This window comes from Butyrivibrio sp. INlla18, from assembly GCF_900103635.1.
In the GTDB taxonomy this organism is placed as follows: Bacteria; Bacillota; Clostridia; order Lachnospirales; family Lachnospiraceae; genus Butyrivibrio.
Genome location: NZ_FMXK01000014.1, coordinates 1 through 57,671, shown reverse-complemented (window position 1 = coordinate 57,671; position 57,671 = coordinate 1). Strand labels below are relative to the sequence as shown.

Genomic DNA, 57,671 nt, shown 5'->3' with positions numbered 1-57,671 from the left:
ATAGGTTTGGTAAGAAGCTTTACTCTATGTTCTTTGAGTATTATACAGAGAACCTCTGGGGTAGACACCCATCTGAGATCGATCCTTCATGGGGGGCTCAGAGAGTTAAGGGTGTATCTATCATGGCAGTTCTCAAGAATGCTCTTAACAAGAAGCATGGCAACAAGGACGGCAAGGTAGAGACTTCGCTTATCGAGGAGTTCCACTATCCAAAGCTTGGACCTGGTCAGCTCTGGGAAGTAACAGCTCAGCAGATCAAGGAACTTGGCGGAACTATCGTTATGAACGCTAAGGTTACCAAGATCCGCAAAAAAGGTGAGCACATCGTTGGTATCACATATCTCATGGATGGCAGCGAGATGGAAATAGAGGGCGATATCTTCATCAGCTCAATGCCTGTTAAGGACCTTGTAGAGGGCATGAATGATGTTCCTGCAGATCCACTTAGGATTGCTAAGGGCCTTCCTTACAGAGATTACATGACACTTGGTGTTCTGGTTCCTAAGCTTAACCTTGAGAATAAGACTGGGCTCAAGACTATGGGCGGCATCGTACCTGATAACTGGGTATACGTTCAGGATAGAACTGTCAAGATGGGTAGATTCCAGATCTACAACAACTGGTCTCCATATTTGGTAAAAGACCTTGAGAACACAGTATGGGTTGGACTTGAGTACTTCTGCTTTGAAGGTGATTCAATGTGGAATATGACTGAGGATGAGTTTGCTAAGATGGCTATCGATGAGATGGTTACACTTAAGCTCATTAATAGTCCTGATGAAGTTCTTGATTATCACATGGAAAAAGTTAAGAAGGCATATCCTGCTTACTTTGATACATATGATGAAATGGACAAGCTTGTTGATTACCTCAACACAATTGATAACCTATATTGTGTAGGACGTAATGGACAGCACCGTTACAATAATATCGACCACTCAATGTGCACATCTTTTGAGACTGTTAAGAACATCTTAAGTGGCGAGACAGACCGCAGCAACATCTGGAATGTCAACACAGAAAAAGAATACCATGAGTCAACTGAAGAAGTTTCAGATGAGGTTCAGGTAGATTAAGTTTTTGAATTTAGTAAGTTTATGCGGTGCGTGTTATCGCACCGCATTAGTTATGTTTTAGAGGATTATTATGAAAAAGATCAGTATTTTGATTCCCTGCTTTAATGAAAGCGAAAATGTAGAGGGAATATCTGCAGCAGCAGAAAATGTATTAAAGACAGAGCTTCCACAGTATGATTACGAGATCGTATTTATCGACAACGCATCAACTGATGGAACAAGAGCCAAGATTGAGAAGATCTGCGAAGGAAATAAGAAGATCAAGGCAATCTTTAACGTTACTAACTTTGGACAGTTTAACTCTCCATTCCACGGCATGTGCTCTCTTGACGGAGACTGCGTTATCCCTATCTGTGCAGACTTTCAGGATCCAGTTGAGCTTATTCCTGTTTTTGTAAAAAAGTGGGAGGAAGGCCACAAGATTGTTAGTGGTGTTAAGTCTTCTAGTAAGGAAAACGGATTTATCTATTTCCTTAGAACAATTTATTACAAGACTATCAAGAACATGTCCAGCGTTCGCATGATCGAGCACTTTACTGGCTTTGGTCTTTATGACAAGACCTTCATCCAGCTTCTTAGACAGCTTGATGATCCTATTCCATTTATCAGAGGAATCGTTGCTGAGTATGGTGAAGGCTTCAACATGACAACAGTTGAGTATGAGCAGCCACAGCGAAGAGCAGGCAAGACTCACAACAACTTCTATACCCTTTATGATGCAGCAATGCTCAGCATTACATCATACACTAAGGTTGGACTTCGTCTTTGTACCTTTGCAGGCTTTATCTGCGCACTTATAGATATCATCGTGGCTTTTGTATACCTTATACTCAAGCTCACGCACTGGTATAGCTTCCACGCAGGTTACGCACCAATGATCATTGGTATGTTCCTTATCGGCGCTATACAGCTGTTTTTCATCGGACTTATGGGTGAATACATCCTTAATATCAATACACGAGTAATCGGCAGACCAATAGTTGTAGAAGAAAAGAGAATAAATTTCGATGAGTAGTTTTATTTCCCTGTACTTTTTCATATTCTTACCGGTTGTAGTATTATTTAACTTCGTCATTCCAAGGAAGTTCAGGTATATCTGGCTCTTTGTGACCAGTATCTGCTTCTATGGAAGTATAGACCTGGGTAGTACCATAGTCCTTGCGCTAGTTATATTGCTGACTTATGGTGCAGCTCTTTTGATGGAAAAAAGTGATGAAGGTAGGAAAAAGCTGGTGCTGATAGGTTCACTAATTGTGACTATTGGAACTCTGGTAGTCTTTAAGTACCTCGGCTTTATCGTAGGTACCTTTAAGGAACTTACAGGTGGCGATGCGTCAGACTCAGCTATTAAGCTTCTTGCGGTAACCGGTATCTCCTTTTATATGTTAAAAGCAATTGGGTATCTGATCGACGTTTACAGGGAAGATATCCAGGCTGAGAGGAATGTGGTCAAGTACGCGCTCTTCGTTTCTTTCTTCCCTCAGATCTTGTCAGGACCTATAGAAAGAGCTGGGAAGATGCTTCCACAGTTTACTTATCCCCTTACTGTTGACTACGACAGACTTCGCGATGGGCTTTTTCAGATGCTTTGGGGATATTTCCTTAAGATGGTGATTGCAGACAGACTCTCCATCTACGTTGCGAACGTTTATAGTAACCCTGCTGGTGCTGTAGGATTTGCAGCATTTATGGCTACTATATTTTATACTTTTGAGATCTACTGTGACTTTGCGGGCTATTCCCACATTGCTATCGGTATAGCAAGGATTCTGGGAATTGACGTTATGAAGAACTTTGAAAGCCCATATCTATCTGGAACTATAGCTGAGTTCTGGAGGAGGTGGCACATATCTCTTAGCACTTGGTTTAGAGATTATCTCTATATTCCACTTGGGGGCAACAGAAAGGGCACTGTCCGTAAGTATTTGAACATCCTTATTGTATTTGCTGTTTCTGGACTTTGGCATGGTGCAGCCTGGACCTTTGTATTCTGGGGGTTCCTCCACGGAGTATATCAGGTTATTGGATATCTTTTAAGACCGGTGAGGGACTTTATTGTAGATACCTTCAAGGTTGAGAGGAGAGCTTTTTCACACAGGCTCATTAAGATTGCAGTTACATTCCTTCTTGTAAACTATGCTTGGGTATTTTTTAGAGCATCCAGCATGGGCGACGCATTTGCGATCATAAAGAACAGTTTGGTATTTACTCCATGGCAGATCATGGATCAGAGCCTTTATTCCTACGGCCTTACAAGGCTTGATTTCCTGGTAGCGATCCTTGGAATCTTGTTGGTAGTTCTGGTTGACATTGCTAACTACTACGGAATCATTGTAAGGGAAAAGATAATGAGCCAGGGAATCTGGGTTCGTTATCTGGTTGGACTTGTTGGAGTACTTATTATCCTGATCCTTGGAATCTGGGGACCTGGATACGACGCAGGAAGCTTTATTTATCAGCAGTTTTGATGATGGGAATATTAAATGAAAAAGACATTTTTTAACACTATTAAAATTGTAATATTTCTTTTGATACTTGGCGGATGCATTCTGGCGTCAACAGTAGTACTTAGGCGCAAGGATTCTGATTATAAGTATGCAGATTTTTTGAGTGAATCTAAGAAAGGACATATTGATGTTCTTTTTATTGGTTCATCTCATGTAATAAATGCTATTAATCCGGTAGTTCTTTTTGATGATTATGGATACACCTCCTACAACATGGGCGGACATGGATCTCTTTTGCAGGCTACTTACTGGGAACTTCAAGAGAGCCTTGAGTACATGACTCCAGAGTGGGTTGTAATTGATACCTACATGATCGAAAAGAATGTTAAGTATCTTGATGACAGAGAAGAGTATGAGGCTGATGACATCAACACTTCTGTTGAGCAGCTTCATTTAAATATGGACGTTTGGCCATACAATGACCTTAAGGTTAAGGCTATTGATGATCTTATTTCTGATGAAAAGATTAAAAATGAGTTCCTCTACGACTTTATCATCTATCACAATAGATGGCAGAATCTGACAGCCAATGATTTCAAGGCTCTTACAGGAACTGCTGACAGAAATCAGCTCTTTGGTGCTGAGATGAGATATAAAGTGGAGATTGATCCTCCTATGCATCCTGAGGCTACTGAGGGAGATCTTTTAACAGAAGATACAGTTGGATGTGAGTATCTTAGGAAGATCATTGAGCTGTGTCAGGATAAGGGAATCGGCGTTGTTGTGACCTATTATCCATTTGCAGCTGAGACTGGCGACAAGGCAGCTGCCATAAAGGCTGGCGAGATCGCAGCTGAGTATGACGTTCCATTTTTGAATATGCTGGAACTTGATGTGGTAGATCTTTATTCTGATCTAAATGACCACGGACACCTTAATGTGACTGGTGCTACAAAGGTTACAGATTATATGGGAGAGTGGCTCTCACAGACTGGCGATCTTGTGGACCATAGAGGTAATCCTGAGTACTCACATTGGGAAGAAAATGCTGAGAAATTCAAGGCTGAGCTTGATGACATGGTTCTTGATGAGGACAATCTCTATGTTAAGCTCAATCTTTTAAAGCTTGATGGATATAGCTTTGTCCTCTATGTAAACGAGGATTCTGGTGTGTATCACGATACTGCTATGATGCACATTATTGATAACCTGTCAGGAAGTGGCAAGGTGATGGCTGATAACAGTGCTTATGTTGTTATCAAGGATGGCGCTACTAATAAGGTTTATGACGCCAAAGGCGGAGAGATATTGGAGAGTGTTCCAACATCTATGGGTAATCTCTACTATAGATTCGTAGAGAAGTACTATAGGATCTTGAGTCCTGTTGGCGATGAAGATACAAACTACTTGTACGACGACGGACATGCTGCTGAAGATATTCAGCTTATAATATTTGACAGTGAGTCAGGGGAAATCCTTTCTCACGATTATTACAGATCATATGGAGGTAATTATGAACGATAAGGTAACAATAGTAGGAATTGCGGGAGGAACAGCATCTGGTAAGACTACGATCGTTCGCATGATAAAAGAAAAATTTGGTGATGATATTGTTGTCATCAGCCATGATTCATATTACAAGGCACACAACGATCTTTCTTATGAAGACAGATCAAGACTTAACTACGACCATCCTGAGGCATTTGACACGGCGCTGATGATCGAGGATATCAAGAAGCTCAAGAACAACGAAGCAATTGATATGCCTGTTTATGACTATACTATTCACAACAGATCTGATGCTACAGTTCACATTGTTCCAAAGAAACTTATCATCATTGAAGGATTCATGATCCTTGAAAACAAGGAACTTAGGGACTTAATGGATATCAAGGTATTCGTAGAGACTGATGCTGACGAGAGATTACTTCGTCGTATCAGACGTGACATGGTGGAGCGTGCAAGAAGCATTGATTCAATTCTTACACAGTACATCGAGACTGTTAAGCCAATGCACGAGCAGTTCGTAGAGCCAAGCAAGAAGTATGCGGACATCATCATCCCTCGTGGTGGCGAAAACATCACGGGTATCACAATCCTCGAGGAACACTTGAAGCACATGATGGATTGAGACTTTGAAAGCGTGGTTGGTGGTTTACAAACCCTTCCACGGACGCTTCCGCTTCGTTAAATTCGTAGCGGTACTAAGGTGATAAAAAACATCACCTAAGTACCGACGAATTTAAAGACCGTGAATTGATTTATAAACTCGCAAATCCCCACTCACCAACTAGCCGAGGCTTACAAAACAAAAAAATGAGCCCTAGGGACGGAGGTTAGAGCTCATTTTTGCAAAGAGTGGACCTAGGGGACGGGGTTAGTGGACCATTTTACCTGCATTTGAGGGAAAATAAGATTTGCAGGTAAGGATTTTGAGCAAATTTAGGCTAAGGGTAGAGGAAGGTTACCTGCATCCGGGAAAAAATAAAACTTGCAGGTAAAGATTTTCTAGCAAGTTAGGGTATAGAGTTGCGGAGAGTTACCTGCAACCGGGGAGAAAATAAATTTGCAGGTAAAGATTTCAAGCAAATTTATGTTAAGGCATGCGGGGAGTTACCTGCATCCGGGGAAAAATAAGACTTGCAGGTAAAGATTTTCTAGCAAATTAAAGCTAAGATAATCGAGAGACGGAGGAACTACACTTGTCACAGAGCATATTTGGAGTGGTGAGCTTGATATTTTGGTTACTGATTGCACCACTTATGATAGGAATTACGTTCAACTTCATATTGCCAAAGGAAAAGAAGAGACTGGGCATAACGTTCCTTCTGGGCTTCCTGATCTACGTTGCAGGCTTCGAAATTATTGCGATACCTTGCATGACCAAGATCATGTACAATGCGTTCAGTTACTGCGTGAAGTATTATGTGATCTTGGCGTGGGTACTGATGATTCCGGGAATAATAAAGACGGCGTTGGCGGTATTCAAGGACAAGGATTTGAGCAAGCTTTTTTACTTAAAGAAAGCAGATGCAAAGAACAACAGAACTAGTACAGCTTCTAGCATCACAGGCAGTGATGAACTTGAAATTGCAGATCCAGACGTTGCCAAGAAGCACAAGATAGAGACCTACATTTACTGGGGAATTTTCTTTGCTCTCCTTGCGTTCCAGATGGTGATGGCGATTCTAATGGCAAGCTTTGACGGGGATGACGCGTACTATGTTGTTGAGTCACTTCTTGCGCAGCAGGCGGATGTTATGAACACTATCTTGCCATACACAGGAATTTCTACATCCCTTGATATCAGGCATGCGTTGGCAGTGATCACTATGTGGATCGCATTTATTGCTAAGGTTTCAGGCATACATGCCACGATTATGTCACACACGGTTATTCCGCTGATCGTGATACCACTCGTTTATCTTGTTTACGTGGAAATCGGCAAGAGCTTATTTAGAAAGAAGCAGGAGTTTGTGCCTGTATTCATGATAATCGTGAGTTTCCTAATGATGTTCGGAAACGTGTCGATCCACACACCTGCAACATTCTTTCTTATGAGAACATGGCAGGGCAAGGCTATAGTATGCAACCTGGTATTTCCTCTTATTTTCTGGATTTTCCTGGAAATGATGGAAAAGAAAGAAGAAAAGGCTGAAAGTACTGGTGTAGAACAGACTACAGAGAAAGTGGCAGCAAAAGCGGGAATCAGGCAGAAAATATCTACAGCTTCCTACGGCTGGATCATGCTGATATTTGTAAACATGCTATCTGGTATGTGCACAGCCATGGGCGTGATATTTGCAACTGGACTTATTGGGCTCTTGACACTGATACTTCTTTTTATCAAAAAAGACTGGAAAGTCCTGATAGGAGCATTTATCTGCGTGATACCAAATTTTGTTTATCTGGCGCTGTACCTGTCAATCTGGAGCAGTTGACCAAATGAAGAAAACAACAGTTTAAAAATTAGAAACATGACATAGATTACGGAGCATTCGTATGTACGGAATATTTATGGAATGCTGGGTCGATCTTAAGCTATATGGCGGGAATGGAGTGCTGCTGGCACTTCTGATCATCTCTTCCATATATCTCATCACCTCAGAAAAAGACCTAAAAAAGAAAATATTGTTTGGAATCTTGCCGCTGGTGATCCTAGTAGGATTCCTGGTTCCATTTACCAAGATTGCCTATGTGGCGGCTTTTGACGATGGTAAGGATACTTACTACCGCATTATGTGGCTGATCCCAACCTATGTGACTATTGGTTATGCCGCAACTAGAGCACTTTCTCGTGTGAAAAGAGATACTGTAAGGAGATGCCTTCTTCCGGTGATGCTGGTCATTATCGCAGTCACAGGCTCTTTTGTCTACACAAATCAGTATATGCAAAGAGCTGAGAACGCCTACCATATTCCACAGAACGTCATCGATATTGTGGACGAGATCGCACCAGCAGAGGGGGAACCTAGGGTACGCGCTGCATTCCCATCAGAGCTTGTGCACTTTGTAAGGCAGTACAACACTAATATCCTGATGCCATTTGGCCGCGAGATGGTGGTAACTCAGTGGGATTACTACAACGCAGTTTATGAGGTTATGGAAAAGCCTGAAGTTATCGACGCTAAGGCATTGGTGGAAGCCACAAGGCAGACCAAGTGCACATACATCGTGATGCCAGACAATAGGACAATCAAGGGAAGTCTTACAGATGAAGGACTCGTGATCAGAGCCAACATCGAGGGCTACACAATCTACGAAGACCCACAGGTTGAGGCTTTTAACGGATAAAAAGTTTTACGAAAGAAGTAGTTTTTATGGAAAAAGAAGTACAAGATTATTTAGACAGAGTGCATGAATCTGATTTTGCTATGCTTTGCGAAGTAGATAGGATCTGCAAGAAGCACGGCATTCAGTATTTTTTACATGGAGGCACATTCCTTGGGGCTGTAAGGCACCAGGACTTTATTCCATGGGATGATGACGTTGACATCCTGTTTTTGAGAAAAGACTATGAGAGGTTCCTTGAGGTCTTTGAATCAGAGGCAGATAAGAGATTTAAGCTCCTTAGATTTGAGAAGTACCCACAGTTCTTTGATTTTATCACTAAGATTGCGGATCAGAACCTTACATACGAGGGCACAAGCTTTGGTGCAGAGGACTTTTACGAGAACAGATACTCTCACCCAACGCTGGACCTCTTTGTATTTGATATCGAGGCTGGGCACCACAAGTGGCAGCTTACAAGGATGAAATTCCTCTATGCCCTTGCCATGGGTCACAGACCATACATTGATTACAGCAAGTTTGACGGCGCTATGAAGACTGTAGCCAAGGTTCTTGCTGGAATCGGACGCGTGATTCCATTTAAGGTAATCGCAAGACAGTACATTAAACTTCAGACTCTTGGCGGACTTGCGGAAGTTCACGGGGAAAAGAAGACTCTTTTCATATCAAATGAGCAGCCAGATCCAAGGTATTGGGGCCTTGATTTTGGACCAGAGCATTTGATCGATGGACCAGACACAGGAATTATCAGGGGAAAAGAGTTCCCTATTCCGAAGCTCCACGACAAGTGGCTTACAAAGACTTACGGCAACTTCATGGCACTTCCTCCAGAGGACAAGAGAGTGCCAATGCACGTAAATATAATCAAGTAAAAAGCATGTATCAGTAATTTACATGTAGAAGTAATAGTAGTTTAGAGGTTTAGAAGGAGTTAAGTTATGAAAACAATCGCACTTATTATCGCAGGTGGAACTGGTGCCAGAATGCATCAGGATATCCCAAAGCAGTTTTTAACAGTAAATGAAAAGCCAGTAATCGTCTATACTCTTGAGGCGTTCCAGAATCATCCAGAGATAGACTCTATCGCTGTTGTTTGCGTTGAGGGCTGGGAGCAGATGCTCTCTGCTTACGCAAGACAGTTCAATATTACAAAGCTGAAACACATCGTACCTGGCGGAGAGAACGGCCAGGGCTCTATCAGAAATGGTGTATACGAGCTTGAGAAGTCTTTTGACAAGGACGATATCGTGCTGATCCACGACGCCATCAGACCTATGGTGTCAGCCGAGATCATCTCTGATTGCATCATGAAGACCAAGCAGTACGGCAATGCCATCACAGCAATCCCTTGCGCTGAGGCTATGCTCACGACTGAGGATGGTGCAAGCTCGGAGGAGACCTACTCAAGAGACAAACTCAAGAGAACTCAGACTCCACAGGGCTTTAAGCTCGGCGAGATCTGCGAACTCCACAGAGAGGCCCTCAAGAAGGGCATTACAGGATCAGTTGCTTCCTGCACACTGATGATCGAAATGGGTAAAAAAGTCTTCTTTTCCGAAGGCTCTGAAAAGAACATAAAGCTTACAACTGTTGATGATATCGATATTTTTAAGGCACTTCTGATCAGCAAGAGAAGTGAGTGGCTCAAATAACAATGCTTTTTAATTCTTACAGTTTTATGCTGGCGTTTTTGCCAGTGTTCATAACTATATACTACCTCATTAAGAGGTTTTTTAGAGATGATGAGAAACTAATGAAACTGCTGCAGGGCTGGACCGTGGCAGGTTCGTTAGTTTTTTATGCATTTTTCGGCTACCAGAATGCGGTAGTCTTTGCAATCAGCATCCTGTGGAACATCAATGTGATCAATGTCATGAGGATAAACAAGGTAAAGGCTGCCAAAAATGTGGATAAAGACGCCGAGAAAAGGCCAGGCAGTGGAAAAGTCTGGCTCTTTGCAGGTATTCTTGTGAATGTTGCTCTGCTCCTGTTCTTTAAGTTCAGCGGCACATTTTTCCCTGTGGCTATCAGTTTCTACACCTTCAACCAGATCTCATACCTTGTGGATTACTACCGCGGGGATATTGATGAATTTAGGCCCCTTGAGTATCTGACCTACATCATGTTTTTCCCTAAGCTTTTACAGGGTCCACTCATGGGTTATGGTGATTTCGTAAAAGAGCTGAAAAACTCCGCAAAGGCTAAATTTGATTACGAAACTATTCTTAGAGCCCTTCTTCTCATATCTCTTGGTATGTTCAAGAAGGTGGTCCTTGCAGATACGATTGGAACTGCAGTTAATTACGGTTATGAGAACCTTGCTTTACTTGGAAGCTTGGAGGCAATCCTTACAGCGGTATTTTACTCATTCCAGCTGTACTTTGACTTTAGTGGATATTGCGACGTGGCAGCAGGAATCTGTATGATGATGGGATTTGACCTGTGCCTTAACTTTGATTCACCTTACAAGGCTGTGAACATCATAGATTTCTGGAAGAGATGGCATATCACCCTTACAAAGTTCTTTACCAAGTATGTGTACATTCCACTTGGAGGTAACAGAAAGGGAGAAGTTAGGACCTATGTGAACTTCATGATCATCTTCCTTCTGAGCGGTCTATGGCATGGAAGCGGATGGACATTTATCGTTTGGGGAGCTATGCATGGGATTCTGTATGTGATCACAAGACTGGTGCAGAAGAAAATCCCACCAAAGGATGAAAATATCTTTATCAGAGGTATCAAGGTGATTCTTACTTTCGCCTACGTCACTGCAGCTTGGGTATTCTTTAGGGCAGAGACCCTCTCGGATGCGATACTTCTTTTTACAAGAATGTTCACAGGCGGCAAGAAGCCTATAGCTATAAGCATGGCAGCAAGCTTCCAGCTGGACGAACTGTGGTACATCATAAAGGTCACACCTATCATGAAGCTTAGCTTTGCATGGGATATCTGTCTGTGGATGTTCCTGATTGGCAGCGCAGTAGTGATCTTTTTTGGCAAGAACGCCATAACTTATGCAAAAGAGTGCAAGATAAGCCTTAAGACAACTCTTTTAACAATACTGCTACTTGCGTGGACAATCGTGAGCTTTGCGGGAGTTAGCACCTTCCTGTATATGAACTTCTGATGGGGAAATTGTGGACAAGCATCTGAGATTCAAAGAGATTTGTGGATAGAGATATGAAAGAAAACAAAATGGAAAAGAAAAATAGCAGGTTTAGGAATCTGTTCATACTGATAATTGCTGCTATGCTGGCGATCTTTGTGATGTTTGCAGGCATCATTATATATGTGGATCCATTTTTCCACTACCATGCGCCAATTGCAGGTTTTCCCTATGTGGTGGACAATCAGCTGAGCCAGAATCCAGGCATGGCCAAGAATATGTGCTACGAAGGCTGCATCATCGGATCTTCTATGACAGTAAACTTTGATACTGATGATTTCATGGAGATCCTGGAGACCCCAACTGTTAAGCTTAGCTACAGCGGTGCTTATCCAAAGGATGACTACAATATCCTTTCTATCGTTTTTGATGACAGCACCTACGCTAGGCAGAATAGCCAGATAAAAAAAGTCTTTTTTGCCATGGATATCCCAACCATGACGGCAGACATAGAGACCACCAAGTATCCGCTTCCTGAGTACCTCTACGACAGGAGTTATATAAATGATGTACAGTATGTTCTCAATAAAGACGTGCTCTTTCAGTACATTATGCGTCCTGTGGTTCAGGGAAAAGGCTCGGACCTTTCAGAGATCTACTTTAGCTGGTGGACACCTGATTACTACAACATTCAGTGGGTTATGCACACCTACGAAGAGCCTGGGAAGGTAGAAAAAGAGGCGGCGGCAGATGAGCTGATTCCTCAAACTGAGGAAAATCTCAAGGTGAACATCCTTCCTTTCGTGGAGGAGCATCCTGACACGGAGTTTTATTTCTTTTTCCCACCATATAGCATTCTCTACTGGCACAACGTAATGCAGGAGAATACTTTTGAGGCGACCTTCAAGCAGTATCAGTACGTAGCAGACAGACTCTTGTCTTACGACAACGTACATCTTTTCTATTTCCAGAATATGGAAGAGACCCTGGACCTCAACAACTATGCGGACTATTCACATTATAAGCCCGAAATTAATAGATTTATGGTAGAATGCTTTAAGGATGGAAGTTACGAAATTCATTCATCCGAAGAGATGGCAAAAGAGCTACAGAAAATGCGCCAGATGATTGGTGACTTCGACTATAACGAGCTCTTTTCCAAAGAATGGTAAAGGCGGTAATTAACTATGGATAACGAAGAAAAGTTTACTATACCAAAATGGGTTCATATTACAGCACTTTCAGTGATAGGATTGGTTCTTATCTTTTCAATCTACAAGCTTGTCAGATGGAACATGGGAACAGCCAAGACTGAGGGCGTTACAGGAGAGAGCTACGAGGTTGAAGTTCTTGACCAGATCTTCCTTCTTCCAGATGAAAAGAAGGCTGGACATGAGGATGACGGCGTTGAGACAATTCTTTTCCTTGGTAATGACGCTATTACTTACGACGTTGGAGATACAGGTGTTGTTAAGCAGATTGGCTCAAAGCTTGAAGGCTCAAATGTAATAAATGCTGGCTTCCCTGGTTCAACAGTTGCTCTTAAGAACACAGATTACAGCGATGACTACGTTCTTGATGCATATAGCTTCTACAATGTTGCTAAGTGCATCGTAAATGAGGACTTCACACCACTTAAGGATAAGACTGGAAATTTTGAAGATAGTCAGTATATTTTGAGCTCAGAAGCCCTTGAAGAGACTGATTTTAGCAAGGTTGATACTCTTGTTATCTACTACAATGCGCAGGATTACTTGAACCTCAGAGTAGGTATGAATCCTGATAACGATGTAGACCCTATGACCTTTAGCGGAGCGCTCAAGGCTGGAATTCAAATGATCCAGGAGAAATACCCATACATCAGGATCGTATGCATGTCTTTCCCTATGTGCTATGCCTATGACAGCTCAGGAAGCCTTGTAAGCGGCGACAGATACGACTTTGGAAACGGCAAGCTCACAACATACCTTCAGTTCATGATCGATGTGTCTGGAGCAACCGGTGTTTCTTTTGTTGATAACTACTACGGAACAATCCATGAGGACAATAGCTCCACATGGCTTCTTGATAACATTCACGTGAACGCTGAATGTAACGCTCACATTGCAGAGCACTTCGTGAGCGCGATCTATCCTTCATACGGAAGCGAGGAGAAGTGATTTTAATGAAAAAGAAGATACGAGTTGTAGATCTTTTGCTCCTTCAGAGCGCGGTTGTGATCTACTCACTTTCAACAGTTGCGGCAAACCTTGCCTCCAAGCATGAGTTTTTGTCCTTCGAATATATTGCCTTTTTTGGCCTTGAGTTCGTAATTCTTGGAATTTACGCCATCGTTTGGCAGCAGATGATCAAGAAATTCCAGCTTTCAGTGGCTTATGCCAACAAGGCTCTGACCCTCATGTGGTCTATGCTCTGGAACTTCCTTATTTTCAGCCAGGGTATCACTCCATTTAAGGTTGTGGGCGTACTCCTGGTAGTGGCCGGAGTTATCGTTATGAATTCTGGCGCTATTTCAGAAAAAGAGCCTGAGAAGGAGGAAGAGAAATGATCAATATTTACTTCCTTCTGATGATCCTTGCTGAGATCATCGCATCTTCATCACAGATGCTCCTTAAGCTCAGCGCAACCAAGAAGTACCCTAACTTTATCAGAGAGTACTTAAACGCACTTGTTATCGGTGGTTACTGCCTCCTTGTGGTTTCAATGGCTATCTCGATTTTTTGCTATGACGGCCTTGGATACATGGGCGTAGTAGTAATGGAGCCTATTGGATACATTATCGTAATGTTCATGTCCAGAGTTTTCTTCAAAGAGAAGTTTACTCTTCGCAAATTTATAGGAATGGTGCTGATTCTTTCAGGTATAGTTGTATTCTACGCATTGGGATAAATTATGAAAAAAGATAAGTTAACCGAATATATAGCGGCGATACTACTTGCTGCTTCAATAGTGTCGCTGGTGTTTGTCTTTGCAAATGCCAATATAAGCCACTACACAGCCAGGATGGAGTCTGATATCGCATCAGAAACATTGCTGGCTACAGTGCTTTATGAGAATAATTTCATTCAGCCAGATTCTTGGTACGCTTCCACAGCCATCAGACTTATATCAACGCCTAACCTTGCAGCCTTTATCTATCCTCTTGTGGGGATGGACGCAAACCTTGCTATGGGTATTTCCTGTACGGTCATGATGGTAATCATGCTGGTTGTTATGGGGCTTTACTGCAAGCAGGCTAAGTTTTCTGTTCTGGCAGCTCTTTCATCTATCGCATTAGTCCTTGCATTTACCAAGCCTTCTGATGAGTGGCAGAGGATGATCTTTGTGTACGCATCCTACTACGTAAGCCATATCATCACGCTGTTTATAATCCTTATGCTCTACAACAGAGTAGTACGCAAGCAGAAGGTTGAGATATGGGTATTTGTAGTATCCATCTTGGTTGCTGCGGTGAACGGTCTTCAGGGTATGCACGGGTGCCTCTTTACCTACCTTCCACTACTTGGCCTTGAACTTGTCAAAAGAGCTATCTTAAGAATTCAAAATAAGAAGCTTGATAGAGGTATTATCTTTACCTGGACTATGCTCATGACTGCGGCTTCTGTTATAGCTTCCAAGCTCACAGCATCTAATAACATAGGTGCCAGCAGGAACATCAGAAACGCCTTCCCAAAATTCAGGGATGAGGTGTGGCCTAGCGTTATGGAGATGTTTGGACTTGATAATTACGGCCCACTTAGAATCGTGATCCTATTTGCGGCTGTTGTTGGATATATTTTGGCACTCAAAAAACTCTTTGGTAGAGATAAGGAAGAGCCAGAAAGCTATTCAGTGCTTCTTTTCCCTGCTGGATTTGTGGTATGCCTCATGCTCACTACATTTACAACAGTTGAAGTTGCAGGCAGATATTTCCTGATGCTGTTATTTACCGTAGCTGTTGGAGATGCCCTCTTTATCATGAATGTTAAAAGTGACAGCGTTAAGGCCTTTACTTTCTTTATTGCTATATTTGGACTACTTCAGGCGGCAATGTTTAATGATGCCCTGGTGATCCATGACGATGCTGCAAATGTTGACAACTACAAGGTTGCAGCCTGGATGAATGAAAAGAACTATGAATATGGCTATAGCTCTTTTGACCACGCAAACTACATAACCGTTATGGGCAACAATACGGCGAAGGTCAGAGCGGTCAACAACATGAAGGACATGAAGGGCTGCAAGTGGCTTACAGACACAAACTGGTATCCACCAGTTAAGTCATCTGATGGTCCTACCTGCTATATTGTGACAGACTATCTAAGCGGCGAGTTCTCTGAGTTTATGGAAAGAGAAAAGCCTACCGTCATAGAAACAGCTGAAATAGGCAAGTTTACGATCTACGTATTAGACCATGACTACACTATGTGGGAATGAGAGGAATATTAAATGAATAAAACAGTAACTAAAGTTTTGAATATTGTGCTGATCCTTGTGATGATCGCTGCTTTGGCGTCTTCACTTATCGGAACAGCCTTTACATATCCAAGTGAGGATGACTTTTCCTATGAGTCTGGCGGATCTGCTGGTGCTGCGGAGTTTGGGTCATCCTTAAAGGGTTCACTATACAAAACTTCAGTGATCTATCAAACAGAACAGGGCTGCTACACAGCTATGTTCCTGGATCATTTCATAAGACCATACTCAAGATTTGGACTTCCTGGTTTCCATGTAGCAATAATAGCTTATATGCTTCTTTTTATATTTGCTACCTGGGGAGTGTTCTCAGCACTTAGCAAGGGCAAAAAGACAGTTGCCTACGCAGCAATGGCGGCAGCGATGCTAAGTACCTTTACTATGACGGGTTCTGCTCAGGATACTAAGCTCTTTTACTGGTATACAGCAGTTGTTGGCTATACACTCATGTTCACTTTTTCTATGCTGGCTCTAAATTTCAGTATTCGTTCATTTCAGGAGACTGATAACAAGAAGGTGAATCTTTATCTAGCCCTTGGTGCTATCTTTGCATTCCTTGGTAGCGGCGGATCACTGGTCATCACATCTCCAACATGCTCATTTTTGTTGGCTGTTTTGATAGTTTGTTTTGATAAGGTAAAAGAAAAGGTGAAGCTCGTTATTCCTTTTGCTTTTGCGATGATCGGTGCATTAGTGAATGTTGCAGCTCCTGGTAACTATCAAAGAGGAGATGCCTACATAAATGATGGACATGTTACAGTGTTTGACGGACTTAGAGATGCGTTTTCATTTTGGATAAGCGAGATGAAGCATATCTTTGATCCATTGTTTATAGTGGTGATTCTTGCAGTTATCCTTATTGGATTCATCTATAAAGTTAAGATCCGTGAAAACGGTATCAGCAACGGGCTTATGGGAATCATATTTGCTGGAGTTCTCCTTGTTCAGTATTTTACAGTATTCCCTGCAGCTTACGGATACCACAGCAATATGCTAAGTTCTCACGTAACTTGCATGTATTACATCATCGCAAGATTCACATTTATCTTCCTTGGCTTGTGCATAAGTCAGTGGCTTAATGAGACAGTTGTGGATAAGCTTACTGGAAAAGTGAGTCTTGGTGGAAAAGTAGATGCTGAGCATGCTGTAAAATACGCTCTTGGGGCTTTGACTGCTTTGGCACTTTTGCTTGTTCTTGTTTTACCTTCTGCTCACGCAATTGCGAAGGATAGTTTTACAGCTAGAACTTTTAGGGATTTTAAGAACGGAAGATTTGCTGATGTATACCGCATCAGAGAGTATGAGCTTACAACCTTTGAGCTTGCAGAGGAGGGTACAGACTGCATCATCTATATTCCTTGGGATGTGGAGTGCGAGTCTCTTCCAGGACTAGGCATTGGCTCAGATTCAGAGTGGTTCACCAATGTGAGCGCCGCTCACCTGTTCAATCTTCATACCACAACGGTATTGATGCCTTGATTTTTGCCCATTGTTGACAATGATGGTAAAATGTACCTCAGATGTAGTGTGACATGTTTGGGGCATGACTACATTTGGATATGATAAATTAGAGAGTTTTTTAAGTTTTTTGATTTTTGGGAGATAAGTATGAAAAGAAGTACAAAGAAGGGCTTGGGGCTCTTTGGAAAGAAATCACGCACCAAGAGACATGACGAGAGAATTGATTTCGACGAGCAGTACGATCAGTACGAGGACGATTACGAAGATTACGATCCTGAGTACGATGATGATTACGACCGCCAGTACGATGATGACGATTACGACAGAGATGATGATCGTGAGTATGAGGATGACTACGACGATTATGATCGCAGGGATGATCGCGATTATGAAGATGAAGACTACGATAGAGACGACCGCGACTATGAAGATGATCGTTATGACGAGGATGATTACGCTCGCGATGATGATCGTGACTACGAAGACGATTATGACAGAGATGAAGATCGTTACGAAGACGAAGAGGACGATGATCGCTACGAAGATGATGTAGACGACCGCGAGTACAACGGAATTCCTGACGACGAGTATGACCGTGAGTACGAAGACGAGTACTACGAGGATGAGGAAGACTACGATCGCGAAGATGATCGTTATGAAGATGATGACTACGATAGAGATGACCGCGGCTATGACGATGATGATCGTTATGATGATGAGTATGACCGTGACTACGATGATCGCTACGAAGACGACTATGACCGTTATGACGATGACGAAGATGATTACGCTCCAGATAGAGGCCGCAGAGATAGAGGCGGCAGAAGAAATCGCTCTAGAGACCGCAGAGAGTCTGGCGCAGCAATCTTCTTTGCAGCTGCTTTTGAAAAGATAAAGAATACATCTGCAGTTGAAAGAATTGCGGCAGCAGTATTTCTTTTCCTCATTGCTGGTGCAGTAGCTACTGGCATATTCTACAAGACAGCCAGCACCAAAAATGAGCAGATCAGCTCTTTTGCTGATGTAGGAACAACTCTTAGCGAAGTTGAAGTTGTAGGCGAGAGCGGACTTCTTGCTATGGCTGATGCTGAGAAAGCTAAGGCTATGACAGCTCAGATGGTGGAGGAAGAGGAAGAAGAGGAAGAGATTGCTGATGACGCTAAGGGCGTAACAGTTCAGATGACTCTTACATCTATCAAGAGCGACCTTAAGATCAAGTTCATCAACTCAGAGACCAAGAAGCTTGTTGGAAATGTTCATTTCGAAGTTTCTGTAAAGTGCCCAGACGGAAGCACTGTAACTTTTGATGATCATGATAAGGACGGTATCATTTACAAGAAGGATATCAAAGCCGGTAAGTACACAGTTACTCCAATGGCTCTTTCTGATGAGTATTCAACATACACACTTGATACATCAAGTAAGACAATCACTGTAAAAGACACAGTTGAGATGAAGGCAGTCGATGTCAGCAACGAGGTTAAGAAGGAATCTCAGGTCAACGCTGCCAAGGAAGATACTCAGGTTAAGACTGAGGTCGAGTCTCAGCTTAAGGATACAGTTGAGTGGGTTGAGAGTACAAAGACTCCTGTGGGCGAGTCTTCAGATGGCGAGTACAGCTACGAGGAGATCAACAAAGACAGCATCACTCCTCCAGGAACTACAGCTAAGTTAACAGCTGGAAGCTTCATGAGAATGGCTGGTGCTAGAAATCCTGGCGATTCATCTTCTCTTACAAGCAACGATGATGCAGCTTCAAATAAGAGCTCAAAAGAGAGCTCCGAAGGTGGAAATGGCACAGGCGGAAGCGGCGAAGGTGGCGGAAGTACCGACACCCCTGGAGAAGGCGGCGGAAGCACAACTCCTAAGGAAAAGGTGGATATTGAAGCTAGCATTACTTCAGCTGATCTTACAGTTGGACAGGAAGCAACTATATCTATATCAAAGGGTCCATCTAATCCTGATATCACTTCAGATAACTCAAGCGTAGCTACTGTATCAGGAAAAACAGTAAAGGCTGTTGGCTCTGGTAAAGCAAAGATTACAATTAAAGGTAATGACGATTATAAAGAAAAGTCATTTGAAGTAAATGTTAAAGAAGAGCCTAACAAGGATATGACTGTTGAGGTTACTCCTAATAACATAAAAGTAGGCGAGAAGGCAACAGTTAAGATTACAGGACCTTCAAACCCAACAGTTACACAGTCTGGCGGAGATGGACAGGTCAAGATAACTGGAACAACAGTAGAAGGAACTAAGAAGGGATCAGTAACTCTTAAGGTAACTGCTGACAAATATAATGCAAGAGAAGTAACTCTTACAGTAGACGATCCTGCAAAGAAGAACTTCGAAACTTCAGCAAAGGAGATTACTGTTAAGGAAAAAGAGACTGTAGATATTGCATCAGCTCTTTCTCTTAAGAATGCACCATCAGATATTAAGTACACATCATCTGATGCAAATATTGCTAAGGTTGAAGACAATAAGAAGGTAACTGGTGTTGCTGCTGGTAAGAGCACAACAATCACACTTACAGCTAATGGATATAATGATTATCCTGTAACAGTTAAGGTCGTAGGCAAAGATACAGTTCCTGTATCCTTCACAAAGGCAACTCTTGTTGAAGGCCAGAACCTTAAGATCACAGCAAATAATAACGTAAAGATCGCGAAGGTTGTTTCAAGTGATACTAACAAAGTAACAGTTAATGGAGACACAATTACTGGTAAGGCAGCAGGTGATGTAACTCTTACAGTTTCTGCTGATAATTACACAGATGCCAAGATCGAAGTAAAGGTAGTTGGCAAGGGAACAGTCCTTAAGGATAAGAGCGGAAACACTGTTTATGTTAAGGATGGCGATAAGTACAGAGAAGCTACTTATCAGGATTACTACGACGGAAACAAGAAGTTCTATCTCAGAAAAGCCGCTACAGCTTATAAGTACACAGGTTGGCAGACAATCGATGGCAAGACTTATTTCTATGACAAGAACGGTGATAGAGTTAAGGGCGAACAGGTAATCCAGGGTGCTAAGTACACATTTGATGGCGACGGTGCACTTGTTAAGTCACCTGGTGCAATGGGTATCGATGTCAGCAAGTGGAACGGAAACATTGACTGGAACGCAGTTAAGAATTCTGGTGTTAACTTTGTTATCATCAGATGTGGATATAGAGGATCATCTCAAGGAACACTTATCGAGGATCCTAAGTTCAGAGCAAACATTAAGGGCGCTCAGGCAGCAGGACTTAGAGTAGGCGTATACTTCTTTACCCAGGCGGTAAATGAGGTTGAGGCTGTCGAAGAAGCTTCAATGGTCATCAGCCTTTGCAAGGGATATAGCCTTTCATTCCCTGTATACCTTGACGTTGAAGGAAGTAATGGCCGTGGTGACAAGATCAGTGCTGACCAGAGAACAGCTAACATCAAAGCGTTCTGCGGAACTATCAAGAATGCTGGTTACCAGGTTGGTGTTTATGCCAACAAGACTTGGTTCACAAGCAAGATCAACACTTCACAGATCACAGGTTACAAGATCTGGCTTGCACAGTACGCTTCACAGGTTACATATACTGGTTCAAGATATGACATGTGGCAGTACACTTCAAAGGGTAAAGTAACAGGTATCTCAGGAAATGTTGACATGAATATCTGCTACTAAGCTTTGTTAGAAAGATATTAGATGGACAAGAAACGTTTTAAGATCATTTCAATAATAATACCGTTTGTGTTCTACATAGGTATGGCGATCATCGATGGAACGGTGTGGTGCGTGGATTCCGCGAGCTACACCTCCATGGATTTCTCCAGAGAGCCGGTTTATCCGCTGTTTCTCTTAGGGATTAGAAAGCTCTTTGAACTTTTTGATTTTGCTGGAACTATGTATGGACAGCCTTCTTATCTGTTCTGCGTTGTGATCATTCAGAGCCTTTTGTGGGTTTACACTGCAGCAAGGCTTGGAATCTACATGTATGACTACACGCTGGAGCAAAGGTACTCAATGCAAAGAGCAACGATCATTGGCTTTATGGGGCTCTTTTCCCAGATGGCAGTTGCAATCCTCAACAGATTCATTGCTAACAGAGGCTCCATGTACTCTGAATGTATCATGACTGAAGCTCTTGCAATGCCACTGTTTGTGCTGTTTAGCATTAGACTCTTTGAACTTTTCCGAAACTACTCAGCAATGAACATGATAGCAGTATTTCTTTTAAGTGTTCTGATATCAAGCGTCAGGAAGCAGATGCTCATTACGATCCTAGTCATGGGCGCCGTATCACTGATCATTCATCTCATTGTGAAAAGAACTAGAGACCCCAGAAGGTTCCTCTCTATAGTCATCATGGGAATCCTGGCGGTCATCAGTATTGGTGTCATCGATAGAAGCTACAATCTCGTTGTAAGAGGCAAGTTTGCAGAGCACGTAGGTAACAGCAAGGGAGCTCTTTGTACAGTTCTTTATACTGCAGATGCTGAGGACGTCCAGCTTTTTGACAAGTATGAGACTTCGGAGAAATTCCCTGAGCTTGGGAGTTTGTATACCCGCATCTATGATGAGTGCGTGGCAAAAGAGCTGACGATAACCTATGCTCCTTCTCAGACCTTCGATGCTACCTGGCTTGAAATGACAAGTCACTACGCAGATGGCTATGACATAATCGGTTTTGATATCGTGATCCCATACTGCCAGCAGTATGTGTCCGAGAAATTTCCTGAGCTTTCAGGTCCTGACTTTGACATCAAGGAAAATGAAGTTGAAGCGGTTCTTGCAAAAGAGCTTCTTTTAAAGGATATAAAGGGCATCTTTACCGGAAAGTCACCTGAGTTTTTGTATGTGCTAGTAGCAAATGTGGCAAAGGCACTTGTGATCTCCGTGGCAAATAATCGCCCGGCAATCCTAGTTAAAATTTCTGTATTTATTTATCTCTTTTACCTGATTCTTTTTAGCGTAAGGTTGATAATGAAGAAGGATGAAAAGAACAGAAAACTGTGCCTATTTGCACTTATCGTATTCATGGGAATACTGATAAACTCTGTGGTTACAGGCTCTATGATATTCCCACAGCCGCGCTATATGTGCTATGGAATGGGACTCTTCTACTTGACGATTGGTTGTGGTATACTATACCAGTAAATTTTTCAAAAAATTAGAAATGAGGCAAAGAAATGAGAACTTATCTTGTAACTGGAGGAGCTGGTTTCATTGGTTCCAACTACATACACTATATGTTTAAGAAATATGATAACGAGATCAGGATCATCAACGTTGACGTGCTTACATATGCCGGCAACCTTGAGAATCTTAAGGATGTGGAGAACAGAGACAACTACACATTCATAAGAGCTGACATCTGCGATAGAGATGCCATCAACAAGATCTTTGAGGAAAATGATATCGACAGAGTAGTTCATTTTGCTGCAGAGAGCCACGTTGACAGATCAATCGTTAATCCAGAGGTCTTTGTACAGACTAACGTTCTTGGTACAGCTACAATGCTCAACGCTGCCAAGAAGGCATGGGAGCTTCCTGACGGAACATTCAAGGAAGGCAAGAAGTTCCTTCACGTTTCTACAGATGAAGTATATGGTTCACTTGATGATGATCCAAATGCTTTCTTCTATGAGACAACTCCATACTCACCACACAGCCCATATTCAGCAAGTAAGGCTAGCTCAGATATGCTTGTAAAGGCATATATGGATACTTACAAGTTCCCAGCTAACATTACTAACTGTTCAAATAACTATGGACCTTATCAGTTCCCAGAGAAGCTTATTCCACTTATCATCAACAACGCTCTTGCAAGTAAGGATCTTCCTGTATACGGTGATGGCAAGAACGTACGTGACTGGCTCTATGTAGAGGATCACGCTAAGGCTATCGATATGGTTCAGGAAAAGGGCCGCCTCTTCGAGACATATAACGTTGGTGGTCACAACGAGAAGCAGAACATCGAGATCGTTAAGACTATCATTGACATTTTAAGAGAAGAATTAGATGATTCTGACCCAAGAAAAGAACATTTAACATATGATCTCATCAAATATGTTGCCGACAGAAAAGGACATGATAGAAGATATGCTATCGCTCCTGATAAGATTAAGGCAGAAATTGGTTGGGAACCAGAAACAATGTTTAAAGAGGGAATCAGAAAAACTATTCACTGGTACTTCGAAAACGAAGCTTGGATGAAGAATGTTACAAGTGGAGATTATGAGAAGTATTACGAAAAGATGTATTCTAACAAATAATAGAACCCAAGGAGAAATAAAATGAAGGGTATAATTTTAGCTGGTGGTTCAGGCACCAGACTTTATCCACTTACTAGGGCTATGTCTAAGCAGATGATGCCTGTATATGATAAGCCAATGATCTACTATCCACTTTCAACTTTGATGCTTGCTGGTATCAGAGAAGTGCTTATCATTTCTACACCACGTGATCTTCCTATGTTTGAGGAACTCTTTGGTGATGGCTCACAGCTTGGAATGCACTTTGAATATGCTGTACAGGACCAGCCAAGAGGACTCGCTGATGCATTCATCATTGGCGCTAAGTTCATTGGTAGTGATTCTGTTGCCCTTGTTCTTGGAGACAATATCTTCTATGGACAGAGCTTTTCTAAGCTTCTTAGAGAAGTTGCATCCAGAGAAAAGGGAGCTACGATCTTTGGTTACTACGTAAGAGATCCTAGAGCTTACGGCGTTGTCGAGTTCGATGAGAACGGCAAGGCTATCAGTATCGAAGAGAAGCCTGAGCATCCAAAGTCTAACTATGCTGTACCTGGACTTTATTTCTATGACAATCAGGTTGTTGATATTGCTGCAAACGTTAAGCCTTCAGCAAGAGGCGAGATCGAGATCACAAGTATCAACAATGAATACTTAAACCGCGGCGAGCTTCGCGTAGAGACTATGGGCAGAGGCTTTGCTTGGCTTGATACAGGCAATCACGATTCTCTTCTTGATGCATCTGATTTCGTATGCGCATTCCAGAAGAGACAGGGTCTCTACATTTCATGTATTGAAGAGATTGCATATAAGCGCGGATTTATCGACAAGGAGCAGTTGCTCAAACTTGCCGAGCCACTTATGAAGACTGATTACGGTAAATACCTGGTTGAGGTCGCTAACGGGCTGTGAACACCTGGCGAGGTTTTGATAACGGGAGGAGAACGTGGATAAAAGAGTTTTCCGAATGGCAATACTTACCATCATAAGTGCCTTTATTTTGGTACTTGTCATTGTCTATGCTACTAATACCCAAAAGATCAATCAGCTCTTTGGATGGGGATCCAAGGAAGAAGAGGCCGACAACGCTGCATCTTACTATAGCGGCGAGGAGATTTACAGCCAGCAGATTGGTAGCAATCTTGACGGCTTTTTAAGTGACGAAGATTTTTTTGATGAGACAGAGAAGATACCTTCTGTTGTTGTAATCAAAAAAAGTTCAGGCTCTGCTGAAGAGAGCTCAGAAGCTTCAAGCCTTGGCAGTTCAGTTAGTGATGATGAACTTCCTGGAATGGCAGTTGTAGGCGAGCTTCAAAATCCTGAAGGATACGTTCCGGGAATGGGCGGCTCTTTTGACAGCAGTCTATATGAATACAATGGCGTTATGCCAACTGCGCCTATTGAGGGCACACCAGTTGGACAGTAATGCTATAGAAATATTAGGAGATATAAAATGGGAAAGATAACTGTTGAAACATGTGAGATAGAAGGACTTAAAGTTATTACACCAAAGGTTTTTGGCGATGCCAGAGGCTATTTCATGGAGACATACAACAAGAACGACTTTGTAGAGGCTGGAATCGATGTTGAGTTCGTACAGGACAATCAGTCAGCTAGTAAGCAGGGCGTACTTAGAGGCCTTCATTTCCAGAAGAACTTTCCACAGGACAAGCTTGTACGCTGCATAAATGGTGAAGTATTTGATGTAGCTGTTGACCTTAGAAAAGGTTCAAAGACTTATGGAAAGTGGTTTGGCGTTAGACTTTCTGCTGAAAATAAAAAGCAGTTCTTTATCCCTAAGGGATTTGCTCATGGCTTCTATGTAATTTCTGAGTATGCTGAGTTTGCATACAAGTGCTCAGATTTCTATCATCCAGAAGACGAGGGTGGTCTTAAGTGGGACGATCCTGATATTGGAGTAGAGTGGCCACTTGTAGAAGGCGCTGAGCTCAACCTTTCCGAGAGGGATACCAAGTGGGGAGGATTTAAGGAGTTTTGATACAGGGATTGAGAAAACTTCCCAAGCGAGTAGGCTTGGGCATTTTCTATGTAATGGCGTCTATTTTGGCGCTATTACTTATAATGCACACAAACCAGCTTGCAGACCCGCATACAGAGATGCTCAAGAAGATATGTGGATGTATCTTGATCGGCATCAGTTGTATACTGGTCTTCTTTTGGTATGACCGATTATTAGTGCTTCCAGTTGAGCTTTTCCATTCTAGAAAGCTCATCAAGAGGCTTTCACTTAACGATTTCAAGAAAAGATATGCCGGTTCCTACATGGGTATCGTGTGGGCCCTTGCTCAGCCTGTAGTTACAGTTGCTATGTACTACATCGTTTTTGACAGGATCTTCCAGTCAAGGGCGCAGTCAGTATCAGGCGGAATTGAGGTTCCTTACGTTCTCTTTTTGACAGCTGGTCTTGTTCCATGGTTCTTTTTCACAGAAGCTCTTACCAATGGAACAACTTCACTTCTAGAGTACAACTACCTTGTTAAAAAGGTTCTTTTCAAGATAAGCATACTTCCTATCATTAAGATCATTGCAGCTATGTTCATTCACGTGTTCTTCATCTGCGTGCTTCTTGTGATCGCATGTGTGTATGGTTACTATCCAAATGTCTATTGGATCCAGCTCCTTTACTACATGAGCTGTGAATTCATTTTGGTATTGTCTATAAGCTATGCTACCTGCGCAATCGTAGTATTCTTTAGAGATCTTCTTCAGATCATCAATATCGGGCTTCAGTTGTTCCAGTGGGCTACACCTATTCTTTGGAATCTTGACACTGTAGTTCCAGACAAATACAAGTGGATCATCAAGCTTAACCCTATGACTTATATCGTTGAGGGTTACAGAAATGCAATATACGGCGATACATGGTTCTTTGAACACTTCTACTCATCTACTTATTTCTGGTTGTTTGTAGTGGGCGTGTTCTGCGTAGGAACACTTATCTTCAAGAGGTCCAAGCCTCACTTTGCGGATGTACTCTGATAATCGCTACACATTCGTAGCAATTTTGAAATAGGAATTAACATGGAAAAAGACGTAGCTATTGAGGTAAAACACCTCACTAAACTATATAAGCTCTACGACAAGCCTATGGACAGGCTCAAGGATTCCCTTGGACTTTCTGGTAAAAAGAAGTACAAGGAACACCTTGCTCTTAATGACGTTAACCTTACTGTCCACAAGGGCGAAACTGTCGGAATCATCGGAACTAACGGCTCTGGTAAGTCAACGATCCTCAAGATCATCACAGGAGTTTTGTCTCCAACTGAGGGTGAAGTTAATGTTGACGGCCATATCTCAGCTCTTTTGGAACTGGGAGCAGGCTTTAACATGGAGTACAACGGAATCGACAACATCTACCTTAACGGTATGATGATCGGCTTTTCTGAGGAAGAGATCAGAAAGAGAATGGATGCGATCCTTGAATTTGCTGACATAGGAGACTATGTTTATCAGCCAGTCAAGACTTATTCAAGTGGTATGTTTGTCCGTCTTGCTTTTGCGGTTGCTATCAACATTGATCCTGAGATCCTCATTGTAGATGAAGCTCTTTCTGTTGGTGACGTATTCTTCCAGGCTAAGTGCTATCACAAGTTTGAAGAGTTCAAGAAGAGGGGCAAGACTATCCTCTTTGTATCACATGATCTTTCTAGTATTAGCAAGTACTGCGATAGAGCAGTTCTTTTAAATCAGGGTGTGCTCCTTGGCGAAGGAACACCAAAGAAGATGATCGATATCTACAAGCAGGTTCTGGTGGGACAGTATCCACTTCCTACAAGCGACGTTGAGAACCTCCTTGACGATGATCAGATCCGTCAGGCTGCAGCAGATGCAGACAAAAAAGCTGATGACAAGATAAAGAAAGACGATAGTGCAAAGAAAACTGCCGCTGAGAATCCAGATACATTGGAGTACGGCGACGGCGCAGCTACTATCACAAATTATTATGTCACAGATAATACAGGAAAAGAGACTAACTCCATCATAAAGGGTACTGATTTTACAGTACACATGAGGGTTAAGTTTAATAGAGATGTTGCGGCTCCTATCTTTGCCCTTACATTCAAGAACATCATGGGCATTGAGATCACAGGAACCAACTCAATGGTTGAAAAGGCCTTCCTTGAGCCAGTTAAGGCTGGAGAAGAGAAGGATATAACCTTTACACAGAACATGTCACTTCAGGGAGGAGAGTATCTTCTTAGTTTTGGAGTTACAGGTTTTGAACAGAATGATTTTACCGTGTATCACAGACTCTATGATGCACTTAATGTATCAGTAGTATCAGACAAGAACACAGTTGGCTACTACGACATGAATTCTAAATGTGTTGTTACTGATGCTAAATAACTCGCGAGGAACGAGGAACGTGGAATTATATGATACATGAATTACAGTCCGAATCAGTACTGATTCGGACGTGAGAATATGACACAGGTGTGAGCATGCCCATTTGCTGAAAGCAAATTTCATTGGCATGCGAAGCATTTGCGAGGAACGAGCAAAATGCAAGAGAACGTAAAGATTGGTAATGTTACCCTTAATTTCAAACACTACTCTGGGGTTGATCTCTACAGCGATGGTGCTATAGAGAACGACCTTCTTGAGATTGTCAAAAAATATAAAAAAGAAGAGTATCAGAAGGTTATTGAGGAGAGGGCAAACTGGCCTATTCTCTACCATCTTTCTGAGCAGAGATCTAATATCGTTGAGTGGATCCCTATGGCAAAAACTGCCAAGGTATTAGAGGTTGGCTCTGGATGCGGCGCTATCACAGGTATGCTCTCCAAGAAGGCTGGCGAAGTTGTAGCCTGCGACCTTTCAAGGAGACGTTCTGAGATCAATGCCACTAGAAACCAGGAGTGCGACAATGTAACTATCCACGTTGGTAACTTTAGAGACATTGAGCCAGATCTTCCAAGAGATTTTGACTTTATCTTTTTGATCGGTGTATTTGAGTATGGTCAGGGCTACATTGGAACTGACAATCCTTATGAGAAGTTCCTTAGAATGCTCCAAAGACACCTTAAGAAGGGCGGCAGAATCGTAATTGCTATCGAGAACCGCCTTGGACTTAAGTATTTTGCTGGATGTGCTGAGGATCACCTTGGAAGCTACTTTACAGGTATCGAGGGCTACTCACCAGACAGCGTTGCCAAGACCTTTACCAGAAATGGACTTATCAACATCTTCAAGAAATGCGGCATGAATGAGTACCATTTCTATTATCCATATCCTGATTACAAGCTTATGACACTTCTTCACTCAGATGATTATCTGCCTAAGTTTGGAGAGCTTCAGGACAATGTTCGTAACTTTGACAGGGATAGATTAGTTCTTTTCAATGAGAAAAGAGCTTACGAGGACCTTTCAAAGGACGGCCTCTATCCTGAGTTTGCCAATTCCTTTGAAGTTATCCTTGGACCTGGCTTTGACACTATCTACAGCAAATACAGCAATGACAGAGTTTCTGAGTTCAAGATCAGAACTGATATTGCTATCGACAAAGCTGGCAGAAAGGTCATCAAGAAGTTCCCTCTTACAGAGGAAGCAAGAGAGCACGTATTTGGTATCAGAGATGCTTATCTTGGCCTTGTTGAGAAGTATAGAGGCGGAGACCTTGAGATCAACGACTGCCAGATAAATGAACAGGAAGGCTGCGCCGTATTTTCTTTTGTTAACGGCGTGCCATTGGCTTCACTCCTTGATCAGTGCATTGACAGAGATGACATGGAGGCATTTGAAGCTCTTTTGAACGAATATCTCAAGCGTATCAGATACAAGGAAGACTATCCTGTGTCAGATTATGACCTGATATTCTCTAATATTATGGTTAATGGTCCTATTTGGACTATAATAGATTATGAGTGGACCTATGGTAAGTGCATACCTGCCAAGGAGTCCATGTGGAGAGCTCTTTACTGTTACAGATTAGAGGACAGAAAAAGAGAAAAGTTTGATCCTAAGCCTCTTTTTAATAAGCTTGGTATCACAGAAAAAGAGATCCAGGTTCTCCTTGATGAGGAATATGCCTTCCAGAAGTATGTAACTGGAAACCGCAAGTCTATGGTAGAACTTTGGAAGGATATAGGCAGAAAGGTGATTGTACCAAAGGAGATCACAAATACTACCAGTGCTGCAAGGCCTGACGACCAGATTCAGATCTATCTTGATAATGGCGAGGGCTATTCTGAGGACGAGTCAATGTTCCCAGAGGAGCAGTATGATGACAAGAACACAGTAACTTTGGATATCAGAGTTGATGATACCTGCAATACAGTCAGGATCGATCCTGCCTTTGCTCCATGTATGGTAACGATCTTAAATGCTACATGGAACAGCCTGAGCATCTCAGAGGGCGGAGCAGATGTTAATATCAATCCAGTAAATGGTGAGTGGATCTCAGATGATTCCATAATCTTTAATTCTGATGATCCTAACATTGAGTTCTCTCTTACAAGCGACAGACTCAGTGTTAAGCAAAAGAACCACCTTGTGGTTAAGCTTTTGATGACTCTTATTCCTAGAAATGCTGCAGATGCAGTAATAAGCTCACTTCCTGAACCGGAAGCAGCAGTTCCAAAGAAAAAGAACATTATCAAAAAGCTTGGGGAAAAGATAAGCCAGAGACGTGAGGCACGCTATTATAAAGATGATGAGGAGTAATTGTTAGGGTGATGCTGAAGGACTTAGCCAAGAAAGCTCTTGCAACAAAGAGAAAAACTAAATACAACAGATTAGTAAACGCCAAGTCTTCTGCTTATGATAAGTGGCAGCGCCAGGGTGAAAAAGAGCCTGTGATCAAGGCTGAAGCTCCTGTGTACTATGAGGAGAATGAAGACGGAACTCTGGTACCTTACAAAAAGCCTGAGCCAGAGGTTAAGGTTGTGCCTTATGCCAAGGTTTGGGAAGTTTCTGATGCCAAGGGCGATGAGAATGTTGTTTACATTTTTGTAAGTCCTAAGGGCAAGCTTACAAAAAGAGCTACTGAAGTTATCAAGCAGTATTTTGTAGCTCATCCAGAGCATGACATAGTTTACGGTGATGAGGACGAAATCGGCAAAGGTGGCAAGTATATTCATCCATTCTTTAAGCCTGACTGGTCTCCTGATTCATATTTGAACGCGTTTTATATCGGTAGCTTCTTTTCCTGCAGAGCAACTACCATGCACGCCGCTGCGCCTGAGTACGACAATGCAGTCAGGATGCTTGGCGGAACATCCAACAAAAAGAATTCACCAGAGCAGGTGGGACTTGAAGCATCTCTTTTATCAGCTGATGTACTATTCTGCATGCTTGCTATACATGTGAGAGCCTTTGCTAAGAGAACTGGCATGGAGCTTCCAATCGGACATATCAGAGAGGTGTTATTCCACAGAAACTCTGAGCAGGATGTCTTTTACGGAAGAACATTCCACAATTCCAAGCATATGCTCCTAAGGCCAGCTACTGTCAGCATCATCATTCCTTCCAAGGATCATCCGGAAGTGCTGCAGCAGTGCCTTAATTCCATCATAAACACAACTGGCGGTGACAACATCAAGTACGACATTGTCATCATAGATAATGGAAGTTCAGCCTCTAACAGGGTTAAGTACGGCGTTTATTGTAGCCGTGCCGAGAGAAAGAACGGACTTATCAAGATTAATTATATCTACAAATCTCAGGAGTTTAACTTCTCTGCTATGTGCAACCAGGGCGTTAGAGCGTGTGGTGGCGAGTATCTCCTGTTCCTTAACGATGATATCGAGGCGGTAAAAGAGGGATGGCTTCGCGAGATGTTATCTCAGGCACAGCTTGGTCATGTGGGCTGCGTTGGAGCCAAGCTTATTTACCCTGATACAGACCTTATCCAGCACTGCGGAATTGCCAATGTGAGACGTGGACCTGTGCACAAGCTTCAGAAGATGCACGATGGCAAGAATCACTATTTTGGCTACAACAGAGGTGTTCACAATTTCATCGGTGTTACTGCCGCTTGCCTTATGATCAGCAGGAAGAAGTTCAATGATATTGGAGGCTTTCCTGAGGAACTTAAGGTTGCCTTTAACGACGTTGATTTCTGCTACACAGTAATGGAAAAGGGCTACTACAACGTATGTTGCAACCATGTTTATCTCTATCATCATGAGTCTCTTACAAGAGGCCTTGATAACCTTGATCCAAAGAAGATGGAGAGACTTGCAGTTGAGGGCGACACTCTTATGAAGAGGCATACCCACCTTTATAACTTTGACCCATTTTATAGTCCACACCTTACTGAGGATGAGACTATTTCAGCTATTATTCCACGTGAGGACTACACTCCTGTGGAGGATATTCCTTATGCCAAGGTTTCAGTTCACGAGCATGGCATCAAGGGAGCAAGGGAAGATCAGTGCCTGAGAATTGGATGCGAGTACAATGGAAGTCTTCACAACTGGTTGTACGGCGTAACTGCAGAAGGGTACGATGATGGCTATTACCTTAAGGGCTACAGCTTTGTCATCGGATCTGACAATGCTATCTATGAAAAGAGATTACTCCTTCGTCTAGTAGAAAGACACGAGGATGGAGCGGGGCCTGTGGAGCCTAAGGTATTTAGCGCGCCAACTTATGTATGGTACAGACCTGACATCAAGGTTCGCTTACAGGATCAGGTAAACGTAGACTTAACTGGTTACAAGGTTAAGATCAAGAAGGGCGACTTAGTTCCAGGCTATTACCAGATCGGTATGCTAGCTGTAGATAAAACAAGCCACTTAAAGCTTGTTAACTGGGTTCCTAACATTCTTAATGTGAAAAAGTGATTTAGAGGTTATAAATGAGCGAATTAGATTATAAGTCAGCTTATGAAAAGGAAAAGTTAAAATCTGCTGAGCTTGCTGGAAGAATTGCTGAGCTTGAAGATAAGAATCAGGAATTGGAGTTCAAGCTTAACAGAATCAAGAATAATCCTATTTGGAAAGCAAGTACTCCTGCACGTAACACAATGCACTGGATTATCAGGCAGAGAGACAGGATCAGAAATCAGGGTTCACTTAAGGGTGTGATTGCCAAGATCAAGTACAAGCAGATTGAGAAAAAGGCAATGACTCACTATGGAACAGAGTCTTTTCCTAGTGAAGAGACTAGAAAAAAGCAGGAAGAGGCAGTGTTTGAGAAGATGCCTCTTATCTCGATATTAGTTCCTCTTTACAACACTCCTGAGAAGTTTCTTAGAGATATGATAGAGTCTGTTCTTGCACAGACTTATGGCAATTGGCAGCTTTGTCTTGCTGATGGATCTGATGAAGCTCACATTTCAGAGGTTTCAAGGATCGTAGAAGAGTACCAGAAGGATGCGAAGGCTCTTTTACCTGATGGAAAGTGCAAGATTGCTTACAAGAAGCTTGCAAAGAACGAGGGAATTGCCGGAAATACCAACCACTGCCTTGAGCTTGCAGAGGGCGAGTATATTGGACTTTTTGACCACGATGATATTCTTCATCCAGAAGTTTTATACTGGTATGTCAAAGCTATAAATGAAGAAAATGCAGATTACATCTACTGTGATGAGACGACCTTTAAGGGCGATGACATCAACAAGATGATAACCATGCACTTTAAACCAGATTATGCCATCGATAATCTGAGAGCCAACAACTATATCTGCCACTTTAGCGTCTTTAAGAGAACTCTTCTTGATGGAACAGAGCTCTTTAGAACTAAGTTTGATGGAAGCCAGGATCATGACATGATCTTAAGGCTTACTGATAGAGCAGAACATATCGTACACATTCCAAAGCTTTTGTATTACTGGAGATCACATGCGGCATCTGTTGCATCTGACATCAGTGCCAAGCCTTATGCTATTGAGGCTGCGAAGGGTGCTGTGGCAGATCATTTGAGGCGTCATGGATACGATCACTTCAAGATCACCAGCACAAGAGCCTTTGAGACTATCTTTAAGATCACCTATGAAGTTCAGGGAAGTCCTAAGGTCAGCATCGTTATTCCTAACTGCGAGCACGCAGAGGACCTTAAGAGATGCATCACTTCAATTTACGAGAAGTCAGTATATGACAACTACGAGATCATTGTTGTAGAAAATGGCAGCACTGGTTCTGAGATAAAGGGTTACTACGAGGAACTTAGAACAGGCAATCTCAAGGATGTTGTCAAGGTTGTTGATTATTATGAGAACGGCCTGCATCTTACAGCAGATGGCAAGAAGCCACCATTTAACTATTCAGCAGTTGTGAACTACGGCGTTTCTAAGTCAGACGGCGAGTATATAATTCTTTTGAACAATGATACACAGGTGATTACTGTTAACTGGATCGAGGAGCTCCTCATGTACGCTCAGAGACAGGATGTGGGAGCAGTTGGAGCCAAGCTCTACTTCCCAGACAGAAAGATCCAGCACGCAGGTGTAGTACTTAAACTTGGAGCACATAGAACAGCAGGCCACTCTCACTACGGCCAGGCTGGTATGAATCTTGGATATATGGGCAGACTTTGCTACGCTCAGGATGTGAGCGCAGTTACAGGGGCATGCCTTATGGTTAGCCGCGCTAAGTATGATGAAGTTGGAGGTTTTGCAGAAGACTTCCAGGTTAGTCTTAACGACGTGGACTTTTGCCTTAAACTCAGAGAAAAAGGATATCTTAACGTATTTACTCCTTTTGCTGAGCTTTATCACTATGAATCTCTTTCTAGAGGTCTTGACCTCGAGGGTGAGAATGCCAAGAGATATGAGGCAGAATCAGAGCATTTCCGCACTAAATGGAAAAAAGTTCTCGATAAAGGCGATCCATACTACAATCCTAATTTCTCCCTAGACAGGAGTGATTACAGCCTTAACGTAGAGGGCTATTCAAGTCTTAGAACTCAGTAAAAACCTGATGCATAGGTTTTTTGAATTGGGTATATATGATATAATTTTTGTGGTATATGTGCACAGGAGGATAATGTAATGAGTGAAGCAACAAAACAGTTTGAATATTGGCTTAATGATTCATACTTTGACGATGATACAAAGCAGGAACTTATGGCAATTCGTAACAACGAAGCAGAGGTAGAGGATCGTTTCTACAGAGAGCTTGAGTTTGGTACAGGCGGACTTCGTGGTGTTATCGGTGCCGGAACTAACAGAATGAACAAGTACACTGTACGTAAGGCTACACAGGGACTTGCTAATTATATTAAAAAGAACGGTGGAGCAGATGCTGCAAAGAAGGGCGTAGCTATTTCTTATGACTGCAGAAGATTTTCACCTGAGTTTGCTGAGGAGACAGCTCTTTGCCTCGCAGCTAACGGAATCAAGGCTTATGTAAGTGATATCCTTCGTCCTACTCCAGAGCTTTCATTTGCTCTTAGAGAGTTTGGATGTATCGCAGGTGTTATGGTTACAGCTTCTCACAACCCACCTGAGTACAATGGTTACAAGGTTTACTGGCAGGATGGCGCACAGGTTACACCACCTCACGACACAGGCATTATCAAAGAGGTTATGTCAATCACTGACTACCATGAAGTTAAGACAATGTCTAAAGAGGACGCTGTTGCCCAGGGACTTTATGTTTCATTTGGCGAAGAGATCGACGACAAGTACATGGTAGAGCTTAAAAAGCAGATCATTCATCAGGATGTAATTGATGAGATGGCTGACAAGTTCACTATTGTTTATACACCATTCCACGGAACAGGAAACCTTCCTGTTAGACGAGTTCTCAAGGAACTTGGCTTCAAGAATGTATTTGTAGTACCAGAGCAGGAAGCTCCAGACCCAGATTTCACAACTCTTGATTATCCTAATCCAGAGGATCCTAAGGCATTCGAGCTTGCTCTTAAGCTTGCCAAAGAGAAGGATGCAGACATCGTACTTGCAACTGACCCTGATGCAGATCGTCTTGGAATCTATGCAAAAGACACTAAGACAGGCGAGTATGTTGGATTTACAGGAAACATGTCTGGAATGCTGATCGGCGATTATATCTTAAGAGAGCGCACAGCTACAGGTACAATGCCAGTTAACCCAGCATTCGTTACTACTATCGTTACAACAAACATGGCAAAGCCAGTTGCAAAGAAGTATGGCTGCCACTACATCGAAGTTCTTACAGGATTTAAGTACATCGGTGAGCAGATCAAGATCTTTGAGGAAAATAATCAGTCTTACAACTATGTATTTGGTCTTGAGGAGTCCTATGGATGCCTTGCTGGTACACATGCAAGAGACAAGGACGCTGTTGTTGCAGTTATGTGCCTCTGCGAGCTTGCTGCCTTCTACAAGAAGCAGGGCAAGAGCGTTTGGGACGCTATGATAGATCTTTACGAAGAGTACGGCTACTACAAAGAGGGCCAGTATTCAATTACTATGAAGGGTAAAGAGGGAGCTGAGCAGATCGCTGCTATCATGGACAAGCTTCGTAAGAACCCTCCAAAGGAATTTGGTCAGTGGAAGGTTGAAGAGTTCAGAGATTACAAGACTGGCAAGACTCTTGATATGGCTACTGGCAAAGAGGGAGAGACAGGTCTTCCTACATCAAATGTTCTTTACTTTGCACTTAACAATGATTCTTGGTGCTGCGCTAGACCTTCAGGAACAGAGCCTAAGATCAAGTTCTACATGGGTGTTAAGGGCAAGAACCTTGAAGATGCTGAGAAACTTCAGGCAGAATTAACACAGGCTGTAAAAAATGCAGTAGGCTAACTTCATTATAAAAAAAGGATAGATAATTATGGGTATAAAAAATGCGGCTAAAAAGACAATAGCATATGCTAAGCGCAATGGTGCTAAAGCCGCATTTTTTGCTGCCTTTGAAAGAGTTTCAGACACTTTAAATGAAAAATATAACTATATTCCCCTTTCTGAAGAAGTATTAGACGAACAGAAGAGGGAGTATAAGTCACTGGCAGAATCGGGAGGCGCTGTGCGTTTTAGCATTGTAGTGCCTCTTTTTAATACTCCTGAAAAGTACCTTAAGGAGATGATAGATTCTGTTGTGGCTCAGACCTATGGTAACTGGGAGCTTGTCCTTGCAGATGCATCTCTTTCTGAGTCAGAGACCGTCAAAGAATATACCAAGGTTGACCCTAGGATCAAGTATTATCATCTTGGAAGCAACGAGGGAATTTCAGAAAATACTAACAGGGCTATTGAGAAGGCTAAAGGGGATTATATAGGTCTTTTAGATCATGATGATACTCTTACTCCAGATGCTCTCTATGAGGTAGCCAGAGTCATCAGAAAGAGCATGAAGCAAAATAAGCTGGCGCAGTTTTCAGCTTGTCCTATTCGCCTTATCTATTCAGATGAGGACAAATATGACGATGGCAAGGGTGCCTACTACGAGCATCACGCCAAGCCATCTTTTAACATGGACTATTTATTGTCCAACAACTATATCTGCCACTTTGCAGTTATGAGGGCAGATATATTAAAGCGCCTTAAGCTTCGCGGCAAGTACGACGGAGCACAGGACTTTGACTTGTTCCTTAGATGCTGCACAGAGGCGGCTTTATCCATGGCAATGGCAAGCGGCCAGATTGCACATATAGACAAGGTTTTGTATCACTGGAGATGTCACAGAGGCTCAACAGCAGCCAATCCTGCCAGCAAGATGTATGCTTATGAGGCAGGCCAGAGGGCAGTAAGAGACGTTCTTCATGAAAACGGCGTCAAGGCAGAGGTTGCGCAGATGCCACACCTTGGCTTTTACAGAGTCTTGTACGAGCCGGATGTCTTTTCGCTTAGAAGCGATGTGGGAATCATCGGTGGCAAGATACTTAATAAAAGAGGCAGGATCATAAGCGGCAATTTCAAAAAGGATGGAAGCCTGAGATACAAGGGACTTCCTCTTGGATACAGCGGCGGATTTCAGCACAGAGCTGTTCTTCAGCAGGACTGCGCAGCTGTAGATTTAAGATGCATGGCGGTAAGGCCAGAATTAAGGGCTGCATACCAGCAGATTACTGGATTTGAATACAAGGACACCTTCTATGAAGGCGGAGAAACAATAGATGAGAGATTTAAGGCTTTTAGTGAGGAGACAATTATTGCTATGAGTCTTAAACTTGGTGAAGAAGCCAGAAAACAGGGCTTCCGCGTAATGTGGGATCCTCAGGTTATCAAAAGGGTTTGATATATGAGTAAAGTTACCGTTGTAATACCAAATTATAATGGAAAAAAATATCTTCCAGATTGCATAAAGAGCCTTAAAAAGCAGACTTTTAAGGATTTTACCGTGACAGTTGTGGATAACGGCTCAACTGACGGCAGTATCGATCTTATCAAAAAGGATTTTCCTGAAGTTAAGGTTATTGAGCTTAAGGACAACACAGGCTTTGCTAATGCGGTAAATGTGGGTATCAAGGATGCTGACAGCACTTATGTATTTCTTTTAAATGATGATACGAGGTGCGACGAAAAGGCAATCGAAAAGCTTGTTGCATGCATGGATAAACGCGTGAAAGTCTTCAGCGCTCAGGCCAAGATGCTTCAGTTTAAGGAGCCACACAATATTGATGACTGCGGCGACCTTTACTGTGCCTTTGGATGGGCATTTACTCCTGGTAAGGACAAGGATAGCAGCCGTTTTACCAAGATCGATGCTGTGACTTCTGCCTGCGCAGGAGCTGCAATGTACAGAAAAGAGTACTTTGAAAAAGTTGGCTATTTTGACGAAGCACATTTTTGCTATCTTGAGGATGTGGACCTTGGCTACAGAGCTAGACTTAAGGGTTTTGTTAATGTCTGCGAGCCTTCAGCCATAGTTTATCACGCTGGAAGTGCCTCAAGCGGATCAAGATACAATGCATTTAAGGTTGAACTAACTGCAGGAAATAATTTATACTTAATCTATAAAAATATGCCTGCATATCAGATAATAATAAACTTACCTCTGATACTGCTTGGCATTATCATTAAGCATGTCTTTTACATGAAAAAAGGACTTGGAATGGCTCATATTAAGGGGATAATGAAGGGCTTTTCCAAGATATTTGCCGGCTCTCAAAAAAGAGTCAGATTTGGCAAAAAAGAACTGTTTGGCAGCTTGAAGCTGCAGCTTGAACTGTGGATCAACCTGGCCAGACTAGTTGGGGTAGTTTTACTATGATCAAGGACAATCAGGTACATTTAAATAGAGCGCACGTAGTAGCGGACGGGCTTATCGTAGCCGGTTCCTACGTGGCATCATATTTTGTAAGATTCGGACTATTATGGGGGGATAGAGATCACGCGGAGCATTTACCAATGCTTACGTACTTTTCTGTACTCTATTTTTTAGTTCCTGCGTATCTGTTTTTGTATTATATGGTTCAGCTCTACACTTCTAGGAGAGCGCTTAGGCTTTGGGATGAGTTCATGGACGTTGTCAAAGCCAATATAATGGGAATTCTGGGATTTCTTGTTATCTTGTACATGATCCACCAGAATAACTTCTCCCGTGGAATGATCGTTATATTCTTCTTTATTAACGTCTTTTTGACGACGTTATCGAGAGGTTTTCTCAGAAAGTTCCTTAGATATATCAGAAAAAAGGGCTATAACATGAAGCATATCCTTCTTGTTGGCTATTCAAGGGCAGCAGAAGGTTATATCAGCCGCATTTTGAATAATCCTCAGTGGGGATACGAGATTGCAGGCGTTTTGGATGACTTTGTGCCTCTTGATACCAGTTATCATGGCATCAAGGTTGTGGGCAAGATCGAGCAGCTTTCAGAATATCTTGAGAATAACAGCTACGATGAGATCACCATAACACTTCCTCTTGATGATTACGACAGACTTGAAGAGCTTGTGGCTCAGTGTGAGAAATCCGGTGTTCATACCAAGTTCATTCCGGACTACTCATCTCTTTTCCCAAGTAATCCCTACACAGAGGATGTACAGGGACTTCCTGTTATCAACATCAGGTATGTTCCATTATCAAACTCTTTTAACAGAATGGCCAAAAGAACTGTGGACATCGTGGGTTCACTGTTTGCTATTATCATATTCTCGCCAGTTATGCTGATCGCGGCTATTGCGGTTAAGACAACTAGCAAAGGTCCTATCATCTACAAGCAGGAGAGAATCGGACTTAACGGCGTTCCCTTCAAGATGTACAAGTTCAGGACTATGAAGGTTCAGTCAGAAGCTGAGGAAAAGAAGGGCTGGACTACCAAGGGAGACCCACGAGTTACTAATGTGGGCGCATTCCTCAGAAAGACCAGTATCGATGAGATGCCTCAGTTCTTTAATATTTTGTTTGGTCAGATGAGTATTGTGGGACCAAGACCAGAGAGACCACAGTTTGTTGAGAAGTTTAAAGAGCAGATACCTCGTTACATGGTAAAGCATCAGGTTCGTCCAGGCCTTACAGGCTGGGCTCAGATAAATGGATATCGCGGGGATACATCAATTAGAAAAAGAATTGATTATGATATCTATTATATTGAAAACTGGTCTATGTCATTTGACATAAAAATCATGCTTGGAACCATCAGATATGGGTTCATTAATAAGAACGCATACTGATAAGGGTTGTATATTTTGCACATTTGTGGCATAGTATACTAATGGTTTACAATACATTTTGTTGGGACAAGGAGAATTATTATGTCAAATCGCGACGATGAGTACTACGAGAGAGACAGCAGAAGATCATCTCGAAATGATGACAGATATAGGGATGATAGAAGACCATCTCGAAGCAATGATAGACGTTATAGAGATGATTACGATGAATATGATGATAGACCTTCAAGGAGATCTGAAGGATCTAGCAGATCACACAGTTCATCATCAAGCAGATCCGGAAGTTATGATTCAAGAAGTTCAGCATCAAGAAGCTCTTCATCAAGAAGTAGCAGTAGCAGACCTTCTTCATCAAGAAAGTCTTCAGGATCCAAGAAGAAAAAGAGCAACAAGAAGGCAATCGCTATTCTTATTGCAGAAGTATTGATCGCATGTATCTTAGTTGTTGTAGCATACCACGTATTCTTCAAGGTTGACGTTACCAAAGTTGGTAAGGTTAACATGAACGAGGAAAAGATCACAAGCTCCATCAGTGAACAGGCTGCAGCCAATGAAGAGATGAAGAGCTACACTAACATCGCCCTCTTTGGTGTTGACTCCCGTGAAGGTGCTCTTACCAAGAACACAAGATCAGATACTATCATGATCGCATCTATCAATAATGAAACAGGCGATATCAAGCTTTGCTCAGTATATCGTGATACATACCTTAACCTTAGTAATGACAGCTACACAAAGTGTAACGCAGCTTATGCTGAGGGTGGTCCTGAGCAGGCTATCTCAATGCTCAATATGAACCTTGATATGGACGTTGAGGATTTCATCACTATCGGATTTAGAGGTCTTACTGATGTTGTAGATGCTCTTGGTGGTGTAGAGATCGAAGTTACAGATGCTGAGATTCCTCACCTTAACAGTTATCAGCAGACCATGGCTACAGAGCTCAAGCTCAACTATACACCTGTTACTTCAGCAGGCAGACAGACACTTAATGGTCTTCAGGCAACAGCTTACTGCCGTATCAGATATACAGCAGGTGATGACTTCAAGAGAGCTGAGAGACAGAGAACAGTCCTTATGGCTTGCCTTGACAAGGCTAAGGGCATGAGCTATTCACAGCTTGAGACAGTTGCCAACAACGCATTCAATGAGACATATACATCACTTGATCTTTCAGAGATCCTTGATCTTCTCAAGAACATCGCCAACTACAATGTTATCGATCACGGCGGATTCCCAGAGGAGAGCATGAGAGCAACTGGAACAATCGGCAAGAAGGGAAGCTGCGTAGTAGCAGTTGACCTTGCAAGCAACGTTAAGTGGCTTCACCAGTTCCTGTTCAACGACAGTAACTATGAGGTATCTCCTGACGTTCAGAAGTACAGCGACAAGATCAAGTCTGATACATCCCAGTATCTGAACTAAAGTTTATACTTTGATTTACTAATGGGGCGGGGTCTAGATAGAAAGAGCCCGCCCCATTTTTCGTGAAAGCGCTTACGCGCAAAGGAATATGATTTATGAACACTATTGATGTAATTATACCTACTTACAAACCTGATCATTCTCTTTTCACTTTGATCGATGATCTTGAGAAGCAGTCCATCAGACCTGACCACATCATCATCATGAATACTGAAAAGAAATATTGGGACGAACTTTTGGAAAAAACAAAAGAGAATCCACAGGATAAGTATGATAATATTATTCTGGAACATGTGACAAAGAAGCAGTTTGATCATGGAAATACTAGAAATGAGGGAGTAGCTCTTTCTAAGGCTGATTACTTCCTTATGATGACTCAGGATGCATTCCCAAGGGACAAGATGCTGATCGCAAGTCTTTCTAAGGCTTTGGACAGCGATGTAGCTGCGGCTTACGCAAGACAGTACCCAAAGACGGATTGCAACCTGGCAGAGAGATATTCCAGAAAGTTCAACTATCCAAATGAGCCAATGAAGAAGACTCAGAAGGATGTTGAGAAGCTTGGTATTAAAACCTACTTCTGTTCTAATGTATGCGCCATGTACAGAAGAGACATCTATGACAAACTTGGCGGATTTACCAAAAAGACAATCTTCAACGAAGATATGGTCTACGCAGGAACAGCCTGTCAGAATGGTTATGCGATCTGTTATGTTCCTGAAGCTGGTGTTATTCACTCACACAACTACAGTTGCAAGCAGCAGTTCCACAGAAACTTTGACCTTGGCGTATCTCAGACTGACCATCCTGAAATTTTTGGAGCCATCAGCTCAGAGGCTGAGGGCAAAAAGATGGTGAGACAGACTATCGATCATTTCAGACACATTGGAAAGTCTTATCTGATCCCACATTACATTATTATGTGCGGCAGCAGATGGCTTGGTTACAAATTGGGAAGGAATTACAAAAAGCTCCCACGTCCTTTAATTCTGGCTTGTACCATGAATAAGGACTATTGGGTATGAGGGATTACTTATGGAATTAGATTTGGCAGCAAGTAGTACAAATATCGCAGATGACATTAATACTTGGGAAGAAGTTAACCTTCTTTATAATGCTGCACTCAAACAGATCACTACCAAGATCGAGATCTTGAATGAGGAGTTTCAGGAGGTTCACAGATACAACCCTATCGAGCATGTTAAGGCAAGGGTTAAGGCTCCTGAAAGTATAGTAAAAAAGCTAAAAAGAAACGGATATGAGTCTACGATCGGCAATATGGTACGCTACGTCAATGATATTGCCGGTATCAGGATCATCTGCTCTTTTACTTCGGATATTTATAGGATTGCTGAGATGATCAGTAATCAGAAGGATATTCAGGTCATCACTGTTAAGGATTATATTATGAATCCAAAGAACAGCGGCTACAGAAGTTATCATATGATAGTTTCACTTCCTGTATATCTTTCAGACAGGATTGTAAACGTTAAGGTTGAGATTCAGATCAGAACTGTAGCTATGGACTTCTGGGCTTCACTTGAGCACAAGATCCAGTACAAGTTCGAAGGAAAGGCACCTGTTCATATCAACGAGGAACTTACAGAATGTGCGGAGATGGTTGCCAACCTTGACGCGCGTATGCTTCAGTTAAATGAGGAAATTCTTGCCATAGAAAGGGAGTAATCCAATTAATGAGGAGTGGCCAGACACGGTTTCCCGCACCTGGCCTATTATGAAAAAATCTATCTTTCTTATTCAGTATTGCCGTATCGCTTTCGGCTATGTTATTAATATACAAGGAAATTGTGAATAAATTATGAACTGATTATGAATAAATAGTAAAAGTGTACAACAAAAGAATTTTTTCAAATATTATCTTGTCTAATTTGCATAATGAATGCTAAGCTATTATGTATGCAGAATAGAAGGAGATGTAACTTATGTTGGGAGGAAATATTGTGGATAACATTATGGACAAACTTGCGCAGAAGTTAAGTGCTCAGGAAATGATCAAGGCTAATTCACAGGCTGAGGTCGAGTCTGCTATAAGTGATGCTACAGAGATCTTTACCAAAAAGATGGATGAAGCCACAGATTCTTTTACCAAGAAGGTAGAAGATGCTCTATCCAAGAAGATGGAGGAGAGCGATTCCAAGACACATGACGTCGGAGTTCAGACATATAGAAATGTACAGGCTCTTATAAATAAGCAGCAGGAGAAGACTGCTGAGGAGTTTAAGGAGTTAGATACTAAGCTTGAGACTCTTCAGTATGCAGTTGAGAGCAAGAATAGTGGCCTTTTGCCACTTATCATCATCACTCTCCTCGTTGCAGGAGCTGATCTAGTTATAAATATTTTGAGGATTTTTGGAATTCTATAATTACTACGGAAAGATTTTTTTTGCTATGAATTTTAGAAATACGGTTTTTAGAAATAAGATTAGAATATGGTTTTTACATTCTACTCTTGTAGTTATATTCTTGTGGATCTTGTTGATGCCCAGCATGGTCAAGTACCAGAGGGGCGGCAATAACATTTTTACCATATTATTAAATGGACAGCCTGTAGGAACAGTTGCTTCCAAGGATGACGCATACGATGCCTACAGAAGAGCCAGAAGAGCCATCGCTTCTAAGAGTGACGAGCTCACACTTGCTACATCAGACCTTACTATAGAAGGCAGCAATGTGGTTTTGGGTACTGTTGATTCCCCACAGGAAGTTGCTGACAACATGATAGAGGTTTTGAAGGGAAGCGTTAAGTCTACGCTTAACAGAGCTTACTCTATCAAGATCAATGAGTTTTCAGTCAATCTTGCTGATATCAGCGAGGTTATGCAGCTCTTAGAGACAGCTCTTTCTAACTATGACACAGAGGATGAGTACGACGTTGATCTTGTGCTTGATCCTACAAGAGAAGTTAATGTATTGACTCCTGTTGTTCTTAGCAAAGCAGAAGTTGAAAAGAAGGAAGAAGACCAGAGAACAGCTCTTCCAGAAGCCGGTGTTTCACAGATGCTGACGCAGACGGTCAAGGAAGCTGCTCCAATTGCTTATGATAAGGAGTTCTCAGACTATGAGCTGGGACTTATGAGCATTGATTTTGGCGACAAGGTTGAGATCGTGGAGAGTTACCTTCCTGATTTTGAGATCACAGACCTTGGAACTGCTATTGATGATGTTACCAAGGATAAAGAGACTAATCAGATCTATGAAGTACAGGCAGGCGATACACTTAGTACTATCGCAGCCAAGTATGATCTGACTGTTGCTGACCTGATCGCAATGAACGAGTCTTTGGAGGATGAGTTCACAAGGATCAGAACTCAGGACGAACTTATTGTTACAGTTCCAGAACCTGAGCTTTCAGTTGTTTATACAGTTCAGGAGTACTATGAAGAGGACTACGAGGCTGAAGTTCAGTACGTAGACAACGATTCATGGTATACAACCCAGACCAAGGTTTTACAGGAGCCATCTGCCGGACATAGAAAGGTAGTTGCTCAGATCACATATACAGACAAGAGTGAGACTTCTAGAGAGATCGAGAAGGAAGAAATCACTTACAAGGCTGTTCCTAAGATCGTAGAGAGGGGTACTATCGTTCCTCCTACGTATATCAAGCCTATTTCTGGTGGACGTCTTACATCAGGATTTGGTAAAAGAAACAGACCTACCAAGGGTGCTAGTTCTTTCCACAAGGGCGTTGACTGGGCTACTCCAGTTGGTACTGCTGTTCTTGCTTCTTCATCAGGTACTGTTACAAGAGCTGGTTGGGGAAGTGGATACGGTTACTGCGTATACATCAGACACCCAGATGGAAGAGAGACCAGATATGGACATTTGTCTAAGGTGTTAGTAACTGTTGGACAGAGTGTAAGTCAGGGACAGAAGATTGCACTTTCAGGAAATACCGGTGTTTCAACCGGACCACACCTTCATTTTGAGATCCTTGTAAATGGTTCTCAGGTGAACCCGCTTAATTACCTGAACTAAGTCCATTTCTTTGACACACTACTAATATTGTGATATTAATAGTATTTGGCGAATATGTTAATTTTGTGAATTTTGGGATGGGAGTCCTATGGAAAAATATGTAATAAAAGGCGGAGTTCCGCTGGTTGGTGAGGTAGAGATTGGCGGTGCCAAAAACGCTGCTCTTGCTATCCTTGCAGCCGCAACCATGACGGATGAGACCGTATATATAGATAATATGCCAGATGCTTCTGATACTAATGCTATGTTACAGGCAATCGAGAGTATTGGTGCATTTGTTGAAAGGACTGGCAGGCATTCAGTCAAGATCAATGCCTCACAGATCCGCAATTATACAATTGAAAACGATTATATCAAGAAGATCAGAGCTTCTTATTACCTTTTAGGAGCCCTTCTTGGTAAGTACAAGCAGGCAGGAGTTGCTCTTCCTGGTGGATGTAACATCGGACTTCGTCCTATCGACCAGCATATCAAGGGCTTCACTGCTCTTGGAGCTAAAGTTACTATTCAGGATATCATCCATGCTAAGGCTGATCGCCTTGTAGGTAGTCACATCTACCTTGATGTTGTCAGCGTAGGTGCTACTATCAATATCATGATGGCTGCAGCTATGGCAGAGGGCAAGACTATCATTGAGAACGCTGCCAAGGAGCCACATGTAGTAGATTTTGCTAACTTCCTTAACAGTATGGGAGCTAATATCAAGGGTGCTGGTACAGATGTTATCAGGATCGTTGGTACCAACAAGCTTCACGGTACAGAGTACACTATCATTCCTGACCAGATAGAGGCAGGAACATTTATGCTTGCAGCAGCTGCGACAAAGGGTGATATAACAGTCAAGAATGTTATTCCCAAGCACCTTGAGTCTATCAGTGCCAAGCTTATAGAGATGGGATGTCAGATCCATGAATCTGATGATGCTGTCAGAGTAGTGGCTACTAAGAGACTTACTAACACACACGTTAAGACTCTTCCATATCCTGGATATCCAACAGATATGCAGCCACAGATCACTGTAGCACTTGGTCTTGCAAGTGGTATCAGTATTGTTACAGAGAGTATATTTGAGAACAGATTTAGATATGTTGATGAGCTTACCAGAATGGGAGCCAGCATCAAGGTTGAAGGTAGCACAGCTATCATCGAGGGTGTAGACAAGTACACCGGCGCTACGATCTCAGCACCAGACCTTCGTGCAGGAGCAGCACTTGTAATCGCAGCTCTTACAGCAGATGGATACTCAACAGTAGAGGATATCAAGTACATCGAGAGAGGCTACGAGGACTTCGACCAGAAGCTCCGCGAACTTGGTGCTCACATCGAGAAGGTTGATTCCGACTACGACGTACAGAAGTTTAAACTTAAGAACGCATAATATTTTAGCCTAGGACTTTAGTCCTAGGCTATTTTTTATAATATCTCTTCGATATAGACATTGTGCGTCTTGGAAAGGTCTATGTATTGATTTCCAATCTTAATAGTTGGTTTGGATAAGTTATTGCGGTTTATGAAGATGATCTCGCCTATTTCACCGGTGTTAAGGCGAACTGTATCAGAAATATAGGTGTTAACTATGTTCTGAAGGAAGGCTAGGATCATTTCGGAGTCATATTTTTGGAAGCCGTCTTCTTCAAAGGTTGCTATAGCGATAAATGGACAAAGAGGGCCTCTGTAATAGCGGGCACTGGTCATGGCATCATATACGTCGGCAATGGATATAAGTTTGGCAAATTTGTCCATTTGAGGGCCTGTAAGCTTACTTGGATATCCTGTGCCATCACATCTTTCATGATGCATTAAAACGGCGTTTTTGACGTGATTGCTAAGAGGAAAGTCTTTGATGCAATCGTAACCGATCTGAGGGTGCTTTTTTATCTCTTCATATTCATCGGCGGTGAGCTTGGTTTTCTTTTTGATAATGGAATCTGGAATCATCAGTTTTCCAATATCGTGGAAAAGACCTGCCTGAGTAGCGAGCTCAATTTCTTCTTTATCATATCTGAGCCACTGAGCCAAAATATTGGAAATCAGGGCTACATTTATGCAATGAGCATAGGTTGCGTCATCATACTGCCTTAAGTTGTGGAGCATATCAAAAACAGAATTAGTGTTTTTGTTTTTGCTCATAAGCTGATAGATTGGAGCCATCAGCTCATCTAACTCAAATTCTTTATTCTTTTCCAGAATGTCATTTAAAGTATGAGCATACTTTTCAGTACAGTTTTCAAAGTCCTGTTTGAATTCTCTAAACTCTTTTGAGGCTTGTATTCTCTTTGATCTTGTTTCTTTGTGGAGATTTGGAAGATCAGGCGGAGGAGTAGGTTTACTCTGTACAGGCTGTGTCTCGACAGATACTTCGTTTACAGAGTAAAAGGTGAGCCTTGCAATATCCTTACTAGAAAGAATGTCGCCTTTTTCAAATAAAGGTATTTTATTTTCACTAACAAAGACATCTTCTGCCAATACCATTCCAGGCATCAATTCTTTGACATCAAATTTTTTCATAAGTCACCTATAGACGATAAAGCATATATACTCAGTATAAATATACGCATAGGGGTTGTCAAACAAGAGATGAGAAAGGAATTTGGGAAATTCTCCCCTTGACAACATTCCGATTACCAACTATTATCTCTATTAGAAAAATATAATTCTTCGGGGCAGGGTGTGATTCCCAACCGGCGGTATAGTCCGCGACCCACTTTGGTGGCTGATTTGGTGAGATTCCAAAACCGACAGTATAGTCTGGATGAGAGAAGAATGAGTATGAGCTTTGTTTGTGGTGCCCCGAGTCTATTAATTAGACTTGGGGCTTTTTTATTACAACAGGACAAGGCGCAGTTTCATTCCCCGAACCTAAGGAGGAAGAAATGAAAGAAAAACAGAGTCTATTCAGCCTGATCACAGGCAACTGGCAGCATTTCCTTGCGCTGGTAGTACTAATGGTGATTGCATTTGCAGTCAGCATCTTTGCGGAGAAGCTTGCTTCCAAAAAGGACATTAAGGAAGGCAAGGAACCTGAGAAGCTTCTTAGCATCAGAAAGGTATCAATTATTGGTGTCTTTTCAGCAATAGCATTCGTGCTTATGCTTATTGAATTCCCACTTCCAATCGCACCTAGCTTTTATAAGTTTGACTTTAGCGATATTCCAGCTCTTGTTGTTGGATTTGCAGCAGGTCCATTTGCAGGTGTCATGGTTGAGTTCGTAAAGGTAACACTCAATATTCTTCTGCAGGGAACAACATCAGCATTTGTTGGTGAGATTGCAAACTTCCTGATCGGAGCGTCTTTTGTATCAGTTGCTTCTATCATCTACAGATTTAAAAAGACAAGAAAGACTGCACTTATTGGTTGTCTTGCAGCAACACTTTTCATCACATTTGCAGGAGCATTCCTTAATGCATATTTCATGATCCCAGCTTACGCAGTTATGTTTGGCGGAGTTGAGAATATTTTGAGCGCAGGAACAGCTATCTACTCATTTGTAGATAATGTCTTTACATTCTGCCTGTTCTGCGTAGCACCATTTAACCTTGTAAAGGGAATCATCCACAGCGTTATCACTTTCCTTATTTACAAGCAGCTTAGCCCAATCCTCAAGGCAGAGGCTTTTGGGCCAGCAAAGAAAAGTAAGACAGTAGCAGCAAACGAATAATAAAGCAAATTCCACCTATAATGTTTAAAAAGGGCTTCGGTTATTTACCGAGGCTCTTTTTGTGATATACTACAAGTGGATTATTATGACTTTTTGCGAGGAAGATATGGGAATTGTTACTAAACTCGAGACCTTCAGTGCGGAGGAAACTTTTGAAGTCGGAAAGAGAATAGGCGAGAGTGCTACTCCTGGAATGGTGTACACTCTTGTGGGCGACCTTGGAGTTGGCAAGACAGTGCTGACACAGGGAGTTGCCAAGGGACTTGGAATCGATGGCCCTGTCAGCAGTCCGACTTTTACCATAGTTCAGGTACATGATGGCGGAAGGCTTCCATTTTATCATTTTGACGTTTACAGGATTGGCGACGTCAGCGAGATGGATGAGATCGGCTATGAAGACTATTTTTATGGCGATGGCATCTGCTTTATCGAGTGGGCTAATTTAATAGAAGAAATCCTGCCTGAACATTATACAGAGATAGTTATTGAAAAGAACCTTGAAAAGGGCTTTGACTATCGACTTATTACAATGACCAAGAAATGATGTGAGAATACAATGAAGATTTTATCAATTGATACATCGGGACTTGTGGGTGCTGTAGCCATTACTGATGGCGATATGCTTGTTTCACAGTTCTCGATACAGTACAAAACTACACACTCAGAGATTTTGATGCCTATGCTTGATGATATGGTGAGGAAGATCAACCTTGATCTTTCTACCATTGATGCAATAGCTGTGGCTATGGGCCCTGGCTCTTTTACCGGACTCAGGATCGGAAGCGCGACCGCCAAAGGTCTTGCTCTTGCCCTTAATAAGCCCATCATTCCAGTTCCTACTGTTGATGGAATTGCTTATAACTTATACGGAGTTGAGAAGATCATCTGTCCTATGATGGATGCCAGAAGGAATCAGGTGTACACAGGTCTTTATACATTTGTGCCCAAGACACCTGAGGGAAAGAGCCTTGAGAGGACCTTTGATATGATGGTTCTCCACGAACAGTTTGCTACATCTGTTGAGAATATCGCAGATGAGATCAACAAGATCGGCAAGCCAGTAGTTCTTTTGGGCGATGGCGTTCCAGTTTATCATGACAAGCTTGAGGAACTTATCAAGGTTCCTTATTCTATAGCACCACTTCACCAGAACAGACAAAATGCAGCAGCTCTTTCTGCTCTTGCAGCAGTGTATGCTGAGGAAGGCCGCATGATATCTGGGGATGACTTTGCGCCGGATTACTTGAGACTATCACAGGCTGAGCGCGAAGCCAAGGAAGGCAAGGATACCGAGGCTAAGCCTGACAAGGCTAGAAATGCGGCACCTGGAATCATCAGAGTTCGCGAGATGACTGCAGAGGACATCGATGATGCCTACAACCTAGAGCAGATGAATCTGGGAAAAGAGGCGTGGAACAAGAAACAGCTCCTGGATGCCCTCACAAGAGACGATACCATCTACCTTGTTGCTGAAAAGGCAGGAAGGATCGTGGGACTATGCGGAGTTCAGAATATATCAGGTGAAGGTGAGATCACAAATGTGTCAGTTTCTCCTGATACCAGAAGAGAAGGTGTGGCCTACAAGATGCTCAGACAGCTCCTTGAAAGAGGCAAGGGCATTGGAATTGAGAGCTATACTCTGGAAGTTAGAGCAGCTAATGCGCCTGCCATAGCTCTTTATGAGAGACTTGGATTTGTCAGCGAGGGAGTTAGACCTGGCTTTTACGACGAGCCCAAGGATGATGCTGTTATATATTGGAAAAGGAAATAATTTATGATAGATGTATGTTTGCTTGGAACCGGCGGAATGATGCCTCTTCCAAATCGTTTTCTCACTTCTTTGAATGTGAGATACAACGGCAAGTGCGTGCTGATCGATTGCGGTGAGGCTACGCAGATTGCCATGAAAAAGAAGGGAATAAGTGCAAAGCCAATTGATATTATCTGTTTTACTCATTATCATGCAGATCACATCAGCGGCCTTCCTGGACTCCTTCTTACTATGGGAAATGCAGAGAGGACAGAACCTCTTTTGATGATCGGACCAAAGGGACTTGAAAAGGTAGTTAATTCCCTTAGAGTCATCGCTCCGGAGCTTCCATTTGAGATAAAGTTCAAAGAGCTTACGGAACCTGAAGTAGAATTCGAGCCAGATCCTGAGAATATGCCGGGATTTAGCATCAAAGCATTTAGAGTTAATCACAACATTACCTGCTATGGCTACAGTATGTCCCTTAAGAGACAGGGCAAGTTCAATGTAGAAGCGGCACAGGCAGCAGGTATCGACAGAAGATATTGGAACAGCCTGCAGAAGGGCGCAGAAGTTACAACAGAGGATGGAAGGGTATTTACACCTGACATGGTTCTTGGTGAAGCCAGAAAGGGCATCAAGCTTACCTATGTTACGGATACAAGACCTACAGACAGCATTGTAGCTAATGCGGCAGGTTCAGATCTTTTCATATGTGAAGGTATGTATGGCGAGCCAGACAAGATTGCCAAGGCTAGAGAATACAAGCACATGACATTCTACGAGGCAGCCAAGATGGCAAAGAGTGCAGAGGTAAAAGAGATGTGGCTTACTCACTACAGCCCATCACTTGTAAATCCTGCAGAATTCATGCCAGAGACCAAGAAGATCTTTGGAAACACAGTGGCAGCCAAGGATGGACGAAGTGTTGAACTACGTTTTGAAGACTAGAAAGTGAGGGGAACATGGAAAAGGGCGGTACAAAATCAGCAATCATAAAGTCAATTGTCTTAGTGGTGCTGGCAGCGATCATTATTCTTGGATTCTATCTTCTTTTGACCAGGAATAAGAAAGCTCCTGCCGAGGAAAACTATGTTTTGACAACAGTTGATGAGATCACAACTACGGATCTTAGCAAGAACTATCCTGCGAATCCTAGAAAGGTTGTAGACCTTTACGCCAAGATCATGCAGACTCTTTATAAGGAAGAGTATACAGACGAGCAGGAGACCAAGATGATCGATGTCCTGGGCGGAATCTTTGATGATGAGCTTAGGGAGAATCAGTTCAATCTTCAGTCTTCTATCAAAAATGAGGTTTCAAGCAGAAAAGCTGAGGACTACGGCATTTCAGCCTATGCTGTTCAGGAAAAGAATCCGGAGATCTTTACCAAGGATGGCCGCGATATCTGTTCTGTTGATTGCCTTTTTACCATGAGAAAAGGAAGCCAGAGAATCCTTCTGTATTATCAGTTCGTTTTGAGAAAAGACGATGAGGGCAGATGGAAGATCTTAGGCTGGATAACAAAAGATAACAACGAGGGTTAAGTAAAAGTGATAGAGTATCATGCTGATGATTATGGCCTTTTTCCAGAGCAGAGTAGGCACATAATCGATTGTTACAGGACGGGCGTACTAAATGGCATCAGTATCATGCCAAACAGCCCATATTTAAAAGAATGTATGGATGAGATTGCTGACATTAGGGAAAAGCTTTTTGTCACGGTCCATCTCAATATAGTAGAAGGAAAGCCCTTAATGGGCGACAAGGTTCCAAGACTTACTGACAAGCTTGGAAATTTCAACGACAGCTTTGTGAAGCTCTTTTTAATAAGCTATATTCCGGTTCTAAGGCTCTTTTATCGCAGAGAACTAAAGAAAGAGATTGCTGCACAGATAAAGGCCTGCGAGCCATATATGAACGGCGATAGCTTCAGAATTGACGGACATGTGCATTATCACATGATTCCTGTGGTCTTCGACGCCCTTATGGATGTCATCAAGGAAAAAGAGCTGAAGGTTTCCTATATCAGATTCCCTAGAGAGGAAATCTCGGTTTATCAGAAGGCTAAAAAGAACATCAAGGACGTGAAAATGCTTAATATAGTAAAGGTTATGGTCCTTAATTGTCTTGTTCGCAGAAATCAGCGCAAATATGCTGAGGAACTTGCTGGGATGAACCTTGAGAGGAAGATGTTCATGGGAGTTATGCTCTCTGGGCATATGTTTTATGAGAATGTTAAGGCACTTTTGCCTATGGCAGCAGACACAATGGCAGATAAGGGCTTTAATGAGATAGAGGTTCTTTTCCATCCTGGCGATGTGTCCCTTGAAACGGATATTATCCAGCTTACCAGCAAGGATGACAGAGAATTTTTGACAAGTAGTAATAGGTTAAAAGAGGCAGAGGCGCTAAAGAAACTTGGAAGTAACCTTAAGCGCTGAGGAATTAGTAATGGAAATTAAGAAAAACGTAGAAGATGACGGCGTTATCTTCATGTCTATAAAAGATAATAAGGTCGAAGAGGCCAAGGAGAGTACTTCAAAGAAGGACGGCGATGTGACTATCCTTGCTATTGAGAGTTCTTGTGATGAGACAGCGGCAGCAGTTGTAAGAAACGGCCGAGAAGTTCTGTCAAACATCATATCTTCTCAGATCGCTCTTCATACTATTTACGGCGGCGTTGTGCCGGAGATCGCATCCAGAAAGCATGTTGAGAAGATGAATGGATGCATCAAGACTGCTCTTTCTGAAGCAGGAGTTACCCTTGATGATATTGATGCAGTTGCTGTAACCTACGGACCTGGTCTTGTAGGAGCTCTTTTGGTGGGCGTTTCTGAGGCTAAGGCTATTGCATTTGCTACAGGGAAGCCTTTAATTGGCGTTCATCATATTGAGGGCCATATCAGTGCTAATTTCATTGAAAATAAGGACTTAGAGCCTCCATTTGTGTGCCTTGTGGTATCAGGTGGACACTCACATCTTGTTGTTGTAAAAGACTATGGAGAGTATGAGATTATCGGTCAAACCAGAGATGACGCGGCTGGCGAAGCCTTTGACAAGGTTGCAAGAGCAATCGGCCTTGGATATCCTGGTGGGCCCAAGATCGATAAGGCGGCAAAAGAGGGTAATCCTGACGCCTTTACATTCCCACAGGCCAAGATTGACGATGCGGAGTATGATTTCTCTTTTAGCGGATTAAAATCATCAGTACTTAACTATATAAATCAGGCCAAGATGCAGGGGCAGGAGCTTAACCAGGCTGATGTTGCGGCGTCCTTCCAGAAGGCTGTAGTGGAGGTTTTGGTATCACATGCTATCAAGGCCTGCAAGGAATATGGATACAACAAGCTAGCAATAGCTGGAGGTGTTGCGTCTAATTCTGGGCTTAGAGAGCTTATGGAAAAAGAGTGTGAGGCTAACAAGATAAGCTTTTACAGACCATCACCGGTTCTTTGCACAGACAATGCGGCAATGATCGGAGCAGCGGCTTACTACGAGTACCAAAAGGGTGTACGTTTCGGCCTTGACATGAATGCAGTGCCAAACCTCCCTCTCGGAGACCGCGAACGTAGATTCCACGGAAGACAGTGATAAGAGGTCGTTGTGAAAGGTTCTTTTATGTCGTTCGTGATCATTTCAGGGACGCTTTCGCTCAGAAAATAATAGGAGTAGAGTATGAAAACAGTTGCGGTGGTGTTGGCTGCAGGTAGTGGTAGTAGGATGCAGTCGGATGTTAAGAAGCAGTATATGGAGATTGGTGGAAAGCCACTGATCTATTATTCTTTAAAAGCTTTTGAAGAGAGTGTTATTGATGACATTGTTTTAGTTGTGTCTAGAGGAGATATAGACTTCGTAAGAAGTGAGATTGTGGAGAAGTTTGGTTTTCAGAAGGTTGTTGCTATTGTTGAGGGCGGTCTTGCTAGATATCACAGTGTGAGACTGGGATTACAGGCAGCAGCTCCTGATTGTGACTATGCGTTTATTCATGATGGTGCTAGACCTTTTGTGACTGAGGATATCATTCTAAGGGGACTTCATGCAGTTAAGGAGTATGGTGCCTGTGTAATTGGCATGCCTGTTAAGGATACTATCAAGATTGCTGATGACAATGGCTTTGCCAGCATGACACCTGATAGGGACAAGACATGGCTTATTCAGACTCCGCAGATCTTTTCCTATAAGATGATAATGGACCTCTATCAGAGGCTTGACCGCGAAGAAGGTGAGCTTATTGAAAAGGGTATCAATATTACTGATGATGCCATGGTTGTTGAGTATTTCTCGGATAAAAAGGTTAAGCTTGTTGAGGGCTCCTACACTAATATAAAGATCACTACACCGGAGGATATTCCTGCAGCGGAAGCTATTCTTAAAAATATGTGAGCTGCATGGCGCGATGGGGATGGATACTTTGGATAACAAGAAAAAGAGAATATGTATGATCGTTCAGCAGCCTGACGTTCAGGGCGGAATAGCAGCGGTTACAAGTGGCTACTATGGTAGCGCGCTGGAGCAGGACTACGATATACGTTATGTGGAATCTTATTGCAATGGCTCAAAACTTAAAAAGCTTACTAAGGCTCTTAAGGGATATGCGGAGTTTTCAAAGGTTTTAAGAGAGTTTAAGCCTGAACTGGTTCACATGCATACTTCCTTTGGTGCAAGCTTTTATAGGATGCAGCCATTTCTTTTTATGGCCAAAAAGCGCGGCATTCCGGTGGTTGATCACCTTCACGGGGCAGATTTTAAGTCTTTTTATACAGAGGCATCAGATAAAAAGAAATCTACAATTAAGAAGATATATGGCAAATTCGACAGGATCATTGTGTTATCAGAAGAGTGGAAAACTACCATGTCTGAGGTTGTTTCTGTGGATAAGATGACCGTGATCGAGAACTACTCCAAGCCTCTTAAGGAAGATGAAGTAGAACCATTAGTAGATAAGCGCTTTGGGGACAAGAAGGTTCTTTTCCTGGGGGAACTGGGACAGCGCAAGGGCGGATATGACTTTGCTGATATTGTAAAAGAGGCGCAGTCTACGGACCCTGATATCAAGTTTATATTCTGTGGAAGCGGCTCTGAAACAGATGAAAAGGCTATAAAAGAGGCTGTATATGAGACTTCTAAAAGAGAAAAAATTTCTTTTCCTGGATGGGTTCGCGGCGCAGACAAAGACAAGTTCCTGAGGGAAGCAGCTCTTTTCATGCTACCTTCATATCAGGAGGGGCTTCCAATGTCTATCCTGGATGCCATGGGCTATGGACTTCCTGTTGTATCAACAGAGGTTGGCGGCATCCCACAGCTGGTGGATGATGGCGTGAGCGGCAAGCTGTCTAAGGCAGGAGATACTAAGGCTATAGGATCAGCTATTGCAGATCTGTTAAAAGACAGATCGAAGTATGAAGCGGCTTCTAAGGCTAGCCTAGCTATCGCCAGAGAACGATTTGGATTTGATGCCCATGTGGAAAAGCTTGAAAGAGTGTATGAGGAAATCTTGAAATAAAGAATGTGAGGGACTTTATGAGATCACCGTTTTTGTATTTAAAAAATGCAATAGGAATGGGATTTAGAAAGGTCAGATTCGGCGGAAGGTTCAAGGCTGGAGCTATACAGACCTTTGATAAACTCCATGTTGAGATCTACAAAAAAGGCAGCATCAGTCTTGGAAGCTACAATCAAAACAGAGGCAATCTCTACCTTGTAGCTGATGGCGGTCATATTGAGATTGGCGACCACTGCTTCTTTAATACAGGGGCAAGTATCAGTTCAACAGAAAGCGTTAAGATTGGTAATAACTGCAAATTTGGAAACAATTTAGTCATTGTAGATCACGATCATAACTTCAAAAATGAGAGTGATGAGGAGTTTTTGAGCTCAAAAGTCGAAATTTCTGATGATTGTTGGGTTGGTGCTAATGTCACCATACTAAGAGGAACCAAGATTGGCCGCAAAGCCGTTATTGGTGCGGGTTGCGTCATAAAAGGTGATATTCCTGAAGGGGCAAAAATCATACAGAAAAGAGTTTAAAAATTCACGTCCTGAAAATTTTTTGTAATTTTTTGAAAAAAGTTGAAAATAGTTGTTGACATAGGGCTCACCCTTTGTTAATATAATTCTTGCGCTGCGGCGAGAACAAAAATTTCTCAAGCACAGCTAGTTCTTATTGAAACTTAATAAGACAACTCGGAGCGATATCGAAGCGGTCATAACGAGGCGGTCTTGAAAACCGTTTGGCGGCAACGCCACAAGGGTTCGAATCCCTTTCGCTCCGCTTAATTATGAACACGCTGCTACAATAATATAATTATTGTGAATCAACTATTTTGCAGAAGTACTCAAGTGGTTGAAGAGACACCCCTGGAAAGGGTGCAGGTCGTTAATAGCGGCGCGAGGGTTCAAATCCCTCCTTCTGCGTTGCCTTATGCAACTAGTAAGGCTCATAATTATCAGCACATTGACAAATAAACAGTAATGCAACCCTGAAAAATTCCAAGAGAATTATTCAGAACAAAGATTTAGTAAATAACGGACAGAACAAAAGCCAAGCTTTAGTTCTTTGTCAGATCAAACTTTTAAACGTGAGAGTTCGATCCTGGCTCAGGATGAACGCTGGCGGCGTGCCTAACACATGCAAGTCGAACGGAGATTTAACGCTGATGAGGCTTCGGCGGATTCTTGTTAAATCTTAGTGGCGGACGGGTGAGTAACGCGTGGGCAACCTGCCTCATACTGGGGGATAACAGCTGGAAACGACTGTTA

Annotated in this window: 48 protein-coding genes, 2 tRNA genes, 1 rRNA gene and 1 riboswitch (1 of these 52 running past the window's edge); of the genes, 50 read left to right on the top strand and 1 reads right to left on the bottom strand. The window is 42.4% G+C overall.

The genetic code is table 11. From position 1 onward, the window contains the following. The 37 genes from BLS24_RS10990 to BLS24_RS10810 form a co-directional block, all read left to right on the top strand. Positions 1-1,076: the 3' portion of an NAD(P)/FAD-dependent oxidoreductase gene (locus BLS24_RS10990; protein ID WP_091759004.1), read on the top strand. 502 nt of this gene lie to the left of the window's left edge; only the last 1,076 of its 1,578 coding nucleotides appear in the window; the start codon falls outside the window, past its left edge; its stop codon occupies positions 1,074-1,076. A gap of 70 nt (positions 1,077-1,146) precedes the next feature. After that, positions 1,147-2,091 carry a glycosyltransferase family 2 protein gene (locus tag BLS24_RS10985; RefSeq protein WP_091759001.1) on the top strand — a complete coding sequence of 315 codons (945 nt, stop codon included), beginning with the start codon at positions 1,147-1,149 and terminating at the stop codon, positions 2,089-2,091. Further along, on the top strand, positions 2,084-3,544 hold the full coding sequence (locus BLS24_RS10980; RefSeq protein WP_091758999.1) for an MBOAT family O-acyltransferase: 1,461 nt from the start codon (positions 2,084-2,086) through the stop codon (positions 3,542-3,544). The genes BLS24_RS10985 and BLS24_RS10980 overlap by 8 nt, the downstream gene beginning before the upstream one ends. A 15-nt stretch (positions 3,545-3,559) precedes the next feature. Then, entirely contained in the window at positions 3,560-5,047 is a 1,488-nt protein-coding gene (locus BLS24_RS10975; protein WP_091758997.1) for an SGNH/GDSL hydrolase family protein, read from the top strand. Further along, complete coding sequence (gene udk / locus BLS24_RS10970; protein ID WP_071175318.1) at positions 5,037-5,654, top strand: uridine kinase; 618 nt, start codon at positions 5,037-5,039, stop codon at positions 5,652-5,654. Before BLS24_RS10975 ends, udk begins: the two co-directional genes overlap by 11 nt. A 592-nt stretch (positions 5,655-6,246) precedes the next feature. Next, the gene (locus BLS24_RS10965) at positions 6,247-7,464 is read left to right on the top strand and encodes a DUF6077 domain-containing protein (protein ID WP_330388258.1); all 1,218 of its coding nucleotides are present in this window, start codon (positions 6,247-6,249) and stop codon (positions 7,462-7,464) included. Between the two features lie 61 nt (positions 7,465-7,525). Further along, entirely contained in the window at positions 7,526-8,317 is a 792-nt protein-coding gene (locus BLS24_RS10960) for a hypothetical protein (protein ID WP_091758992.1), read from the top strand. Between the two features lie 26 nt (positions 8,318-8,343). After that, entirely contained in the window at positions 8,344-9,186 is an 843-nt protein-coding gene (locus tag BLS24_RS10955; protein WP_091758990.1) for a LicD family protein, read from the top strand. Positions 9,187-9,252: 66 nt separating this feature from the next. Then, on the top strand, positions 9,253-9,966 hold the full coding sequence (locus BLS24_RS10950) for an IspD/TarI family cytidylyltransferase (RefSeq protein ID WP_091758988.1): 714 nt from the start codon (positions 9,253-9,255) through the stop codon (positions 9,964-9,966). 101 nt (positions 9,967-10,067) lie between these two features. After that, positions 10,068-11,444, top strand: a complete 1,377-nt coding sequence (locus BLS24_RS10945; protein WP_176764419.1) for an MBOAT family O-acyltransferase — start codon at positions 10,068-10,070, stop codon at positions 11,442-11,444. 53 nt (positions 11,445-11,497) lie between these two features. Then, entirely contained in the window at positions 11,498-12,595 is a 1,098-nt protein-coding gene (locus tag BLS24_RS10940) for a hypothetical protein (RefSeq protein WP_091758983.1), read from the top strand. A 15-nt stretch (positions 12,596-12,610) separates the two neighbouring features. Further along, on the top strand, positions 12,611-13,582 hold the full coding sequence (locus tag BLS24_RS10935; RefSeq protein WP_091758981.1) for an SGNH/GDSL hydrolase family protein: 972 nt from the start codon (positions 12,611-12,613) through the stop codon (positions 13,580-13,582). Between the two features lie 5 nt (positions 13,583-13,587). Beyond that, positions 13,588-13,971 carry a transporter gene (locus BLS24_RS10930; RefSeq protein ID WP_091758980.1) on the top strand — a complete coding sequence of 128 codons (384 nt, stop codon included), beginning with the start codon at positions 13,588-13,590 and terminating at the stop codon, positions 13,969-13,971. Further along, on the top strand, positions 13,968-14,312 hold the full coding sequence (locus BLS24_RS10925) for a DMT family transporter (RefSeq protein WP_071175327.1): 345 nt from the start codon (positions 13,968-13,970) through the stop codon (positions 14,310-14,312). Before BLS24_RS10930 ends, BLS24_RS10925 begins: the two co-directional genes overlap by 4 nt. Before the next feature lie 3 nt (positions 14,313-14,315). Continuing rightward, positions 14,316-15,839: a hypothetical protein gene (locus tag BLS24_RS10920; protein WP_091758978.1), complete on the top strand. Its 1,524-nt coding sequence runs from the start codon at positions 14,316-14,318 to the stop codon at positions 15,837-15,839. A 12-nt stretch (positions 15,840-15,851) separates the two neighbouring features. Beyond that, positions 15,852-17,357: a hypothetical protein gene (locus BLS24_RS10915; protein ID WP_091758976.1), complete on the top strand. Its 1,506-nt coding sequence runs from the start codon at positions 15,852-15,854 to the stop codon at positions 17,355-17,357. A 129-nt stretch (positions 17,358-17,486) separates the two neighbouring features. Then, positions 17,487-21,002 (top strand): GH25 family lysozyme, encoded by a 3,516-nt coding sequence (locus BLS24_RS10910; protein ID WP_091758974.1) that lies wholly within the window; start codon positions 17,487-17,489, stop codon positions 21,000-21,002. A 21-nt stretch (positions 21,003-21,023) separates the two neighbouring features. Further along, a complete protein-coding gene (locus BLS24_RS10905; protein ID WP_143015170.1) occupies positions 21,024-22,475 on the top strand; it encodes a hypothetical protein in 1,452 nt (483 codons plus the stop codon). 32 nt (positions 22,476-22,507) lie between these two features. After that, entirely contained in the window at positions 22,508-23,593 is a 1,086-nt protein-coding gene (rfbB, locus tag BLS24_RS10900; protein ID WP_091758970.1) for a dTDP-glucose 4,6-dehydratase, read from the top strand. A 21-nt stretch (positions 23,594-23,614) separates the two neighbouring features. Then, on the top strand, positions 23,615-24,484 hold the full coding sequence (gene rfbA, locus BLS24_RS10895; RefSeq protein ID WP_091758968.1) for a glucose-1-phosphate thymidylyltransferase RfbA: 870 nt from the start codon (positions 23,615-23,617) through the stop codon (positions 24,482-24,484). 34 nt (positions 24,485-24,518) lie between these two features. Then, positions 24,519-24,998 carry a hypothetical protein gene (locus BLS24_RS10890; RefSeq protein ID WP_091758966.1) on the top strand — a complete coding sequence of 160 codons (480 nt, stop codon included), beginning with the start codon at positions 24,519-24,521 and terminating at the stop codon, positions 24,996-24,998. A gap of 27 nt (positions 24,999-25,025) precedes the next feature. Continuing rightward, positions 25,026-25,571 carry a dTDP-4-dehydrorhamnose 3,5-epimerase gene (gene rfbC, locus BLS24_RS10885; RefSeq protein WP_071175335.1) on the top strand — a complete coding sequence of 182 codons (546 nt, stop codon included), beginning with the start codon at positions 25,026-25,028 and terminating at the stop codon, positions 25,569-25,571. After that, positions 25,568-26,572: an ABC transporter permease gene (locus tag BLS24_RS10880; RefSeq protein ID WP_242872280.1), complete on the top strand. Its 1,005-nt coding sequence runs from the start codon at positions 25,568-25,570 to the stop codon at positions 26,570-26,572. Before rfbC ends, BLS24_RS10880 begins: the two co-directional genes overlap by 4 nt. 42 nt (positions 26,573-26,614) lie before the next feature. Continuing rightward, on the top strand, positions 26,615-27,940 hold the full coding sequence (locus BLS24_RS10875; RefSeq protein WP_091758964.1) for an ABC transporter ATP-binding protein: 1,326 nt from the start codon (positions 26,615-26,617) through the stop codon (positions 27,938-27,940). Between the two features lie 156 nt (positions 27,941-28,096). Beyond that, positions 28,097-30,256: an SAM-dependent methyltransferase gene (locus BLS24_RS10870; protein WP_091758962.1), complete on the top strand. Its 2,160-nt coding sequence runs from the start codon at positions 28,097-28,099 to the stop codon at positions 30,254-30,256. An 11-nt stretch (positions 30,257-30,267) separates the two neighbouring features. Beyond that, entirely contained in the window at positions 30,268-32,379 is a 2,112-nt protein-coding gene (locus tag BLS24_RS10865; RefSeq protein ID WP_091758960.1) for a glycosyltransferase family 2 protein, read from the top strand. A 14-nt stretch (positions 32,380-32,393) separates the two neighbouring features. Continuing rightward, a complete protein-coding gene (locus BLS24_RS10860; protein WP_091758958.1) occupies positions 32,394-34,448 on the top strand; it encodes a glycosyltransferase family 2 protein in 2,055 nt (684 codons plus the stop codon). 78 nt (positions 34,449-34,526) lie between these two features. Continuing rightward, the gene (locus BLS24_RS10855) at positions 34,527-36,266 is read left to right on the top strand and encodes a phospho-sugar mutase (RefSeq protein ID WP_091758956.1); all 1,740 of its coding nucleotides are present in this window, start codon (positions 34,527-34,529) and stop codon (positions 36,264-36,266) included. 28 nt (positions 36,267-36,294) lie between these two features. Beyond that, positions 36,295-37,698 carry a glycosyltransferase family 2 protein gene (locus BLS24_RS10850; RefSeq protein WP_091758954.1) on the top strand — a complete coding sequence of 468 codons (1,404 nt, stop codon included), beginning with the start codon at positions 36,295-36,297 and terminating at the stop codon, positions 37,696-37,698. Positions 37,699-37,701: 3 nt separating this feature from the next. Next, positions 37,702-38,673 (top strand): glycosyltransferase family 2 protein, encoded by a 972-nt coding sequence (locus BLS24_RS10845; RefSeq protein ID WP_091758952.1) that lies wholly within the window; start codon positions 37,702-37,704, stop codon positions 38,671-38,673. Further along, a complete protein-coding gene (locus tag BLS24_RS10840) occupies positions 38,670-40,076 on the top strand; it encodes an undecaprenyl-phosphate glucose phosphotransferase (RefSeq protein WP_091758950.1) in 1,407 nt (468 codons plus the stop codon). The genes BLS24_RS10845 and BLS24_RS10840 overlap by 4 nt, the downstream gene beginning before the upstream one ends. 81 nt (positions 40,077-40,157) lie before the next feature. Further along, a complete protein-coding gene (locus BLS24_RS10835; protein WP_091758948.1) occupies positions 40,158-41,501 on the top strand; it encodes an LCP family protein in 1,344 nt (447 codons plus the stop codon). Between the two features lie 95 nt (positions 41,502-41,596). Continuing rightward, entirely contained in the window at positions 41,597-42,526 is a 930-nt protein-coding gene (locus BLS24_RS10830) for a glycosyltransferase family 2 protein (RefSeq protein ID WP_091758946.1), read from the top strand. Positions 42,527-42,536: 10 nt separating this feature from the next. Next, a complete protein-coding gene (locus BLS24_RS10825) occupies positions 42,537-43,187 on the top strand; it encodes a GTP pyrophosphokinase (protein ID WP_091758944.1) in 651 nt (216 codons plus the stop codon). A 275-nt stretch (positions 43,188-43,462) separates the two neighbouring features. Beyond that, positions 43,463-43,885: a hypothetical protein gene (locus BLS24_RS10820; RefSeq protein WP_143015169.1), complete on the top strand. Its 423-nt coding sequence runs from the start codon at positions 43,463-43,465 to the stop codon at positions 43,883-43,885. A 25-nt stretch (positions 43,886-43,910) separates the two neighbouring features. After that, positions 43,911-45,500, top strand: coding sequence for a M23 family metallopeptidase (locus BLS24_RS10815; RefSeq protein WP_091759090.1), 1,590 nt, complete (start codon positions 43,911-43,913; stop codon positions 45,498-45,500). Between the two features lie 88 nt (positions 45,501-45,588). Beyond that, positions 45,589-46,878 carry a UDP-N-acetylglucosamine 1-carboxyvinyltransferase gene (locus tag BLS24_RS10810; RefSeq protein WP_091758940.1) on the top strand — a complete coding sequence of 430 codons (1,290 nt, stop codon included), beginning with the start codon at positions 45,589-45,591 and terminating at the stop codon, positions 46,876-46,878. 35 nt (positions 46,879-46,913) lie between these two features. On the opposite strand, the gene BLS24_RS10805 is transcribed toward BLS24_RS10810, so the two are convergent. Continuing rightward, positions 46,914-48,008 carry an HD-GYP domain-containing protein gene (locus BLS24_RS10805; protein ID WP_091758938.1) on the bottom strand — a complete coding sequence of 365 codons (1,095 nt, stop codon included), beginning with the start codon at positions 48,006-48,008 and terminating at the stop codon, positions 46,914-46,916. Positions 48,009-48,150: 142 nt separating this feature from the next. Beyond that, positions 48,151-48,268, top strand: a riboswitch (FMN riboswitch). A 105-nt stretch (positions 48,269-48,373) separates the two neighbouring features. Between BLS24_RS10805 and BLS24_RS10800 the strand changes: the two genes are divergently transcribed. From BLS24_RS10800 to BLS24_RS10740, 13 genes are all read left to right on the top strand, one after another. Next, on the top strand, positions 48,374-49,159 hold the full coding sequence (locus tag BLS24_RS10800; protein WP_091758936.1) for an ECF transporter S component: 786 nt from the start codon (positions 48,374-48,376) through the stop codon (positions 49,157-49,159). A 106-nt stretch (positions 49,160-49,265) separates the two neighbouring features. Further along, positions 49,266-49,703: a tRNA (adenosine(37)-N6)-threonylcarbamoyltransferase complex ATPase subunit type 1 TsaE gene (gene tsaE / locus BLS24_RS10795; RefSeq protein ID WP_071175352.1), complete on the top strand. Its 438-nt coding sequence runs from the start codon at positions 49,266-49,268 to the stop codon at positions 49,701-49,703. A gap of 12 nt (positions 49,704-49,715) precedes the next feature. Next, positions 49,716-50,930, top strand: a complete 1,215-nt coding sequence (gene tsaB, locus BLS24_RS10790; RefSeq protein ID WP_091758934.1) for a tRNA (adenosine(37)-N6)-threonylcarbamoyltransferase complex dimerization subunit type 1 TsaB — start codon at positions 49,716-49,718, stop codon at positions 50,928-50,930. 3 nt (positions 50,931-50,933) lie between these two features. Further along, complete coding sequence (locus BLS24_RS10785) at positions 50,934-51,860, top strand: ribonuclease Z (RefSeq protein ID WP_091758932.1); 927 nt, start codon at positions 50,934-50,936, stop codon at positions 51,858-51,860. Positions 51,861-51,874: 14 nt separating this feature from the next. Beyond that, on the top strand, positions 51,875-52,456 hold the full coding sequence (locus BLS24_RS10780; protein ID WP_091758930.1) for a DUF6715 family protein: 582 nt from the start codon (positions 51,875-51,877) through the stop codon (positions 52,454-52,456). Positions 52,457-52,462: 6 nt separating this feature from the next. Continuing rightward, positions 52,463-53,353, top strand: a complete 891-nt coding sequence (locus BLS24_RS10775) for a ChbG/HpnK family deacetylase (RefSeq protein ID WP_091758928.1) — start codon at positions 52,463-52,465, stop codon at positions 53,351-53,353. 52 nt (positions 53,354-53,405) lie between these two features. After that, positions 53,406-54,503: a tRNA (adenosine(37)-N6)-threonylcarbamoyltransferase complex transferase subunit TsaD gene (tsaD, locus tag BLS24_RS10770; protein ID WP_091759088.1), complete on the top strand. Its 1,098-nt coding sequence runs from the start codon at positions 53,406-53,408 to the stop codon at positions 54,501-54,503. A gap of 84 nt (positions 54,504-54,587) precedes the next feature. After that, the gene (ispD, locus tag BLS24_RS10765; RefSeq protein WP_091758926.1) at positions 54,588-55,295 is read left to right on the top strand and encodes a 2-C-methyl-D-erythritol 4-phosphate cytidylyltransferase; all 708 of its coding nucleotides are present in this window, start codon (positions 54,588-54,590) and stop codon (positions 55,293-55,295) included. A gap of 28 nt (positions 55,296-55,323) precedes the next feature. Continuing rightward, entirely contained in the window at positions 55,324-56,415 is a 1,092-nt protein-coding gene (locus tag BLS24_RS10760; RefSeq protein ID WP_091758924.1) for a glycosyltransferase family 4 protein, read from the top strand. A 17-nt stretch (positions 56,416-56,432) separates the two neighbouring features. Then, on the top strand, positions 56,433-56,939 hold the full coding sequence (locus BLS24_RS10755) for an acyltransferase (RefSeq protein ID WP_091758922.1): 507 nt from the start codon (positions 56,433-56,435) through the stop codon (positions 56,937-56,939). A 158-nt stretch (positions 56,940-57,097) separates the two neighbouring features. Next, positions 57,098-57,183: transfer RNA gene (locus tag BLS24_RS10750), tRNA-Ser, on the top strand. A gap of 54 nt (positions 57,184-57,237) precedes the next feature. Then, a tRNA-Ser gene (locus BLS24_RS10745) sits at positions 57,238-57,326 on the top strand. Positions 57,327-57,486: 160 nt separating this feature from the next. Continuing rightward, positions 57,487-57,671, top strand: a 16S ribosomal RNA gene (locus BLS24_RS10740); the annotation flags it as partial.

Excerpts from the sequence above, each read along its gene's own strand:
- BLS24_RS10985 (WP_091759001.1), top strand. The coding sequence starts at position 1,147 with ATGAAAAAGATCAGTATTTTGATTCCCTGCTTTAATGAAAGCGAAAAT.
- BLS24_RS10980 (WP_091758999.1), top strand. The coding sequence starts at position 2,084 with ATGAGTAGTTTTATTTCCCTGTACTTTTTCATATTCTTACCGGTTGTA.
- BLS24_RS10975 (WP_091758997.1), top strand. The coding sequence starts at position 3,560 with ATGAAAAAGACATTTTTTAACACTATTAAAATTGTAATATTTCTTTTG.
- udk (WP_071175318.1), top strand. The coding sequence starts at position 5,037 with ATGAACGATAAGGTAACAATAGTAGGAATTGCGGGAGGAACAGCATCT.
- BLS24_RS10960 (WP_091758992.1), top strand. The coding sequence starts at position 7,526 with ATGTACGGAATATTTATGGAATGCTGGGTCGATCTTAAGCTATATGGC.
- BLS24_RS10955 (WP_091758990.1), top strand. The coding sequence starts at position 8,344 with ATGGAAAAAGAAGTACAAGATTATTTAGACAGAGTGCATGAATCTGAT.
- BLS24_RS10950 (WP_091758988.1), top strand. The coding sequence starts at position 9,253 with ATGAAAACAATCGCACTTATTATCGCAGGTGGAACTGGTGCCAGAATG.
- BLS24_RS10945 (WP_176764419.1), top strand. The coding sequence starts at position 10,068 with ATGAAACTGCTGCAGGGCTGGACCGTGGCAGGTTCGTTAGTTTTTTAT.
- BLS24_RS10940 (WP_091758983.1), top strand. The coding sequence starts at position 11,498 with ATGAAAGAAAACAAAATGGAAAAGAAAAATAGCAGGTTTAGGAATCTG.
- BLS24_RS10935 (WP_091758981.1), top strand. The coding sequence starts at position 12,611 with ATGGATAACGAAGAAAAGTTTACTATACCAAAATGGGTTCATATTACA.
- BLS24_RS10930 (WP_091758980.1), top strand. The coding sequence starts at position 13,588 with ATGAAAAAGAAGATACGAGTTGTAGATCTTTTGCTCCTTCAGAGCGCG.
- BLS24_RS10925 (WP_071175327.1), top strand. The coding sequence starts at position 13,968 with ATGATCAATATTTACTTCCTTCTGATGATCCTTGCTGAGATCATCGCA.
- BLS24_RS10920 (WP_091758978.1), top strand. The coding sequence starts at position 14,316 with ATGAAAAAAGATAAGTTAACCGAATATATAGCGGCGATACTACTTGCT.
- BLS24_RS10915 (WP_091758976.1), top strand. The coding sequence starts at position 15,852 with ATGAATAAAACAGTAACTAAAGTTTTGAATATTGTGCTGATCCTTGTG.
- BLS24_RS10910 (WP_091758974.1), top strand. The coding sequence starts at position 17,487 with ATGAAAAGAAGTACAAAGAAGGGCTTGGGGCTCTTTGGAAAGAAATCA.
- BLS24_RS10905 (WP_143015170.1), top strand. The coding sequence starts at position 21,024 with ATGGACAAGAAACGTTTTAAGATCATTTCAATAATAATACCGTTTGTG.
- rfbB (WP_091758970.1), top strand. The coding sequence starts at position 22,508 with ATGAGAACTTATCTTGTAACTGGAGGAGCTGGTTTCATTGGTTCCAAC.
- rfbA (WP_091758968.1), top strand. The coding sequence starts at position 23,615 with ATGAAGGGTATAATTTTAGCTGGTGGTTCAGGCACCAGACTTTATCCA.
- rfbC (WP_071175335.1), top strand. The coding sequence starts at position 25,026 with ATGGGAAAGATAACTGTTGAAACATGTGAGATAGAAGGACTTAAAGTT.
- BLS24_RS10875 (WP_091758964.1), top strand. The coding sequence starts at position 26,615 with ATGGAAAAAGACGTAGCTATTGAGGTAAAACACCTCACTAAACTATAT.
- BLS24_RS10870 (WP_091758962.1), top strand. The coding sequence starts at position 28,097 with ATGCAAGAGAACGTAAAGATTGGTAATGTTACCCTTAATTTCAAACAC.
- BLS24_RS10865 (WP_091758960.1), top strand. The coding sequence starts at position 30,268 with ATGCTGAAGGACTTAGCCAAGAAAGCTCTTGCAACAAAGAGAAAAACT.
- BLS24_RS10860 (WP_091758958.1), top strand. The coding sequence starts at position 32,394 with ATGAGCGAATTAGATTATAAGTCAGCTTATGAAAAGGAAAAGTTAAAA.
- BLS24_RS10855 (WP_091758956.1), top strand. The coding sequence starts at position 34,527 with ATGAGTGAAGCAACAAAACAGTTTGAATATTGGCTTAATGATTCATAC.
- BLS24_RS10850 (WP_091758954.1), top strand. The coding sequence starts at position 36,295 with ATGGGTATAAAAAATGCGGCTAAAAAGACAATAGCATATGCTAAGCGC.
- BLS24_RS10845 (WP_091758952.1), top strand. The coding sequence starts at position 37,702 with ATGAGTAAAGTTACCGTTGTAATACCAAATTATAATGGAAAAAAATAT.
- BLS24_RS10840 (WP_091758950.1), top strand. The coding sequence starts at position 38,670 with ATGATCAAGGACAATCAGGTACATTTAAATAGAGCGCACGTAGTAGCG.
- BLS24_RS10835 (WP_091758948.1), top strand. The coding sequence starts at position 40,158 with ATGTCAAATCGCGACGATGAGTACTACGAGAGAGACAGCAGAAGATCA.
- BLS24_RS10830 (WP_091758946.1), top strand. The coding sequence starts at position 41,597 with ATGAACACTATTGATGTAATTATACCTACTTACAAACCTGATCATTCT.
- BLS24_RS10825 (WP_091758944.1), top strand. The coding sequence starts at position 42,537 with ATGGAATTAGATTTGGCAGCAAGTAGTACAAATATCGCAGATGACATT.
- BLS24_RS10815 (WP_091759090.1), top strand. The coding sequence starts at position 43,911 with ATGAATTTTAGAAATACGGTTTTTAGAAATAAGATTAGAATATGGTTT.
- BLS24_RS10810 (WP_091758940.1), top strand. The coding sequence starts at position 45,589 with ATGGAAAAATATGTAATAAAAGGCGGAGTTCCGCTGGTTGGTGAGGTA.
- BLS24_RS10805 (WP_091758938.1), bottom strand. The coding sequence starts at position 48,008 with ATGAAAAAATTTGATGTCAAAGAATTGATGCCTGGAATGGTATTGGCA.
- BLS24_RS10800 (WP_091758936.1), top strand. The coding sequence starts at position 48,374 with ATGAAAGAAAAACAGAGTCTATTCAGCCTGATCACAGGCAACTGGCAG.
- tsaE (WP_071175352.1), top strand. The coding sequence starts at position 49,266 with ATGGGAATTGTTACTAAACTCGAGACCTTCAGTGCGGAGGAAACTTTT.
- tsaB (WP_091758934.1), top strand. The coding sequence starts at position 49,716 with ATGAAGATTTTATCAATTGATACATCGGGACTTGTGGGTGCTGTAGCC.
- BLS24_RS10785 (WP_091758932.1), top strand. The coding sequence starts at position 50,934 with ATGATAGATGTATGTTTGCTTGGAACCGGCGGAATGATGCCTCTTCCA.
- BLS24_RS10780 (WP_091758930.1), top strand. The coding sequence starts at position 51,875 with ATGGAAAAGGGCGGTACAAAATCAGCAATCATAAAGTCAATTGTCTTA.
- tsaD (WP_091759088.1), top strand. The coding sequence starts at position 53,406 with ATGTCTATAAAAGATAATAAGGTCGAAGAGGCCAAGGAGAGTACTTCA.
- ispD (WP_091758926.1), top strand. The coding sequence starts at position 54,588 with ATGAAAACAGTTGCGGTGGTGTTGGCTGCAGGTAGTGGTAGTAGGATG.
- BLS24_RS10755 (WP_091758922.1), top strand. The coding sequence starts at position 56,433 with ATGAGATCACCGTTTTTGTATTTAAAAAATGCAATAGGAATGGGATTT.